Annotated in this window: 43 protein-coding genes (2 of these 43 only partly in view); 14 read left to right on the top strand and 29 right to left on the bottom strand. The window is 48.1% G+C overall.

The genetic code is table 11. The features are described from left to right. The 9 genes from QZT80_RS23170 to QZT80_RS23130 form a co-directional block, all read right to left on the bottom strand. A protein-coding gene (locus QZT80_RS23170) for a glucosaminidase domain-containing protein (RefSeq protein ID WP_295127967.1) crosses the window boundary here: on the bottom strand, positions 1-397 show its 5' portion. 125 nt of this gene lie to the left of the window's left edge; only the first 397 of its 522 coding nucleotides appear in the window; it begins with the start codon at positions 395-397; its stop codon lies off the left edge, out of view. A gap of 762 nt (positions 398-1,159) precedes the next feature. Continuing rightward, a complete protein-coding gene (aspS, locus tag QZT80_RS23165; RefSeq protein ID WP_295127965.1) occupies positions 1,160-2,908 on the bottom strand; it encodes an aspartate--tRNA ligase in 1,749 nt (582 codons plus the stop codon). Positions 2,909-3,005: 97 nt separating this feature from the next. After that, positions 3,006-4,052 (bottom strand): FAD-binding oxidoreductase, encoded by a 1,047-nt coding sequence (locus QZT80_RS23160; RefSeq protein WP_295127963.1) that lies wholly within the window; start codon positions 4,050-4,052, stop codon positions 3,006-3,008. Positions 4,053-4,193: 141 nt separating this feature from the next. Then, positions 4,194-10,208, bottom strand: coding sequence for an alpha-2-macroglobulin family protein (locus QZT80_RS23155; protein ID WP_295127962.1), 6,015 nt, complete (start codon positions 10,206-10,208; stop codon positions 4,194-4,196). Between the two features lie 445 nt (positions 10,209-10,653). After that, a complete protein-coding gene (gene sucD, locus QZT80_RS23150) occupies positions 10,654-11,535 on the bottom strand; it encodes a succinate--CoA ligase subunit alpha (RefSeq protein WP_295127959.1) in 882 nt (293 codons plus the stop codon). 88 nt (positions 11,536-11,623) lie between these two features. Then, positions 11,624-12,463, bottom strand: coding sequence for an ABC transporter ATP-binding protein (locus QZT80_RS23145; RefSeq protein ID WP_295127956.1), 840 nt, complete (start codon positions 12,461-12,463; stop codon positions 11,624-11,626). Between the two features lie 15 nt (positions 12,464-12,478). Further along, complete coding sequence (locus tag QZT80_RS23140; protein WP_295127952.1) at positions 12,479-13,222, bottom strand: ABC transporter permease; 744 nt, start codon at positions 13,220-13,222, stop codon at positions 12,479-12,481. 109 nt (positions 13,223-13,331) lie between these two features. After that, positions 13,332-14,363: a hypothetical protein gene (locus QZT80_RS23135; RefSeq protein ID WP_295127949.1), complete on the bottom strand. Its 1,032-nt coding sequence runs from the start codon at positions 14,361-14,363 to the stop codon at positions 13,332-13,334. Between the two features lie 232 nt (positions 14,364-14,595). Further along, positions 14,596-16,911: an NADP-dependent malic enzyme gene (locus tag QZT80_RS23130; RefSeq protein WP_295127946.1), complete on the bottom strand. Its 2,316-nt coding sequence runs from the start codon at positions 16,909-16,911 to the stop codon at positions 14,596-14,598. 110 nt (positions 16,912-17,021) lie between these two features. Between QZT80_RS23130 and QZT80_RS23125 the strand changes: the two genes are divergently transcribed. Continuing rightward, on the top strand, positions 17,022-17,468 hold the full coding sequence (locus QZT80_RS23125; protein WP_295127943.1) for a DUF4293 domain-containing protein: 447 nt from the start codon (positions 17,022-17,024) through the stop codon (positions 17,466-17,468). A 57-nt stretch (positions 17,469-17,525) separates the two neighbouring features. On the opposite strand, the gene QZT80_RS23120 is transcribed toward QZT80_RS23125, so the two are convergent. Further along, entirely contained in the window at positions 17,526-18,050 is a 525-nt protein-coding gene (locus QZT80_RS23120) for a hypothetical protein (protein ID WP_295127940.1), read from the bottom strand. Positions 18,051-18,275: 225 nt separating this feature from the next. After that, positions 18,276-21,092: an excinuclease ABC subunit UvrA gene (uvrA, locus tag QZT80_RS23115; RefSeq protein ID WP_295127937.1), complete on the bottom strand. Its 2,817-nt coding sequence runs from the start codon at positions 21,090-21,092 to the stop codon at positions 18,276-18,278. Positions 21,093-21,963: 871 nt separating this feature from the next. Between uvrA and QZT80_RS23110 the strand changes: the two genes are divergently transcribed. Then, a complete protein-coding gene (locus QZT80_RS23110; protein WP_295128114.1) occupies positions 21,964-22,545 on the top strand; it encodes a sigma-70 family RNA polymerase sigma factor in 582 nt (193 codons plus the stop codon). Between the two features lie 60 nt (positions 22,546-22,605). On the opposite strand, the gene QZT80_RS23105 is transcribed toward QZT80_RS23110, so the two are convergent. Beyond that, positions 22,606-23,811 carry an acetyl-CoA C-acyltransferase gene (locus QZT80_RS23105; protein ID WP_295127934.1) on the bottom strand — a complete coding sequence of 402 codons (1,206 nt, stop codon included), beginning with the start codon at positions 23,809-23,811 and terminating at the stop codon, positions 22,606-22,608. Positions 23,812-23,966: 155 nt separating this feature from the next. Between QZT80_RS23105 and rlmN the strand changes: the two genes are divergently transcribed. The 3 genes from rlmN to QZT80_RS23090 all read left to right on the top strand — a co-directional run bounded on the left by rlmN (position 23,967) and on the right by QZT80_RS23090 (position 27,687). After that, positions 23,967-25,037, top strand: a complete 1,071-nt coding sequence (rlmN, locus tag QZT80_RS23100) for a 23S rRNA (adenine(2503)-C(2))-methyltransferase RlmN (protein WP_295127931.1) — start codon at positions 23,967-23,969, stop codon at positions 25,035-25,037. Between the two features lie 40 nt (positions 25,038-25,077). Continuing rightward, positions 25,078-26,901, top strand: coding sequence for a pseudouridine synthase (locus tag QZT80_RS23095; protein WP_295127928.1), 1,824 nt, complete (start codon positions 25,078-25,080; stop codon positions 26,899-26,901). A 63-nt stretch (positions 26,902-26,964) separates the two neighbouring features. Further along, entirely contained in the window at positions 26,965-27,687 is a 723-nt protein-coding gene (locus QZT80_RS23090) for an RluA family pseudouridine synthase (RefSeq protein WP_295127926.1), read from the top strand. A 115-nt stretch (positions 27,688-27,802) separates the two neighbouring features. On the opposite strand, the gene QZT80_RS23085 is transcribed toward QZT80_RS23090, so the two are convergent. The 3 genes from QZT80_RS23085 to QZT80_RS23075 form a co-directional block, all read right to left on the bottom strand. Further along, complete coding sequence (locus QZT80_RS23085; RefSeq protein WP_295127923.1) at positions 27,803-28,438, bottom strand: peroxiredoxin; 636 nt, start codon at positions 28,436-28,438, stop codon at positions 27,803-27,805. A 55-nt stretch (positions 28,439-28,493) separates the two neighbouring features. After that, on the bottom strand, positions 28,494-28,694 hold the full coding sequence (locus tag QZT80_RS23080; protein ID WP_295127920.1) for a hypothetical protein: 201 nt from the start codon (positions 28,692-28,694) through the stop codon (positions 28,494-28,496). A gap of 730 nt (positions 28,695-29,424) precedes the next feature. Beyond that, the gene (locus QZT80_RS23075; RefSeq protein ID WP_295127917.1) at positions 29,425-30,012 is read right to left on the bottom strand and encodes a hypothetical protein; all 588 of its coding nucleotides are present in this window, start codon (positions 30,010-30,012) and stop codon (positions 29,425-29,427) included. Between the two features lie 141 nt (positions 30,013-30,153). Here QZT80_RS23075 and QZT80_RS23070 point away from each other — a divergent pair, with 141 nt between their 5' ends. Next, positions 30,154-31,158 carry a WYL domain-containing protein gene (locus tag QZT80_RS23070; protein WP_295127915.1) on the top strand — a complete coding sequence of 335 codons (1,005 nt, stop codon included), beginning with the start codon at positions 30,154-30,156 and terminating at the stop codon, positions 31,156-31,158. Between the two features lie 50 nt (positions 31,159-31,208). Here the strand turns inward: QZT80_RS23070 and QZT80_RS23065 are convergent, their stop codons facing one another. Then, the gene (locus tag QZT80_RS23065; RefSeq protein ID WP_295127912.1) at positions 31,209-31,931 is read right to left on the bottom strand and encodes a hypothetical protein; all 723 of its coding nucleotides are present in this window, start codon (positions 31,929-31,931) and stop codon (positions 31,209-31,211) included. 76 nt (positions 31,932-32,007) lie between these two features. On the opposite strand from QZT80_RS23065, the gene ade reads away from it, so the two are divergent. Then, entirely contained in the window at positions 32,008-33,645 is a 1,638-nt protein-coding gene (gene ade, locus QZT80_RS23060; RefSeq protein ID WP_295127909.1) for an adenine deaminase, read from the top strand. Here ade and QZT80_RS23055 read toward each other — a convergent pair. Further along, complete coding sequence (locus QZT80_RS23055; RefSeq protein ID WP_295127906.1) at positions 33,642-34,745, bottom strand: anhydro-N-acetylmuramic acid kinase; 1,104 nt, start codon at positions 34,743-34,745, stop codon at positions 33,642-33,644. The two genes, ade and QZT80_RS23055, sit on opposite strands and share 4 nt — an antisense overlap. Positions 34,746-34,866: 121 nt before the next feature. Between QZT80_RS23055 and QZT80_RS23050 the strand changes: the two genes are divergently transcribed. From QZT80_RS23050 to QZT80_RS23040, 3 genes are all read left to right on the top strand, one after another. After that, complete coding sequence (locus tag QZT80_RS23050; protein ID WP_295127903.1) at positions 34,867-36,708, top strand: von Willebrand factor type A domain-containing protein; 1,842 nt, start codon at positions 34,867-34,869, stop codon at positions 36,706-36,708. Between the two features lie 138 nt (positions 36,709-36,846). Then, entirely contained in the window at positions 36,847-37,500 is a 654-nt protein-coding gene (gene upp, locus QZT80_RS23045) for a uracil phosphoribosyltransferase (RefSeq protein ID WP_295127900.1), read from the top strand. 114 nt (positions 37,501-37,614) lie between these two features. Further along, positions 37,615-38,631 (top strand): PorP/SprF family type IX secretion system membrane protein, encoded by a 1,017-nt coding sequence (locus QZT80_RS23040; protein ID WP_295127897.1) that lies wholly within the window; start codon positions 37,615-37,617, stop codon positions 38,629-38,631. Here the strand turns inward: QZT80_RS23040 and QZT80_RS23035 are convergent. Further along, complete coding sequence (locus tag QZT80_RS23035; RefSeq protein ID WP_295127894.1) at positions 38,628-39,248, bottom strand: DNA-3-methyladenine glycosylase; 621 nt, start codon at positions 39,246-39,248, stop codon at positions 38,628-38,630. The genes QZT80_RS23040 and QZT80_RS23035 overlap by 4 nt on opposite strands. Before the next feature lie 79 nt (positions 39,249-39,327). Between QZT80_RS23035 and QZT80_RS23030 the strand changes: the two genes are divergently transcribed. Further along, positions 39,328-40,092 carry an EI24 domain-containing protein gene (locus QZT80_RS23030; RefSeq protein WP_295127891.1) on the top strand — a complete coding sequence of 255 codons (765 nt, stop codon included), beginning with the start codon at positions 39,328-39,330 and terminating at the stop codon, positions 40,090-40,092. Beyond that, positions 40,089-40,799, top strand: coding sequence for an SAM-dependent methyltransferase (locus QZT80_RS23025; protein ID WP_295127888.1), 711 nt, complete (start codon positions 40,089-40,091; stop codon positions 40,797-40,799). The genes QZT80_RS23030 and QZT80_RS23025 overlap by 4 nt, the downstream gene beginning before the upstream one ends. 1 nt (position 40,800) lies before the next feature. Here the strand turns inward: QZT80_RS23025 and QZT80_RS23020 are convergent, their stop codons facing one another. Next, on the bottom strand, positions 40,801-41,190 hold the full coding sequence (locus QZT80_RS23020; RefSeq protein ID WP_295127886.1) for a hypothetical protein: 390 nt from the start codon (positions 41,188-41,190) through the stop codon (positions 40,801-40,803). Positions 41,191-41,206: 16 nt separating this feature from the next. Then, positions 41,207-42,580 (bottom strand): M20/M25/M40 family metallo-hydrolase, encoded by a 1,374-nt coding sequence (locus tag QZT80_RS23015; RefSeq protein ID WP_295127883.1) that lies wholly within the window; start codon positions 42,578-42,580, stop codon positions 41,207-41,209. A 213-nt stretch (positions 42,581-42,793) separates the two neighbouring features. Between QZT80_RS23015 and bshA the strand changes: the two genes are divergently transcribed. Continuing rightward, on the top strand, positions 42,794-43,915 hold the full coding sequence (bshA, locus tag QZT80_RS23010; RefSeq protein WP_295127880.1) for an N-acetyl-alpha-D-glucosaminyl L-malate synthase BshA: 1,122 nt from the start codon (positions 42,794-42,796) through the stop codon (positions 43,913-43,915). 65 nt (positions 43,916-43,980) lie between these two features. Here bshA and QZT80_RS23005 read toward each other — a convergent pair whose 3' ends face one another. The 7 genes from QZT80_RS23005 to porU form a co-directional block, all read right to left on the bottom strand. Beyond that, positions 43,981-45,396: a peptidoglycan DD-metalloendopeptidase family protein gene (locus tag QZT80_RS23005; protein WP_295127877.1), complete on the bottom strand. Its 1,416-nt coding sequence runs from the start codon at positions 45,394-45,396 to the stop codon at positions 43,981-43,983. A 103-nt stretch (positions 45,397-45,499) separates the two neighbouring features. Continuing rightward, positions 45,500-46,342, bottom strand: coding sequence for a DUF4292 domain-containing protein (locus QZT80_RS23000; RefSeq protein WP_295127874.1), 843 nt, complete (start codon positions 46,340-46,342; stop codon positions 45,500-45,502). Between the two features lie 33 nt (positions 46,343-46,375). After that, positions 46,376-48,133, bottom strand: a complete 1,758-nt coding sequence (locus tag QZT80_RS22995; RefSeq protein ID WP_295127871.1) for a tetratricopeptide repeat protein — start codon at positions 48,131-48,133, stop codon at positions 46,376-46,378. Positions 48,134-48,135: 2 nt separating this feature from the next. Next, positions 48,136-48,579, bottom strand: a complete 444-nt coding sequence (dut, locus tag QZT80_RS22990; protein ID WP_295127868.1) for a dUTP diphosphatase — start codon at positions 48,577-48,579, stop codon at positions 48,136-48,138. 59 nt (positions 48,580-48,638) lie between these two features. Beyond that, complete coding sequence (gene ispF, locus QZT80_RS22985; protein WP_295127866.1) at positions 48,639-49,133, bottom strand: 2-C-methyl-D-erythritol 2,4-cyclodiphosphate synthase; 495 nt, start codon at positions 49,131-49,133, stop codon at positions 48,639-48,641. A gap of 155 nt (positions 49,134-49,288) precedes the next feature. Next, positions 49,289-50,443, bottom strand: a complete 1,155-nt coding sequence (gene porV, locus QZT80_RS22980; protein ID WP_295127863.1) for a type IX secretion system outer membrane channel protein PorV — start codon at positions 50,441-50,443, stop codon at positions 49,289-49,291. 126 nt (positions 50,444-50,569) lie between these two features. Beyond that, positions 50,570-53,959, bottom strand: coding sequence for a type IX secretion system sortase PorU (porU, locus tag QZT80_RS22975; protein WP_295127861.1), 3,390 nt, complete (start codon positions 53,957-53,959; stop codon positions 50,570-50,572). Positions 53,960-54,188: 229 nt separating this feature from the next. Between porU and QZT80_RS22970 the strand changes: the two genes are divergently transcribed. Beyond that, entirely contained in the window at positions 54,189-55,745 is a 1,557-nt protein-coding gene (locus QZT80_RS22970; RefSeq protein ID WP_295127858.1) for an SUMF1/EgtB/PvdO family nonheme iron enzyme, read from the top strand. Between the two features lie 707 nt (positions 55,746-56,452). Here the strand turns inward: QZT80_RS22970 and bcp are convergent. Then, positions 56,453-56,914 (bottom strand): thioredoxin-dependent thiol peroxidase, encoded by a 462-nt coding sequence (bcp, locus tag QZT80_RS22965; RefSeq protein ID WP_295127855.1) that lies wholly within the window; start codon positions 56,912-56,914, stop codon positions 56,453-56,455. 9 nt (positions 56,915-56,923) lie between these two features. Next, on the bottom strand, positions 56,924-57,671 hold the 3' portion of the coding sequence (locus tag QZT80_RS22960; protein WP_295127852.1) for a M23 family metallopeptidase. Its footprint extends 953 nt past the window's final position; the window shows 748 of its 1,701 coding nt (coding positions 954-1,701); its start codon lies off the right edge, out of view; its stop codon occupies positions 56,924-56,926.

The following is a 57,671-nucleotide window of genomic DNA, read 5'->3' as shown; positions in this document are numbered from 1 at the left end:
GCCAAACACTCACATCAGTAGTGCCTTTTAACTTACTAAACCACTTCTTTTTGGCAATAACTTTAACAAAATGTTTATACGATTCCTCGGGCGTTTTATACTCTTTGTACTTTGACCTGTAGGTTTCACCGCGTTTGGCCAGGTTGTTTTTACCAACAATACCAAAGTGGTTCTTCAGCAGTTTGGCGTTACGGCTGGTACCCATGCCCGATTCAAGCATAGCCACCCCCATTATTACACTGGCCGGTATCCCGGTTTCCTGCATCAGGGAAACCGCTACCGGGGAATACTCTTTCAGGTAGGTTTTTGCAGTGCGTGTTTGCGCGTGCGCAAACATGCTGGAGATGCAAATCCCACCGATGAGTATGTTCCTTCTGATATGTTTACGAAGACGCATCAAGTTGACAAATTAGGTTTTACCAGGGGCAATATTAAGACAAATTGCAGAAAGAATGCATATATATACGATAAAAGTACAATAAATTAACAATTTCACCTGTTCGCTCCAGCCATAAATAAATGGGTTACAGCCGGTTATACCCCGATGTTAAAAACCTTCAAATTTTCCACATTACTAGTTTAAGGAACCCAGCTCTAGGATTTCTATCGGGCCGCCGTTGCGTCGCACTCTTCAACAGCGGGTTCAGTATTGAGCCCTCTTTTTACCTCCTATGGCGGTGTATACACTATGCCCTGCTCAGCATCATTGGGCCATCAGTGGGAACCTGATACCCTTGAAACTATCCTGCACAACCTATAGATCTTTGTCACATACTTGTCAGTTAACCCGTATTTGATCCGTATATAACCCGTATATAACCCGTAGATAATCCGTATCTATATAGATACGGATTATCTACGGGTTAACTATGGTTTAGATACAGGTAGAGGTATAAAGATCCTTGAAAGAAGCAGCCTGGAAGTATGGTGAGTGTATGGTGAAGCGGAGGATAAGCGGAGGGTGAGCGGACGGTAAGACACGTTTCAGGCACACGGGTGTGATTGCGACAGTAAGTGAACGACTAATAAACTCCTGCCCGGCCAGCGGTTTGCCGTTGAAAAGTGCGACGCAACGGAGGCTTAATAGAGATCCCACTGTTTGGGACAAAAAAAAGCGGGCCCTTTCGGAACCCGCGTTTTATGTACTTACTACCATTTTCTACTTTTTGAGCACCAGCTTCAGCTCATCGAGCTGTACCTGGTCTATTTCGCTCGGAGCGTCCAGCATTACATCGCGGCCGGAGTTGTTTTTCGGGAAGGCGATGAAGTCGCGGATGCTTTCGCTGCCACCCAGCAGGGAGCAAAGGCGGTCGAAACCGAAGGCGATACCACCATGCGGAGGCGCGCCATACTCGAATGCACCCAGCAGGAAGCCAAATTTGTGATTGGCTTCTTCAGGGCTCATACCCAGTGCGGCAAACATCTTTTCCTGCAAATCGCGCTGGAAAATACGGATAGAACCGCCGCCGATCTCGGTACCATTCAGTACGATGTCGTAGGCATTGGCCTTAATGTCCGCATATTTGCTCAGATCGTTCATCCATTCAATATGCTCCGGTTTGGGCGAAGTAAACGGATGGTGACGTGCTACCCAACGGTTCTCTTCCTCCGCGTACTCAAACAGCGGGAAGTCGATCACCCACAGTGGGGCAAACACCGTTTTATCACGCAGGCCCAGACGCTCGCCCATTTCGAGGCGCAATTCGCTCATGGCTTTACGGGTACGTTCTTCTCTACCAGCCAGTACCAGGATCAGATCGCCCGGTTCTGCCTTCGCCAGTTCTACAAAACCTTTCAGTTTAGTTTCATCGAAAAACTTATCTACAGAGCTTTTCAGCGACCCATCGGCACCGTAACGGATGTAAATGAGGCCGCTCATACCGATCTGGGGGCGTTTTACCCAGTCAGTCAATTCGTCGAGTTGTTTACGGGTGTACTCGGCGCAGCCTTTGGCGGTGATCGCTACTACCAGTTCGGCATCGTCAAACACTTTAAAACCGTTGCCCTGGGCAGCAGTTGTAAAGTCGACCAGTTTCATTTCGAAACGGATATCAGGTTTGTCGTTACCGTAGTATTTCATGGCATCTTCCCAGGTCATACGTGGGAAGGCCTCGTTTATTTCAATGCCTTTGATCTCTTTAAAGATATATTTGGTCATACCCTCAAAGGTGTTGAGGATGTCTTCCTGCTCCACGAAGCTCATTTCACAGTCGATCTGCGTAAACTCCGGCTGGCGGTCGGCGCGTAAGTCCTCATCGCGGAAGCACTTCACTACCTGGTAGTAACGGTCGTAACCGCTCACCATCAGGAGCTGCTTAAAGGTTTGGGGCGATTGTGGCAGGGCGTAGAACTGGTTATCGTTCATACGGCTGGGCACCACGAAGTCGCGGGCACCTTCCGGGGTCGATTTAATGAGGAAAGGCGTTTCAATATCCATAAAACCTCTGCTGTCGAGGAAGTTGCGGGCAGCGCGGTTAACGCGGTAGCGCAGTTCCAGGTTTTGCTTCACCGCATTACGGCGAAGGTCGAGGTAACGGTACTTCATGCGCAGCTCATCGCCACCGTCGGTATCGTCCTGTATAGTGAAGGGAGGCGTTTTAGCGCCGTTCAGGATGGTATATTCCGTAGCGGTAATTTCTATTTCGCCGGTAGGGATATTCTTGTTTTTAGCGGTACGTTCGGTAACAGTACCTTTCACCTGTATCACAAACTCACGGCCAAGCGGCTGGTTATCCAACTGCTGGCTCAGATTTTCGTCCAGCAACAATTGCGTGATGCCGTACCGGTCGCGCAGATCGACAAACGTAATACTGCCAAATTTCCTTAAAGTCTGTACCCAGCCGGCCAGCGTAACCTGCTGACCAACATGCTCCATGCGCAATTCTCCGCAAGTGTGCGATCTATACATATCTTATGATTGTTCCGTTTTAGTATTTGCTGACAGCGCAGCTTTTGCACTTTGCCGTCAGGGCGTCAAATATACGGTTTGCCGTTCTTAATTTCTATCAGGGCGCGTTAAAATACCGTTTAATATCCGTTTCGGGCAGCATGGGGACCTCTTTCACCAGGTTTTGAGCAAACAGGTGGCCCAGGTACGGTGCCAGGGAGCATCCTTTGGTGCCCAGCCCGTTAAACACCCCCAGTTGCGGCACCGTGGGGTGCAGCCCAACGGCAGGGCGCCGGTTTTTAGTACTCGGACGGATAGCCGCCAGGTGCCCTTCTACCGTGTACGGCACTTTTAACAGCTCGTCGAGGGAGGCCTCGAGCGATTTACGCTGCGCTTCGCCCGGCAGTTCATCCTCGTAATCCCACTGGAAATTGGAGCCAGCCCAGTACAAGTCGTTACCCTGCGGCACCAGCGAAATGCTTTTCTTTACGATATGCTCGTTGCCCAGGCCCGGTACTTTCACCAGCAGGGCTTCGCCTTTATTGAGCAGGAACTGTATTTCGTTCAGGTAATAGTTATGGGCGATAGCGGCACCTTCGCAGAAGATCACGTAACTGGCCGTAATGTCTTTATACTTCAGGCAGTCGCCATCCATGGCCAGTTGCATTACATCTACCTCTTCTTCGTGCAGGCAGCCCAGTTGTTTCAGGTGATTGCGCCAGGCGGGCAATAACGTACGCAGGTCGAGGGTGGCCCCCTTTACCATAGCAGTGCCGAGAGGCTGGTGAAACAGGTTATCCGTAGTAAGCGGTGCCGGTTTAAAATATTCTTTCTGCGGCGCAGTATTACGGCGTTTCTCGAAGGCATCGCGCATTTGCTCCGATGGCCATATATGCAGGATATCCCGCTCCGTAAAGCAGCTTATACCCAGTTTTTGCTCCATCTGGCGATAAGTATCGGCAGCGAAGGGATAAAAAGTATCGTACATCCAGGCCAGTTCGAACTTACGGCCCGACACCGGGTTCATAATACCAGCCGCCACGCGCGACGAACTGTTCGGCTTTTCCACATCAAACACCTGCACACTTTTCCCCTCCTGCAACAGGAACCAGCTCAGCATGGTACCCGCAATGCCTTGTCCTACAATGATAAAATCGGTTTGCATCCGGCAAAGGTGAGAAATTCTGTTTTAAAAAAGAATGGGGGGGATTATTTGTCTGGAATGGTCTTTTTTAGTAAGCCTGGGGGCAGACATAAGAAAGGGGGCACGTGTAGTACATGCCCCCTTTCTTTTATGTGGATGTGATTACTCCGTTACCTTCACCTTAATGCCCGCACTGTGTGCGCTGAACTCCGGCGCATACATGCTCTGCACAGAACTGATGCCATTGGAATAAGTACCGGTGTGCGTTACGAACACCGGGTATTCGAATACATAAGTACCCGGGCGTACTTCAGCAAAGAAGAAGTTAGTAGATGCATCTTTCGTGCTTTCGTAGTAACCCGCACCATCGCGCCAGCGGTAACCGCTTAATACGTTCACCGGCTCGAAGCAGGCAGCCCTCATATCTTTCAGGTGCAGGTATTCCATTTCCTTCTGCACTTTCATGATAATACGAACGGTTACTTTATCGCCCACCTTTAATGGGTTACCCTCCGTGATTTTAGTCAGTTCCGTGCCTTTGCTGCCGGTGCGCTGTATGTACAATTCCTTTTCCAGCGTAAGCGGTGTTGCCGAAGGCGTAATCTTATCCATATCCTGGAAGTACTGCCAGTACAGGCCTCCCCAGGCAGGCTGACCAGTGCTGTTCTGCAACTGTATCGTTACCTTGCCCATATCGGCCGTTACCTCTTTTCCTTCGTAACGTTTCTTGAAATACCCCGTACCAGCTTCGCGTTTTTGTTCGCGGGAATCAATTACCTGTTTACCGAGTTTGATCTGCACCTGCTGTTCTTCGCTCAGCCAGTCGTTACCTAACAGCAGTGCGAAGCAGGCTTCTGCGGTAGCTTTGGTCGTGTTCCAGCTATTAGTCTGTTTGTTTTTCAGCAACCAGGTTTTAAGCGCTGTTACAAATTTGCTGTCTTTGGTAACCGTGCTGAATGCCTCAATCATTAACGCCTGTGTTTCCACGGGGGCCTGGTACCAGTAGTAACCCCAATCTTCTTTCCAGTAAGCGCCTTGGCCGGGTGTTTCTACAGCATGTTCTTTTACAGATGCGAGTATTGCCTGTGCAGTTTTCTCATCACCTTCGCGGTATAAGGCCAGGGCAGCCAGACCTTTACTGTAAGTGCTGTACTTACGCCAGTTCTCTTTTACCTGTTTAAAGTAATGGTCGTATGCAGGCTTACTCACAGCAGGTATCACCCAGTCTTTGTAGAAGCTGCGCATGTATAAATGGTACACCATACTGTAATAAGAACTGGTCTTATTTTTCAGATCTTCTTTATAGCGGTTAAGTATTTGCAGATCGAGGTAATTAATTGCATCGTGCATCATCACTTTCACCTCTTCATCTTTCTCCACCAATGTAATGCCCAGTTGCCTGAGATGCCCGAAGCCGCTGGCAATGTATTGCGTGATGTAATAATTGCCCGGCATATCTTTAAACCAGGAGAAAGAGCCGTCGCTGTTCTGCACCGATCTCAATTTCAGTTTCAACGCATCCATAGAGCGTTCCATCAGCGAGAGATCGAATAACAAGGCAAGGCGGCGGTGTTGTTCAGCTTCGTTCTTCGCTTCCAGCACCCAGGGCGTTTCCTGTAACAAGGCCGACTTCAGTTCCTCATTTAATTCCAGTTTGCTGACCATAGCAGACGTATCGGCCTGCCATTGATCAAATATGGCTTTTACACGCGGCGCGCTGTTTACTAAATGAGAGCCGATAGCGTTTGCATAGAAGCGGTTAAAATTCTGCTCTGCGCATTCATAGGGGTACTCCATCAGGTAAGGCAGCGATTTAATGGCATTCCAAACCGGGTTGCCTGTGAACTCCACCGTAAGTGCATGTTGCTGTAAACCTTCAGTGGTGTCGCTTTGCAGCAGTTTCTCCATATTGAAGGTCACAGGCTCGCTGCCTTGCACAGGTAACGGCATTGTTTCTGTTACCAGCATACGATTGCTGAGTACAGGCAGTGCATTTTCTTCTCCATCGCTGAAATCGCCTGCTTCGGCCACAACCCGGTATACCAGCGCTTCGTTATAACCGAAAGGTATTTGCAGCGGGAAGCTCACCGCCGTGCTTTGACGCGCTTTAACTGTGAAGTGCTGTGTAGGAAAAACATTCTGGAACCAGCCGTCTACGGGTTGCATAGTAGCAGCGTTCAGTAATTCGAGGCGTGCCTGCCCGATGAGTTCTTTGTCGGCAAGACTGCTGATCTTCACTGTTAGATCTATCTTATCGCCTTCGCGGAAGAAGCGTGGGGCATTGGGTTGCACCATTAATGTTTTTTGCGTCACTACACTGGTTTCCAGGTAACCCGACTGCATATTTCTTGTATGCGCCATGGCCATAAAGCGCCATTTGGTAAGTGCTTCGGGGGAAGTGAAGCTGAATGTGATACCGCCTTTTGCATCGGTACGTAACTGCGGTAGGAAGAACGCGGTTTCCTGGAGGTTTTTACGAACGGTGGGAGCGGCTTTAGAAGCTGGTGCGGGCGGAGGGGCGGGCGCTACTGCCACACCGGCAACACGGCCTTCCAAAGCAATATCCAACGCATCTGCAGCCCTCGACCCATATATCGCTACCGAACTCACAGCGCCGGTAACACTCGCTCTTTTCTGCACACCGTATCCAACCACGACCACTTCATTGAGGCCCTGGCTATCAGCCACCGGAGCACTGGCCATGCCACGAATCATGATATGCCCATCCGCAATGCCACGATAGCTCCATCCGAACCAGTTCAGTTGCACGTTCTCAAATGACTTCGTCAATGTTTGCCTGCGCTGCACCTTATACCAGTTCGTGCTATATCCTGACGAAAAGGCTTCGTTTGTCCAATTGCTGTAGTACGAGTAATGATTGCTGTAAAAAGCCGGGGTGTTCCATTGATGGGAGTAAAGCTGGTCAAGCGACGCGTCGTACATGGCGGCCAGCATTTCTGCCTGCACCTTTTGTTTCTTTTCGTCTTTTATACTTATCTGCCAGGTTTGTTGATCCCCCGGCTCCAGTTTATTTCTGAAAGTGGCAAACTGCAGTTTTAACTGCGTATTTTCCGGCAGTACCGGAATATGTTGCCGGCTGGTGTATAAACGATTGTCTTTTACAAATACGTACTCTACATCCAGCCCTTTATCATCCTCTTTCCGCAGCTCCACGCCATAACGCTTTCTTTCCGCGGAAAGGCTTTTCCAGCTGAACGTATGTTTGTAATTACGGGTGATGATCTGCAGGATATTTACATCTTTCGCAGCGGACCCAATTGATGTGTAAACCGTTTCGCCCGGTTTGCCCGTAACATACGCATCGGGCTGCCATAAGTAAGCTGGAATTGTGAGCGAAGGTTTGCTTTCATCTTCCACCAGCTTTGCTGTTTTACTGTACACAGAGTCGCCGCGCGCATCTATGCCTGCCAGTTCAAACAGGTACAATCCGTCTTTCCAGTGTTTAGCGTTTAGCTTCATGTACGGGGCTATACTATCGTATTTTTTATTCCATACTTCCTCTGCACGTGGCCAGTTTTCAGAGCTTCCCTCAGCTTTATAATGATCATTGGGAAAGTATCTCTCAAATTCCTCCTGCTGCATAACGAACTGGTCGGGCACCTGCCAGATACGGCTGCGTTTAGCCACTGCAGGCGGTTGCAGACGGGTAATACGTAATGTTACCGGCGTGGCGATACGATAACCGGCATAGTTCTCCGTAGTTGACCAAATTCCCACACTATCTCTCTTTTTATCTACGCCTACGCTCAGGCTCGTTACTATCGACTTACGCGCTACATTTACAGACAGATCTTCTTCTCTCGTTTCCCCGTTACGATCAGTAACCGCCACACTTGACAGATAATTCTGTAACTCACGTCCGTTCGTCAAAGTGATCGTATCGGTTATAAAACTGAAGTAGAAATTACCCGCACTATCGGTTGAAGTTTCACCTTTTGTCACCAGGTTTTCCTCCCTAACGCCCGGTATTATACCACGCCTGTTATAAGGTGTATAATACGACGTGGAAAGAGCAACTTTATATTCCACGTGCGCGCCATCTATTACACTGCCGCTTAACGCTGTGGCCGTACCTTTTACCCGTATCGTATCGCCGGCGCGATAATTCGCCCTGACGGTATCGAAAGCGATGGAAAATTTCGGACGTTTATATTCTTCCACCTTAATGGAATGCACTTCCCCCTCTTCCTCGTCCTCAATTTCGAATGTACCATTTAACAAACCGGTTGGTATTTTAAAGCTGCCTGCGTAGGAGCCGTACTCATTCGTTTTTACCTCGATGGTGTCTACTTCGTCCCCATTGCTATCTAAAAGAGCGAGGCGACTGGTATAACCCACCTTTAACTTGTCGGGCCCGGCCTTTTCGCTATCATGATCGGTTACAATTCCTTTGAAATACACTGTTTGGCCCGGACGGTAAATACTGCGGTCGGTGAAAAACAGAATCTTTACAGACTTCTCTTTTAATGCGCCCTGTGGCGAGTTGCCGTACAATCCGTCTGCGTACAATGTATCATCCCCCTTGCTGATTTCCAGCGATTGTTCCCAACGGTTTATTACGGGCAACTGCACCATGCCTACTGCATCTGTATACCGTGTTTGTTTTGAAGTGGCAAAAAACACCCTTGCTTTTCCGATGGGTTTACCGTTTTCACGATCCACTACAAACAGCTTGTTCTGATTGTGAAAGTAGGATAAGGAAGAAATTCCCAGCTCCTGTAATGCCACGCTGTTACTGTCTACCTCAAATGTAGCAGCGTCCGATGCCAATAGCAGGTAGTGACCATTGGGCAGTGCATCTATTTTCACTTCGGCAGTATGATTATTGTAATCGCCCGGGTTAGGCACAGGCTGTATCCACGACTTAAGCGCCGGTTTTCCGCTCAGTAACTTCCAGATGCCTTTATTTCCATACACACCGAGCTTCCATAATTTATAGAATGCACTGTCGAGTTGAACAACGCGAAAGTGTACCGCGCTCACGTTTTTATAGTTTACCAGGGCCAGGAAAGGTTTGCCCGGTATATTCACCTTATTGATGATGAACGATATGGTGGGATTGGTAATTTCGATCAGCAACCGTTCGCTGTTAACCGCGCCTTGCGTACCAGGGTATTGCTCCATTGCTTTTCTGCAATAAGCAAGCACCTGCTCCAGCTTCTCTTTTCTATCGGCTGCACCGGCGGTGCTGTATATGTGCTGGGCCAGCCTGTAATAAACTTCACCCTGTTCCGGCAGGCCCTCGTACTCCTTAAGCATACGCTCCAGGGTTTGCTGGTAAGGGGTTTGATCAGACTCATACTGAATGGCATCGTTAGCCTTCACAAAATCGATACGGGCAAGGTCTGCATGCAACATAGCCTCCCGCGATCCCGAAGCCAGTTTAAACGCTAATACCTGCTGGTGTAGTTGCAGGGCTTCGTAGCGCAGGGTCGACAGTGTATCGGGGTTGGTAAATGTATGTTTGATGAAGCCGGCCACGGGGGCGTAGGCCATTTTATCACTGATATAAAAGCGGGAGGCGGCATTGTACCCCGAATTGCCGCCGGAACTGTAGTAACTGAGCGCGCGTGTGCTGAGCAGGTCGTACAGCGTTGGTTGCATAACCTGGGTATTGTTTTCCCGTAACAGGATATCATCATAATGTTTGATATCACGTTGTTGTAACATGCGCGGATCGGCCAGGGAGGCGTGATATGCTTTACTGATCTCTTCATGCAGCCTGTCGGGGCCCCAGCTCTTTATATCTCGGGCGGTGTCGATATCCAGTTTGGTGCGGCTTTGAATTTTGTATTGGTGCTGTTGCAGGAATACCCAAAGTATTTCCCCCTTCATGCTGTACAGGATGGCCTTTGCAGATGGTTTAGCCAGCGGAATGCTTTGGTTGATGAGGGCCAGGTAGCTGTCTACGTTTTCGCGGTCGATGTCTGAATGCATACGGGCCTGTAGCAGCAGGGCTTTGAGCCAGTTTACCTCGCTATCATCTTTAAGGGCGCGGGCGTATATAACCTCCAGTTCCTTTAAGGCCGATTTGGGCAGCGATTTTTCATAATACTCATTTACTTTGCCCCAGTGTGCATCGTAATCAAATTGCTGGGCGGCCAGTTGCTGGCTGAAGAACAAACAAGCAATAATAATAGCCAGGCGATTAAACATAGGGTGATTTTTAGAGTAATGTAATGATTTTGCGGATAAGGGTAACCGGCCCTTCCGGTTAATGATGTAGAAAACGGGTGGATTGCATAAGGGCGGGGGGATTATTTTTCTGTTGTGAGCGGGTTGGAGGATGCGGTGTATACACCGCCGCCATGGAAGAACCAAACGTTGGCCCAATGTCGTTACCGCCGCTGAAGGGAGTGACCTTTAGGTTTGTTGCGCGGTACAACAGGCTATTGCGTAGTGCGAGACGCTGCGGATGCTAAACTATATTGTGTGCCCGCTAACGCGGGCAGTGGTGCTTAGTTTCTGCCCAATAATGTTCAAACAGTTGAAGGGAGTGACACAACGGCGGCCCAATAGTACCACCACCGCTGATCTCAAAAAAAAGAGAGGCACCTTAACAGTACCTCTCTCACCATATTAAAAAGAATCTTTGTTCTTATCAGGCAGGAACACCTTTCAGCACTTCGGCCATTTTCTTGCCAATGTCCGCAGGGCTGGCCACAACGTGAACACCGCATTCGCTCATGATCTTCATTTTAGCGGCAGCAGTATCATCTGCACCACCAATGATGGCACCAGCGTGACCCATACGACGACCCGGAGGCGCTGTTTGGCCGGCGATGAAACCTACTACAGGTTTAGTTCCGTGTTCTTTGATGTAATGAGCGGCTTCTGCCTCCATGCTACCACCGATCTCACCGATCATGATAATAGCGTCGGTTTCAGGGTCGTTCATCAGCAGTTCAACCGCATCTTTGGTAGGGGTACCGATGATGGGGTCGCCGCCAATACCGATAGCGGTAGAGATACCCAGACCAGCTTTAACTACCTGATCTGCAGCTTCATATGTAAGAGTACCGGATTTAGAAACGATACCAATGCGTCCTTTTTTGAAGATGAAGCCTGGCATGATGCCTACTTTAGCTTCTTCTGCAGTAATTACACCGGGACAGTTAGGGCCAATGAGGCGGGTGCTTCTACCCTGGAGATAATTTTTAGCTTTCACCATGTCCTGCACGGGAATGCCTTCTGTAATACAAACCACCAGCGCAATACCAGCTTCCGTAGCTTCCATAATAGCATCGGCAGCAAAGGCAGGAGGTACAAAAATGATGGAAACGTTGGCGCCTGTTTCCTTTACGGCGTCGGCCACTGTATTAAATACAGGGCGTTCCAGGTGCTTGGAACCACCTTTACCGGGTGTAACACCGCCTACCACCTGCGTACCGTACTCGATCATCTGTGTAGCATGGAAAGTACCTTCAGTACCGGTAAATCCCTGCACAATTACTTTGCTATGCTTATTAACTAAAACACTCATCGCGCTTGATTTATTGATTAAATTATATTGAGCTATTGAAAACAGCCGGACAAAAATAAGGAAAAGGAGATAAGAAATAGGGGGAAATTTAGCGTTTCTCCTCCCTGTCGGCGTCCAACTGGTCGTTACTGGCTTTCAGCTTATCACGCCAGTTTTTATCCTTAAACACCTCCATTTGGCGCATTTCCTTGGCATCCTGGAGGAATTCGGAGGCGAAAATGAAGTCATTCAGGCGCTTATCCTTGCTAAAAATGATTTCTTCATTATTGCCTTCCCACTGCTTTTTGCCCTCGAACATGTAAACGATATGGTCGCCGCTTTCCATTACGGTGTTCATATCGTGGGTGTTCATCACCGTGGTGATATTATATTCTACGGTCAGTTCCTTAATGAGTTTATCTATTACCAGGGATGTTTGGGGGTCCAGGCCGGAGTTAGGTTCGTCGCAAAACAGGTATTTGGGGTTAAGTACGATAGCCCGGGCAATACCCACCCTCTTTTTCATACCACCGCTTATTTCGGCAGGAAACTTTTTCCCCGCTTCATTCAGGTTTACACGGTCGAGTACTTCCTGCACACGCTTCTTTTTATCACGCAGACGCTCGCTGCTGAACATATCGAGCGGGAACATCACGTTCTGCTCCACTGTCATACTATCAAACAGGGCCGAACCCTGGAACAGCATGCCTATTTCTTTACGGATCTCTTTGCGCTGGTGGTTATCCATAGCGGTAAAGTCTTGCCCGCTATACAATACTTTGCCGCTATCCACCTCTATCAGCCCCACTATACACTTCATCAGCACGGTTTTGCCGCTCCCGCTGGACCCGATGATCAGGTTTATCTTACCGGCTGCCATGGTGGCTGTAACATCCTTCAGGATCTCCTTATCACCAAAACCTTTCTTTATGTTGAGCAATTCTATCATTCTCGTCGGTATTTTTTATAGCAATATAGCGGTGAGGGCATAATCGGCGAACAGGATCAATACGCAGCTAACTACCACTGCGGTAGTGCCGGCCTTACCTATTTCCAGGGCGCCGCCCTGTACATTGTAGCCGTAATAAGCGGGTACGCTCGATATTATGAAGGCAAAAGTGACAGATTTACTGAGGGCGAAAAACACGTTGTAGGCCTTGAACTCCTGGCGCAAACCCTGTGTAAATTCTTCGCTGGAGATAATGCCAGCCAACTGACCGGCCATTTTACCACCCCATATTCCCAGGAAGCCGGCAATCATTACCAGGCAGGGAATGGTGAGCAGGGCAGCAAGGATTTTAGGCGCCAGCAGGTAACCTTTGGTATTGATACCCATGATTTCCTGTGCGTCTATTTGTTCGGATACCCGCATGTTGCCCAGCTCCGAAGCGATCTTGGAACCAACCACACCGGCGAGGATAACGCAGGTAAGCGTGGGTGCAAATTCAAGTATGATAGTATCCCTAACCACCTGTGCGATGGTAGCCTTGGGAATGATGGGACTTACCAACTGGTAAGCCGTTTGGAGCGTGGTTACGCCCCCCATAAAAAGGGAGATAATAAATACGATGCCTGTGGACCCAACACCTATGTCATTACATTGCTGCATGAACTCTTTCCAATACATCCGTATGTTCTCGGGCTTCGTAAACATGCCTTTCAGCATCAGCACATACTTACCAAAATGGTAGAAAAACTTAAACTCCATAACTGTTCAAAGATAGGGAAAACGGGTTTAGTAATATGTTACCGGCACAAGTATTACCGGGAAATCTCGCCCCATCGGCAAATACGCCCAAGTATCGGGCCATGTTATTTTAGCGTAAACTTTTTACCAACAGGCGTTTCAGGCTCCGCTCGATAATCTCGCCCATCGTACGGCATTTGGCAAAAACCGGATCTTCGTAGTGCAGCGCCAGTTCCTCGCCCAACTGCTGTATCTTCTCGGGCAGGGATACACGGTCGGTCATGATCACATCCCTCAAATCCTTAATGCGGTGCCGCTGTACCTTCAGGCGGCGGGCAATCAGCGACCTTTCTTCCTGCTGATACTGTTTCACGGTTTCGGCGTTCAGGTGTTGCATAGCCAGTTCCACGAATACCCGGTTCTCTTTAAAGAACTGCGGCATGTATAAGGTCTTTTTGCCCTCGTAAAACTGTTGGTCAAAGTCGATGGCGCGTATGCGGAACTGTACATCGTCGAAGTCAGGGGTAATATCAAACACGAAGTTATACGACCGCATATCGCCCAGCAGGCGGACGAAACAGCGTTCATTAAACTTCACGAACTCTTTGGCTATACGTTTAGGGTTGAACTCAGGCAAACCCAGGTACCCTGATATGAACTGGTCGCCGGGCACGCCAGCTATATGTTCTTCGATCAGGGTATTTCCGTCTACGAGAAAACTCATCCAGTAAGGCGACAGGATATGCTCCAGTTCGAGGCCGTAGATGCGGGAAGCATCGGCTACTTTAACGTAGAAGTAATCGTATACCTCGTTATAATTGTTCACCACCTTTACGCGAAAAGGATGCGAGTTACCGAAGGTGCAGTAATCGATACGTTCGATATGCAGGTGTTCTTCCGCATCCTGGTCGCCTCCCGCTTTAAAGATGGAATAGATACGTTTGAGGCCGGCATGCAGTTGCCCCACCATATTCTGCGGGTACACCACGGTTTCCCACAATGTATCTTTCCCCTGCTTATCATATAACGGGAACCCGTACTCGTAGTACTTCAGTTCCTCATACGATACAGGCAGTTTAATTTCCCTTTCATACAGCTTCAGGTATTTCCTGAAAGCGGGTGTAAGCGGGAAGAATATCTTTTTACGTGTGATTTCCTGCATACCGGGAAATTACGAAACGTTTGGGAAATGGGGAGAGAGGGTTTGGGAGGAATTGTGTGTACGCCAATGTTTTAATCATCGTGGGCGCTGTACACACCTCAAATCTTGAGCAGCAAAAGCACGTTTAAGAGCCGGCACAACTCCATGAAACTGAATAAACGTTTTTGGTGTATATACCGGAAACAAAAATCCCCCGGCCAATCAGCCAGGGGATTTCATCTATCAAACTTCTTTATTTTTTCTTCTTCTTTCCTTTCTCTTCCTCCACCACATTGCTGCAACACTTCGTCTGCGCATCTACTACCGCAATCAGCACCACGTTTACGATTTGCCGTACGGTACTGCCCAGTTGCAAAATGTGTACAGGCTTCTTCATACCCAGCAGAACAGGCCCGATAGAGTCGAAACCGGCCACTTCCTGTAACAGGTTGTAAGCTACGTTACCAGCAGTAAGGTTGGGGAAGATGAGGGTGTTGGTGTCACCTTCTATCAGTTCGGAGAACGGATAGTTATCTTTCAGTATCTCCTTGTTGAAGGCCATGGCCGCCTGTATCTCACCATCTACACACAGCGAAGGGTCCTTCTGCTTTACCAGCTCTCTCGCCTTGCTCACTAACTGCGCCTCCGGTGTTTGGCTGGACCCGAAGTTGGAGTAAGATACCATCGCAATCCTTGGTGTGATGTTGAACTGGCGGACCTCTTTGGCCACCATATGTGTAATCTCCGCCAGCTCTTCTGCCGTTGGATTAAAGTTCACCGTAGTATCAGCCAGGAACAACGGGCCACGTTTGGTATTGATGATATACATACCTGCCACACGTTTCACGCCTTCTTCCATACCAATCACCTGCAACGCCGGACGGATCGTATCGGGGTACTTCCTGGTAAGACCTGAAATCAGCGCGTCTGCATCGCCGGTTTCCACCATCATACAGCCAAAATAGTTACGCTCGCGCATGATCTTTTTGGCTTCATAGAGGTTAAAACCCTTACGCTGGCGTTTTTTGAAGAATAACTCGCCATAGTAGTGGCGTTTATCGTGCATTTCATCGCTCTTCGGATCAATGATCTCAATATCTTCGATATCGATACCATTTTCGGCGGCCAGCGCCCGGATTTTCTTTTCGTTACCCAGCAGTATCGGGAAGGCAATGCCTTCGTCGTTTACCACCTGCGCCGCTTTCAGGATCTTTAAGTTGTCGGCCTCGGCAAATACCACACGACGTGGGTCTTTACGGGCTTTGGTACCAATCACGCGGAACAGTTGGTTATCCAGACCCAGGCGTTTATTCAGTACTTCTTTATACGCTTCCCAATCGGTGATCGGGGCGGTAGCTACACCACTTTCCATTGCAGCTTTGGCCACAGCCGGAGCAACAGTGCTCAGCAGGCGCGGATCAAGCGGTTTGGGAATAATATAGTTGGAACCAAATACAATATTACGTTCGTTGTAAGCCAGGTTCACGATATCGGGCACTGGCGACTTGGTGAGTTCAGCCAATGCGCGGACTGCGGCCAGTTTCATCTCCTCGTTAATCTGTGTGGCGCGCACATCCAGCGCACCGCGGAAGATGTAAGGGAAACCCAGTACGTTGTTTACCTGGTTAGGATAGTCGGACCGGCCTGTAGCCATGATAATATCGGGACGGGCAGCGATAGCAGTTTCGTACGGAATTTCGGGATCAGGATTGGCCATCGCGAACACGATCGGGTGTTTACCCATTACCTTCACCATCTCTGCCGTTACCACATTGCCTACGGAGAGCCCTACAAATACGTCAGCGCCTTTCAGTGCCTCGGTAAGATTGGTGGCTTTGGAGGAAGTGGCAAATACCAGCTTCATGGCATCGAGGTCGGTACGGGCTTTATTAAGCACCCCATCCTTATCGAACATAATGAAGTTCTCCGGTTTGGCGCCAAGGGCCACATACAGCTTTACACAAGCCATAGCCGCGGCTCCGGCACCATTGATCACGAACTTTGCTTTCTCTATTTTCTTTTTAACGAGTTCCAGTGCATTCAGCAGGGCAGCCGAGGAAATAATGGCCGTACCGTGCTGGTCGTCGTGCATAATGGGGATTTTCAGCTCCTTACGCAGGCGCTCTTCGATCGCAAAGCACTCCGGACTTTTAATATCTTCCAGGTTAATTCCACCGAAAGTGGGCTCCAGCGCTTTTACCACCTGCACAAACTCGTCTACGTTTCGGGAGTTCAGCTCGATGTCAAACACGTCAATATCAGCGAAGATCTTGAACAGCACGCCCTTACCCTCCATTACGGGTTTACTCGCTTCGGGGCCAATATCACCCAGGCCAAGTACTGCTGTTCCGTTACTGATCACCGCAACCAGGTTACCTTTGGCAGTGTATTTGTACACATTCTCCACATCTGCATGAATCTCTTTACAGGGTTCTGCTACGCCGGGAGAGTAAGCGAGCGAAAGGTCCCATTGTGTTTTGGTGTTTTTAGTAGGAATGACTTCGATCTTTCCTGGCTTCCCCATAGCGTGGTAATCCAGCGCATCCTGCTTGTTTAGTTTTCTTGCCATAAATTCCTAATTGGGCGTGCAATATACGAAGTCTGGCACAACCGGCTTCTAGAACGTTCGTGCAGGTTCGTAATATTTACTACTTTTACATAATTAACTAATTGGAGATAATGATACAACGTATACAAAGCCTTTATCTTTTGCTGGCTGCCGGAGCAGGCGCTGCAACCTGGTTTTACAACCTTTGGAAAGCAACTATCAATGCGGCGGGCAGCCCCACGGTGGTTTATTTTAATGCACAGTCCAGCTACCTTGTATTCATAGTTTATATGGTAATAGTCGCGCTGGCCCTACTCTGCATATTTCTGTACAAGAACCGCAAACTGCAGTTCAGGCTCACTGTGTTAAACATCTTCCTGTCCGCGGGTGCTATTGTTCTTCAGTATTTCAAGGTACAGGAAACCGCCAATAAAATCGAAACGACCACACCGATCATTACTTCTTCCTATTTACCGTCAGCTTTCCTGCCGGTGCTCATGCTGATATTCCTGGTATTGGCAGCACGAGGTATTTACAAAGATGAGAAATTGATTAAGTCCCTGGATAGGTTGAGGTAAGAAATGTTAACGATTGGGTAAAATATGTTAAAATCCCGGCCAGCAGGCCGGGATTTTTTATGCGGAGAAGGATACATCGAGTGTTTTGGGGACGAAAGGGCGCTGAACTTTTCGTATTTCTTCGTTTAACTCCAGGTCACGAAGTTGTTGTTTATGCACCAGCCGGCACCAGTAATCCGCTGGTATAGTTTTATTGGAATGTATCTCCAGCCTGACCATCACATACTTCGGCGGATGTTGTTTTTGGTTGATGAGTCGACTTAGTAAGGTACTGCTGATACCAATATGACCAGCAAAGTCGGCATCCGCGATATTGAGAATCGAAATGTATTCCTTTAGAAAATAGCTGAATGAATAAAATTTATCACGATGATTATTTTCAATATAATCTGCTATCCTGAATCTGAACTGCAATAACCTTGATATAAGCCTGTCCCTGTCTGTCATGTTAGCTTGAGATATGCGCCGTACCTCCCTTAACTGTTCCGCTGCTTCCTTTTGCTGCTCGTCTGTTAAACGTACCGCAATAAAATTATCAATGTCTTGTTTCGTTCGCCGTCTATGATTCTTCAACTTTGCCATGAATGTAATTTTAATATTAAATCACTTCATAAATTAGTTGACATTTCCCGTAAAAGCGAGGTCTGGACACGATTTCCACTCCTCATTATGCTCATCATCCCACACTGAAAAATCAGGAATTACAACTAATGTATAGGGCCAAATTTAAAACCTCATTTGCAACTAAATCCCTCAATAAAAAAGCGCCGGTGTATACACCGACGCTCTCAAATATTTACAATCATCTTACAAAAACTTGCCCGTATAACTCCCCTTTACTTTCTTCAACCCATCAGGCACACCTTCATACAAAAGTGTACCACCACCTTCACCACCTTCAGGCCCTAAGTCTATCACCCAGTCTGCCGATTTAATCACGTCCAGGTTGTGTTCGATCACCAGCACGGAATGCCCCTGATCGATCAACGCATTAAATGAGGCCAGCAATTTTTTGATGTCATGGAAGTGAAGTCCTGTAGTTGGCTCATCGAAGATGAACAGGATGTGCCCCTGCGCCTTGCCCTTACCCAGGAACGATGCGAGCTTCACACGTTGTGCCTCGCCACCACTAAGGGTATCGGACGACTGCCCCAATTTCACGTAACCTAATCCCACATCGCTTAACGGGCGTATTCTGCCTACTACGTCTTTCTCATCTTTAAAGAAATCAATGGCATCGTCCACGCCCATTTCGAGTATATCGAAAATATTCTTCCCTTTGTAAGTTACTTCCAGCACTTCTTCCTTAAAACGTTTGCCACCACAGCTTTCGCATTGCAGGTGTACGTCGGCCAGGAACTGCATTTCTACAATTACTTCACCTTCACCTTTACAGGCATCACAACGGCCGCCATCTACGTTAAAAGAGAAATGTTTGGGCTGAAAACCGCGCATCTTACTCAGCGGCTGTTTGGAAAACAGGTCGCGGATCTCATCGTATGCTTTGATGTAGGTTACCGGGTTGGAGCGGGATGATTTACCGATCGGGTTCTGATCAATCATCTCCACCTGGGTAATATCATCGAGGTTACCGGTAATGTTGCGGTGCTGACCAACCCTGTCGGTAAACTCGCCCTTCATTTTCATGAGTGCGGGATACAGTATTTGCTTTACCAGCGTGGTTTTACCAGAACCGCTCACACCACTCACCACACACATTACACCTAATGGGAACTTCACATCTATGTTCTTCAGGTTGTGCTGCCGCGCACCTTCTACCGATATCGATTTTTTCCATTTACGTACCTGTGCGGGCGGTTCAATACGAAGCGCGCCGCTCATATAACGGCCGGTAAGACTTTTAGGATCTTTCAGTATTTCGTCATGCGTACCGGCAAATATCACTTCACCGCCCAAATGGCTGGCCAGCGGGCCCATATCGATAATATAATCGGCTTCGGCCATCAGTTGTTCATCGTGTTCTACCACCACTACGGTGTTGCCAAGGTCGCGCAGTTCTTTTAATACGCGGATCAGGCGATGAGTATCGCGGGCATGCAAACCAATACTGGGCTCGTCGAGTATATACAGCGAATTGGTAAGGTTACTGCCAAGCGTACGCGTTAATTGTATACGCTGACTTTCGCCACCACTCAGGGTGTTTGCTACACGGTTCAGGGTCAGATACCCCAAACCTACGTCCAGCAAAGTTTTTATGCGATGGTTCACTTCAAACAGGATACGTTTTGATACCTGTTGCTCGTATTCATTCAGTTCAATGCCATCAAACCACTCTTTCAGATTACCCACCGGCATATCTACCAGTTTCGCAATATCGCTGCCGCCTACTTTTACATAGAGGGCTTCTTTACGTAAACGGGCACCGTTGCAGGTCGGACAAATTGTACGGCCCCGGTAACGGGCTTGCAGTACACGGTATTGCACCTTGTACAGGTTTTGCTCCACCATTTTAAAGAACTCGTGAAGCCCGTAGAAATGTTCATTACCGGTCCACAACAACTGGTATTGTTCATCGGTGAGGTCGGCAATGGGCTTATGAACGGGGAAGTTAAATTTACGCGCCACTTTGATCAGCGCTTCTTTATACTCGCCCATCTTCTCTCCACGCCATGGCGCTATTGCATTTTCAAACACACTCAGGCGTTTGTCTGGCATAACCAGGTCGGCATCGATACCCAACACCTGTCCAAAACCCTCGCAGGTAGGGCAGGCACCATATGGATTATTAAAAGAGAATAAGTTTGGAACAGGTTCTTCGAACTGCAGGCCGTCCAGCTCATAACGGTTGGAGAAATGCGGCTGCATTTTACCGTCTACTTCCAGATGGCATTCCCCTTCACTTTCGTAAAAGGCCGTTTGCACACTGTCCGCAATACGGTGTTTCTCATCTTCGTCGAACTCACGCACTACGATACGGTCGATGAGTACATGCGCATCTTTGGGTACTGCCGGTTTCTTTTCTTCCATCAGTTCTTCGATACGCTGTAAGGTGCCGCCGCTTTTGCCGGGCAGGTACAGGCGCGAAAAACCTTTCTGCATCAGGATATTCAACTCCTCCGCCACCTCCCTTTTTGCATGATGCGGAAACGGAACAGTAATGAGCACCTTACTGCCTTCCTTCAGTTTGCTGATGAAGTCCACCACGTCGGCCACCTCGTGCTTTTTCACCAGGTTACCGGAAACGGGACTGTATGTTTTACCTGCTCTTGCAAACAGCAGGCGGAGGTAATCGTAAATTTCGGTCATGGAACCTACGGTGGAGCGTGGTGTACGCGTTATCACCTTTTGTTCGATAGCGATGGCCGGGCAGATCCCTTTAATATAATCTACGTCCGGTTTGTTCATTCGCATGAGGAACTGTCGCGCGTAGGCACTAAGGCTTTCTGCATAACGGCGCTGGCCTTCCGCATAAAGGGTATCCATGGTCAGGGAGGACTTGCCGGAGCCCGACACGCCTGTTACTACCACCAGCTTATTGCGGGGTATGGAAACGGTCACATTTTTAAGGTTATGCACCCTCGCACCCTTGATAAAAATATGGTCCTGCGGACTAACTACCTCATCTTCAATTAATTGCTCCTGGGTCTTAACTTTTGTACGCATAGAACTACAAATGTAAGGATTGTTACGCTGCGGAAATACGTCCCTCTTGTCACTTTTTTTATCCCGATAAGTCGCAGCTTACGGCCGAACCTGCTTAATATTTCGACCGGCGGCGACTTTACGGTATAAGGTAATTTTACAGTTGAACTTAACGGGGGAACATCATTCAGCCGCCGTTGTGTCACACCCTTCAACTGCCGTAATGCTGATGAACAATGGTAATTTAATATAGATTTGTACCAGATTAGCACGATATAGACACGATATTGGTGTAGGATTGCTGTAGAATAAGTGTAGGATAAGTGTAGGATTACTGTAGGATAAGCTTAGGATGACATACGGCAAGTATAAGGTATGTATAAGACTAGCAGAAGGCTTGTTACATTCTAAAATAGGTTTACACCCAAGCGAGATAATCCGGACTAAGGTTTACACCACTGTTTGTTAATCCGGATTAAGGTTTACAGACTACTAACAGACAACTGCAAAAGCAAACCGGCTAACCTGCTTAAACCCGGTATTAATTTATCGCCGGGAGCAGTTCCTGTGGTTGAAGGGAGTGACACAACGGCGGCTGAAAAAGAGCTGAAGCTGGCTCCTCAATTATTATCCCCAGCCCTCTGTAGTGGGCGCTTATGATATGTTTGTGTCATTTTTAGGGTGGGGTGTCCAATTTTGATAGTGGTCACTTGTTTTATTCAACAATTCCTTTATATTTGCATTGACCGTAATCTATTCTTTTGTCCTGTAACGGTCTTTTTTAAACCTAAAACTGTACGATTATAGCATAAACTCTACTCTCGATTTTTAAACACCTACAGACTGTTACTGGTCCTGTACTATTTAATTAACCGCTATTGGTAGAATGTTTATGCAAGTAATGTACAAACTCAACGACGAACAACTCATCACTCTGTTCAAAAAAGGGCACTCCTCCGCCCTTGAGGAACTGGTTTACAGGCACAAAGACAAGCTTTATACCTCTATCGTACTGCTCGTTAAGGATTCATTTCTGGCAGAAGACATCTTCCAGGATACTTTCATTAAAGTAATCGACACGATCCGTGCCGGCCGCTATACCGAGAAAGGAAAATTTCTTCCCTGGGCCATGCGTATTGCACACAACCTTTGTGTAGACCATTTCAGGAAAATCAAACGTACGCCGCTTATCAAAACCAGTGATGACAAGGATATTTTCAATGTGCTGAGCTTTTCTGAGTCCAGTGCCGAAGAAAAAATGATCACCCGCCAGAGCCACGACAGTGTGCGCAAAATGCTGGACATGTTGCCTGAGGAGCAACGTGAAGTGATTATCCTGCGCCACTATGCGGAGTTGAGTTTCAAAGAGATCGCTGACCTCACGCAAGTGAGCATAAATACTGCGTTAGGCCGTATGAGATATGGCCTGATAAACCTCCGGAAGATGATGACGGAGAAACACATTTGTTTGTAAAACCCATTTTTGCTTGCCATCAACGGGCGGCCTGATGTAAGTCGGACCGCTCGTTATTTTTTATACCTTCTCAAACACCATGGCAGCCCCCTGGCCCACACCCACACACATCGTAGCCAGTCCGAGTTTCGCCCCCTGATGTCTTTTCATTTCATGCAATAACGTAGTTACGATCCTGGCCCCGCTGCATCCCAACGGATGACCGATAGCGATAGAACCGCCATTCAGGTTGATTTTAGTCCTGTCGAGCTGCAGATCATGGATGCAGGCAAGCGCCTGTGCGGCAAAAGCCTCATTCAACTCGATGATATCCAGATCGTTAACACCAATACCGGCACGCTTTAACGCCTTTTGCGTGGCAGGCACCGGGCCAATACCCATAATGGCAGGGTCTACACCCGCTACCGCCATCGATTTGATGCGGGCAAGGGGGGTGAGGTTGAATTGTTTAAGCGCCTCTTCCGATACGATGAGCACAGCGGAAGACCCATCGTTAATCCCTGCGGAGTTACCTGCAGTTACAGAACCATCTTTTATAAAAGCCGGTTTAAGGCCCGCGAGTTTTTCCAGGGATGTATCCCGTGGTGGCTCGTCCTGGCTGAATATCACCTGGTCTTGTTTATTGGGAGTGATGGTAACCGGGATAATTTCATCGGCCCACTTACCGGCCTGCAGCGCAGCTTTATACTTCTGCTGGCTGCCGAACGCCAACTCATCCTGTGCTTCGCGGGAAATATTCCATTGGCGGGCAACATTCTCGGCGGTTTCGCCCATGGAGTAAGGGTGGTACATGGCAGCGAGTTTCTTATTGGTAAACCGCCAACCAATGGTAGAGTCGTGCACTTCCGTTTGGCGACTGAATGCGCCTTCAGATTTAGCCATCACAAATGGTGCGCGGGTCATACTTTCTACGCCGCCTGCCATGTATACGTCGCCTTCGCCACACATAACGGCACGGGAGGCATCCATGATTGCCTGGAGGCCTGAGGCGCAGAGGCGGTTTACCGTATTACCGGCCACGGTTACGGGAAAACCCGCCAGTAATGCGGCCATACGGGCCACATCACGGTTATCTTCACCTGCCTGGTTGGTGGCGCCAGCGATGACGTCTTCAATAGCCGCGGGGTCGAGGCCGGGGTTCCTGAGGGTGAGCGATTTAAGCATCAGGGCCAGGAGATCATCTGGCCTGATAGTGCTGAGCGCACCGCCGTAACGGCCTATCGGCGAACGTACGGCATCAACGATGTATGCAGCTTTTCGTAACATGGCATTAAAGGTAGTATTTCCGGTCAAATCCTGATCAAACTGACTAACTTTCTATAAATCAGCCGTTTACTTAAAGCAGTATTAATTCAACATTACATTTGTATTAACAGGCTCTTGACCGCTTTTTCCTTTTTTAGAAGTACCTTTGCAGCGAAATGAGGAAGCAAAACATACGCGAGCTGAGCCTGCAGCAGTTACAGGAATACTTCGTAAAGATTAACGAGAAACCATTCAGGGCCAAACAGGTGTATGAGTGGTTATGGCTCAGGCATGTCACGGATTTTGAGTCTATGACTAACATTTCCAAGCAGTTACGTACTTCTCTGGAAGAGCATTTCGACTTACCTGCGGTAACGATCGACATGACCCAGAAGAGTAAAGACGGAACGATTAAAACCCGTTTCAAACTGCATGATAATCACCTGGTGGAAGGTGTGCTTATCCCTACCGAAAGCCGCCAAACCGCCTGCGTATCGTCCCAGGTTGGTTGCAGCCTTAGCTGTAAGTTCTGCGCCACGGGTTTCATGAAATTGAAAAGAAACCTCGACTTCGACGAAATCTACGACGAGGTAGCGCTTCTTAACAAACAATCCATCGAATCATCCGGCAAGAAACTCACCAATATCGTGTATATGGGTATGGGCGAGCCTTTGCTGAACTATAAAAACGTACTCAAATCGATCGAGCGCATTACGTCTACCGAAGGTTTGGCCATGTCGCCACGCCGTATTACGGTATCTACGGCGGGTGTAGCTAAGATGATCAAGCAACTGGGCGACGACCAGGTGCGTTTTAACCTGGCATTATCGCTGCATGCGCCTAATGACAAGAAGCGTAGCGAGATCATGCCGATCAACGAAACCAATAATCTCAAAAACCTGATGGAAGCATTGAATTACTTCTACAAGGCAACCGAGAACGACATCAGTTTCGAATACATCCTGTTCAAAAACTTCAACGATTCGCTGAAAGATGCGGACGAGCTGATCAAATTATACCGGCAGGTGCCAGTGAGCCTCGTAAACATTATCGAATACAACCCGATTGATGACGCGAAGTTCCAGAAGCCATCCCCGGAGGCCACCGAGCAGTTTATGCAATACCTTGGTAAAAACCGTGTGAATGCGCGCCTGCGCAGAAGCCGCGGTAAAGATATTGACGCTGCCTGCGGCCAGCTGGCCAACAAGGATACGCACGCGCACCTTGAGGAAAGCGAAAACGCATAAAATTAAATACTGCAGGAATGCAGCATGCTAAACATACAACATGAAGAAAAACAAACCAGGCAATTCCAGAAGCACCGGAAAGGGCTTTTCACCGTTTAAAGAAGGCAAGTCGGACAGCCGCAAACCAGATGCCGCCAGGCCGTTTGCACGTTTCGAAAAGAAACCAAAAGAGCAATCCGACGACGCAGGTGAAGCCCCGTTCAAACGTAAATCGTTTGGTGACGGTGAAAAATCTGATAAAAAGCCTTTTGGCGAACGCAAACCTTTCGATAGAAAAGGATCCGGCGAACGCAGGTCCTTCGGCGACAAGGACAAATCTGACCGTAAACCTTACGGAAAGAAAAGCTTCGGAGATAAAGATGACCGCAAACCTTACGGCGACCGCGACAAAAAGCCTTTCGAAAAGAAAAGCTTTGGCGACAGGGACGATCGTAAACCTTATGGTGACCGCGAAAAAAAGCCTTTCGAAAAGAAAAGTTTCGGCGATCGTGAAGACCGTAAACCTTACGGAGACCGCGAAAAAAAGCCTTTCGAAAAGAAAAGCTTCGGCGATCGTGAAGACCGTAAACCTTACGGCGACCGTGAAAAGAAACCTTTCGAAAAGAAAAGCTTTGGCGATCGTGAAGAGCGCAAACCTTACGGAGACCGTGAAAAGAAGCCTTTCGAAAAGAAAAGCTTTGGCGATCGTGAAGAGCGCAAACCTTACGGAGACCGCGAAAAGAAGCCTTTCGAAAAGAAAAGCTTTGGCGATCGTGAAGACCGTAAACCTTACGGAGACCGCGAAAAGAAGCCTTTCGAAAAGAAAAGCTTCGGCGATAAAGATAATTCCGACCGCAAAGGCCGTAAGAAAGACGAGGAGAAACCTAAGTCTTTCTTTGGCGACATATGGGCAAGCGACAAACCTAAACGTGAAGACCTTCGCGAACAGATGCCCGACTTCTCTAAACACATCGATGACGACTGGACGGACGAAGCGCCTTACGAAAAGGAAGGTGCTGAAACCGAAAAAGGCCGCAGGCCCGAAGGCAAAGAAACCCGTGGTAATTTAACCCGTAAGAAAAGGACCGAAAAGTTCCTGGCTGATAAGGACAAAAAGCCCGGTCGTAAACGTATAGAGGTTAGAGATAAAAATGCCACTAAAGAAGCCACCGACGAAATGCCGTTGAACAAGTACCTGGCCCATAGCGGCCTGTGTTCGCGCAGGAAAGCGGTAGATTATATCAAGGATGGTAAAGTAACCGTAAACGGCGTACAGGTGCTGGAACCCGCCACCAAAGTAACACCGAAGGACCTGGTGAAACTGAACGATAAAAAGCTCACGATCTCCAAAAACCTGGTGTACGTACTGTTAAACAAACCTAAAGGTTACATCACTACCACCGACGATCCTGAAGGCCGCCAGACTGTAATGGAACTGGTTGCCGATGCTACAGACGAACGCGTGTTCCCTGTTGGCCGCCTGGACCGCAACACATCAGGACTGCTGCTGCTTACCAACGATGGTGACCTGGCGCAGAAACTGGCGCATCCTAAACACAATATCAAAAAGATATACCACGTAGGTCTCGACAAACCGCTGACCAAAGCAGATTTCGAGAAAATACTGGCAGGTGTGGAACTGGAAGATGGCGTTACGCTGGTAGACGCTTTGGGCTATGTTGACAGTAAAGACAAATCAGAAATCGGCATCGAAATCCACAGCGGTAAAAACCGTATCGTTCGCCGTATTTTCGAACACCTCGAGTACAAAGTCGAAAAGCTGGACCGTGTGATGTACGCCGGTCTTACCAAAAAGAACGTGAACCGTGGCAGATGGCGCTTCCTCACAGAAAAGGAAGTTATATTGCTGAAACACTTTAAATAATACCAAAATAGTCCCGGCAAAACCGGGACTGTTTTTTCTCCGCTATTTACCCAACATTACATTATGCGCATAGAAGATATCATCTTATTCGAAAACGATGATTTTGTTGCTTTGAATAAACCTTCCGGCCTTCTTACTATTCCGGACAGGCACGATAATGAACTGGCCTCCCTCCAGGGCCTGCTGAAAAAGAAATACGAGCAAATATTTACCGTACACCGCCTCGACCGTGAAACCAGCGGGCTTATCCTGTTTGCCAAACACGAAGCATCCCATAAATTCCTGTCCCAGTTGTTTGAATCGCGTGGCGTACAGAAATTCTATCTCGGGATTATAAACGGAGAATTACCTACAACGCAGGGCAGTGTAGACCAACCCATCATGGACCACCCGGTACAGAAGGGTAAAATGGTTACCAATGCGAAAGGCCGCCCGGCGTTAAGCGACTATGAAGTACTGGAAAATTTCAGCCTGTTTAGCCTGGTGAAAGTACAGATTCACACAGGTCGTACCCACCAGATCAGGGTACACATGAAATACCTGGGGCATCCTATTGCTGTGGACGAGTTATATGGCACCGCAACACCCATTAAATTATCGGCGATCAAAAAGAAGTTTAAACTGGGGAAATATACAGAAGAGGAAAAACCGCTGCTAAGCCGCCTGGCACTGCACGCTTTCCAGCTTCGCTTTACTGATATGCACGGTATGGAGCAGGTAATGGAAGCTCCGTTGCCAAAGGATATGCAGGCTGTATTACAGCAATTACGTAAGCACAAGGCATAAAAAAAACGGGGAAAAATCCCCGTTTCGTAAAATCAAAAACCAACCATTAAAAAAACAATTCAGGGGTTTTGAGGCCCCAATATCTTTAGAAAATATTATCGGTTTAAAGCAATCCTTATTTATTAGGCTGAGGAGTTGTTCTCAGATAAGGTTTGATAATTTTGTGCCCTTTAGGGAAGCGATTAGGAATTTCTTCCGTAGGTACTGCCGGTACAACTATTACATCTTCACCATCTTTCCAGTCTGCAGGCGTAGCAACGCTATATTTAGCAGTAAGCTGCAGCGAATCGATCACCCTTAATACTTCCACGAAGTTTCTGCCGGTAGAAGCAGGATAAGTGAGGGTAAGTTTTACCTTTTTATCTGGTCCGATCACGAAAAGGGAGCGTACAGTGAATGTTTCAGATGCGTTAGGATGGATCATTCCGTAGAGGTTAGCTACAGTGCGATCTTCGTCAGCTATGATAGGAAAATTAACGTCGCAGTTCTGGGTTTCGTTAATATCAAGAATCCATTTGCCATGTTTGTCCAGCGGATCTACGCTAAGGGCAAGCACTTTAACGTTACGTTTAGTGAATTCGCCGTTCAGCAGGGCGGTTTTACCCAACTCTGTAGTACAAACAGGTGTAAAATCTGCAGGATGAGAGAAAAGTATACCCCAGCTATCGCCCAGGTATTCGTAGAAGTCAATCTCGCCAATGGTGGTTTGTGCCTTGAAATTTGGAGCTATATCACCTAACCTTAAACTCATATCATATCAGTTTTACGGTTTCAAAAATACTGATTTCCTATAAATATTATAGACTTCACGTACTTTTTTTCTGTTTTTTTTGATGAATGGCCCCCCTGTATTGAACTTCAATAACCCGCCCCTTGCCAGTCGTACGTTTCAAGGCGACATCACCTCCAAAAAAGGAGGGTTTAAGCCAAAGTTTTTTTTCCATCAGTTCACCCGAAAAGCCTGTATTGCCAGTAAAGTGCGGAATCGGTGTAAACTTATCTGCCAAAACAGCTGAATTACCGGGGCTTGCGGGGCAGGCAAACCGGTGTTCTTGGACAAATGTTACTATTCCTACAGACCTGTTCCCTTTAGATAACTTACGAGGACACGTTGCTACTTTCCTTTACGGCAGTATTATGACAATGAAAGCGCCCGATGGCTTCGGTCCCTCTCGCACGTTTCTGAAATGCCTGGCATTTGCCGGGTGATATGTGAGCGGTCTGATGAAACAAGGAACTTCTTTCCCTTACCAACCTTTAGTGTGCTGACTAGCGTTTAGCCAGGTAATTCTATTCGCACAATTTCCATAGTCGAAATCCCGCCCTCACAACTTACCTCCCTACCCCCCCTTTAGGGAGGGTAAAAAAAGCGGCCCCGGACTGTAGCAGTAAAAAGAAGAATTTTGGGGTACGTCATAGTGGCGTCCGGGGCCGGATAAGTTGATGGTTGCGGGCGTGTGGGATTAGAGGGCTTCATTTGGAGTAACAAACACGGACATTGGGGCAAACAAACAAGGCCACACGCACCGCAACCATTTCACTATTTTAAATTTCTTTCAGGTATACGATAGAGGCATATTAAGTGTGTTTTAGGCGCAATTAAAGGTTTCTATAGTGCAGTTGATACATTAACCGACCAAACGTAAAGAACAACATAGCCTTTGGTAGCGTGCCGGAATCGAATATCCGTTTGAGTTACACGCTTTGCCTTGCACTCGGGAACACCGCTTATCGATCTCAGTGCCCTTCCTGCTTCCAGGCATAGTAGGCCAGTGTGTATTTTACATCATCCACCAGTTCTGCATCTTTACGGGCAGTAAGTTCATCGAATTCCAGCTCAAGATAACCGAGGTACAGGGTGTAACATGCTGCCAACTGACTCATACAGTTGCCAATTTCCTCTGTATAGGGCGATGCAGGCGCGGGTAACACCTCAGCGCTATCTATATAAAAACAATTTTCGTTTACGTAATCCACCCACTCATCCTGCCTTGTATACTGAGGTTTAGAGAGGCTGAATTTGATGTTATCAAACACTACGGCAGCGCCGAATTGAGCTTCCAGGTCGATCATTTCAGGACCATCCTGCATTTGCTCCAGCTTCTGAACGATAGCCATCTGAACAGCTTCGCTCTTCTCTTCCATGGCGCGGAACATGTTGTTCAGCACTTCGTAATTGGTTACAAAATCGCAGCGCTTCCAACCATCCGCAGTTTGCAGGTAACCCCAGATAGTGAGGTAGTGGGAATTGTCAAGTATGATCTGACCTACAGAGATGGCCGCTGCTTCCTGAATCCTTGCTGTTTGTGTTGTTACCTTTTTCATATTCATCTGGATTAATAACACTACAAAAGTATAGGGCCATTACGCAGAGGATATGCGTGGTGAATTATCATCAAAAAAAACTTAAAAAAAACTGCCTGCCGCGCAAATTGCCTTACTTTTAAGCCTCAAACATTAGCCTGTATGCCCAAAAACAAGGATGCCCTGTCCCGTTACAGATGGATAGACGAGCGCCTGCGCAACAAGCGCCTTCCCAGGCCTACCCTGGACGACCTTATTAAATACGTGTCCGACAAAATGGATACGGACATATCGCTGCGCACCATGCAAAAAGACATCCAGGACATGCGAAGCGATAAGGAACTGAATTACCTGGCTCCCATCGAATACGATCGTAAAACCAAGGCCTATCACTATTCGGAAGAAAACTTTTCTATCAGCAGTATACCTATTGATGAAGCCGACCTGCAGGGTTTGGAAATCGCGATCGGCATACTGGAACAGTTCCGCAGCTTACCTGTAATACAACAGTTCGAGGACGCTATCTTAAAGATCGCGGCGGGATTGAAAATGAACAGGGAAACATTGGAGAACCAGGGCATGATCAAATTCAGTCGTGCCAATCAATATAAAGGAGCGGAACACATTTCGTCCATCGTAGATGCGATTAAAAACCTGGAGGTAATACGTATTGCCTACCAGAGCTTTGGCCGCAACGAACCGAAGGAACATTGGGTAGAGCCTTATCACGTGCGAGAATACCAACACCGCTTTTACCTGATCGGCAAAAGCCAGAAAGCCAAAGAAGGTGCCGTGCTTACGTTTGCACTCGACCGTATGGTGGATATATGGCCTACCAATAAACACTTCGACAAAAAGAATTTTGATGATGCCAGTTACTTCCAGCACGCTATCGGGATTACCGTGCCGGGCGGCGAGCCTGAAAACATTGAACTGTCGTTTACACCACTGCAGGGTAAATACGTTAAGTCACAACCCATCCATCCCACCCAGCAAACTACGCTTGATAACGAAACAGAATGCAGGGTTACAATAAATGTGGTGGTAAACCACGAGTTACTGATGTTGCTGCTGAGTTATGGGGCGAATGTAAAGGTGCTGCAACCGGCATCGCTGGCCCAGCGTGTGGCCGAAGAGGCCGATGCGATGAAAAAATTATATAAATAACGAAGGGCGCCTCTTTTGAGACGCCCCTCTGAAAATGTAATTTCGTCACCTTAAGCCGGCTTCTTAAAGATAGCTTCGTCAATAGGTTTGTTAACTTCTATTTTGGTGAAAGTAGCACCAGAAGATTGCCCTCCTACGCTTTGCTCCGTTGTATGCGGGAAAATATAACCTTCGGGTGTTTTCTTGTAATCGCTGAAACTACTTTTTATGACAACAGATTGCCCCTGCACATTCATCGTCATTTCGCTGCCCACAAGGTAATAAGTGCCTGCATCCACGAGCAGTATAGTGGAAGTACCTTCAGCATCTGTTACTTTCAGTTTGTAAGTTTCCTGACCATCGGTGGTTTCTTTACCCAGTAGCTCCACTTTTTTATTCTTTGCTTTGTAATCAAGCAATTCCCCATCGAGAGAAAGCTGGCGCTGCGCAAGTTTAAGCTGCTCGGCAGGCAGATCGGTAGGCGAGGTAATATTTTGTACAGGCATCAATACCCAACCCTGTTCCTTTGTTATCACCTGGATATTTTCCGAGCCGCCAGCTTCAAATTCAAGTCTTAACGCTTTGTTGTTTACCTGATAAAGTTTTAGTGGCAGTTCTGCACCGGGTACGGTAAGGTTGCCTTCGAAGTAGACGGTGTTCAGCGATTTTAATTTGGCGGCACCGCCCATAGCTTCTACGTGTTTGTTTACAATATCGTCCACAGTTTGCGCCATAGCGCCCAGTGTAGTTGTTAGCGCAATAAGCGACAGGGCTAACATTTTAAATGGCCTCATAAAAAAAGTTTAAGAATGGTTTAATGTTCCTTTTAACTGATCTATTAAAGATACATAAATCCATTAGATTTACGGCATGAACAGCTTTACACTTACCGCTAACCTGGTAGATATACCTGGCAAAAAAATCTATCCTGCTAACGTAGTTGTGGAAAATGGGCGCATCAGCAGTATCACTGGTGTGGAAAGCGCCACCGGTTATATGCTCCCTGGTTTTGTGGACGCACATGTACATGTGGAAAGCTCCATGCTAATTCCATCCGAATTTGCACGGCTGGCCGTTGTACACGGCACCGTGGCCACCGTGTCGGACCCACATGAAATTGCGAATGTGTTAGGTGTAAAAGGGGTGGAATATATGCTGGACAATGGTAAACAGGTACCTTTCAAATTCTGGTTCGGCGCGCCTTCCTGTGTACCGGCAACGGTATTTGAAACGGCAGGGGCAGCGGTAACAGCAGAAGATGTAGACCTTTTATTACAGCGACCGGATGTTGTATACCTGTCGGAAATGATGAACTTCCCGGGTGTATTATTTGAAGATAAAGAGGTGATGCAAAAAATTGCATCCGCAAAAAAATATAACAAGCCGGTAGACGGTCATGCACCTGGCTTACGGGGCGAAGATGCGCGCAGGTATATTGCAGCCGGCATCAGCACCGATCATGAATGTTTTACTGCCGAAGAGGCTTTAGACAAATTAAGGTTTGGGATGAAGATCCTGATCCGCGAAGGCAGCGCCGCCAGGAATTTCGAAGCACTCATCCCCCTGCTCGACGAACACTATGCCAACATCATGTTTTGCAGCGACGACAAGCACCCCGACAACCTCGTGGAAGGTCATATAGACGAGTTGGTAAAACGTGCGCTGGCCAAGGGGAACGACCTGTTTAAAGTACTACAGGCAGCCTGCATCAACCCTGTTAAACATTATAAACTGGACGTAGGGCTTTTGCAGCCAGGCGATCCTGCAGATTTCATCATTATAGATCATCCGCAGATTTTTAATGTGCAGGCGACTTATATAAACGGGCTGATGGTGGCGAAAGAGGGAAAAACGCTTATCCCCAGTGTAAGTTCAACTCCTGTAAACTACTTCCACAGTGCTTTACGCAAGCCTGAAGAGTTCCGCATTACAGCGCCGGGAAATACAGGTGATCGCATAAAAGTGAAAGTAATAGAAGCCCTGGAAGGCCAACTGATCACAAATTGCCTGGAGCTGGAAGTGCCTGTTAAAAACGGGGCGATTGAATCGGACCTGGAGCAGGATGTACTTAAAGTGGCCGTGGTGAATCGTTATAAGCCAGCACCAGTGGCAGTAGGCTTTATCCGCAACTTCAACCTTAAAGCAGGTGCCATTGCATCATCGGTGGCGCATGATAGCCATAATATTATTGCAGTGGGTGTATCGGACGAGGAAATATGTAAAGCGGTGAATGAGATCATCAGCCACCAGGGCGGCGTTACTGCCATTGGTGCCGCATCCACCCAAACCCTGCCTTTACCGGTAGCAGGGCTCATGAGCGCGCTGGATGGTTATGAAGTAGCCCGCCAGTACAGCGAGGCAGATGCTGCGGCAAAGGCGCTGGGCAGTACGCTGGCAGCACCATTTATGACTTTATCATTCATGGCGCTGCTGGTTATTCCACATCTTAAACTTAGCGATCTCGGGCTGTTCGATGGCGATAGTTTTTCATTTACGCCGGTCTATTAACTTTCCCCCATCCATAATGCACCGCCTATGCTGTTGCGGGAGGCGCCGGTTACAGAAGATAACACATTATCTTCCTGCCTCCAGCGCAACGCGCCTATCAGCGCCATGATGATCGCTTCTTTATAAGCGACCGTCTGCGCATCGGGCACCACCACATCTATCCCCAGTTGCTCGAGTTTATCGTGAATACGCTGGATGAGGAAAGTATTGAAAGCCCCACCGCCCGTAACCAGCAGTTTTTTGGCAGGGGTCGACGGTGTAATACCGGGATGGATCTTTAACACGGCTTCATATACCTGTTGTGCAATATGCTCGGCATAAGTACGCAGTTTACCCTGTACCGAAATACTAAACTCACGCACTAAGGGCAGCACGGTTGCTGTACCAAACTCGTTGGCCAGTGATTTAGGATAAGGGGCGGCGTAATACTCAAGAGCATTGAGTCTTGCCAGCAGGGCTTCATCTACAATTCCGCCGGCAGCCAGCGCACCATTTTCATCATACTCACGACCCAACTGCGAAGCCAGTGCATTCAACACCCGGTTAGCCGGACAAACATCGAAGGCCACAAAATCGCCCGTGGCCGTTTCAGAAGAAATATTAGCGATACCGCCCAGATTAAGCCAGTAGGCAAATCCGGGCAGCAACAGCTTTTCACCCACTGGTACGATAGGCGCTCCTTGTCCGCCCAACGCCACGTCCATAGCACGGAGGTCGCTTATTACAGGCAGGCCCGTTTTGGCAGATATCGCCGCTCCGTCACCCAGCTGCGCAGTCATTTGTTGAGCAGGCATGTGGAACGTGGTATGCCCATGAGAGGCTATGAAATGGACCTGGTGGTCCAGCTGATGTTGATGAATAAAGGTATTTACCTGTTCGCCCAGGTAATGCCCGTAGGCGCTGTGCAGCAGCAGGTAGTCCTGTGCAGACAGGCTGGTAGCGGTGCTTAGTTTATTCAGCCATTCGGGGGAATAAGGCAGGCAATCTGCCGCCAGGATGTTATAAGTCCACTGCCCCCGCACTTCCGTTAATTCCGCAAACACTATATCCAACCCATCGAGCGAACTGCCGGACATTAAACCGATCACCTTATAGACCATGCTTCTTTTTTTTGGGGCAAAGGTAAATTCATTGGGGGAAAGAAATTTTGAAAAAATCTGTCTTGGTTTATGGAAACCGTCTTAATCCCCGCATCATCCTCCCGAACAAAAGCGAAGTCCCATGAAAAAGATATGTTGTTTACTACTCATCACACTTAGTGTACTGGCCGTTCAGGCGCAAACCAGGAAGATTACCGGGATTGTTACGGAGGCTGGTAGCGGACAGCCACTGCCAGGAGTTACGATCAAGCTGGCCGGCACCACGCTCAATACCCATACAGGTGAGGACGGGCGCTATATTTTCGTTCCCCCCACAAAAACCAGGGGTGGCCTGGACGTATCGTTTATCGGATATGTTCCGCAAACCATCCACTTCCCTGCTGGCAAAGACACCGTCATCAATATACAATTAGCACCCCAGAACCATGCGCTGCAGGAAGTAGTAGTAGCGGGATACGCCCCGTTAGCAAAAAGGAGCATGGTGGCCTCCCAGGGACACATCTCCAGAAACGCCTATTACAAAGCGGCAGACAGAGCCAACACCGAAGACTACAGCCCGGTTAACGAAAACATCTTTCACCAGGTAAAGAACCGCCCCCTCAGCACTTTTGCCGCAGATGTGGATCGTGCGTCCTACTCCAACATACGCCGTTTCCTGAACCAGGGCCAGTTGCCGCCGAAAGACGCAGTAAGGGTAGAAGAGATGATCAACTATTTCGATTATCAATATACACAACCCAATGATGCCGCACCGGTGGCTATCCATTCCGATATCGCGATTTGTCCCTGGAATACTACCAACCGGCTGGTACGTATTGGCATACAGGGTAAAGTGGTGGCGCAGGACAAACTCCCGGCATCCAACCTGGTATTCCTGCTGGATGTTTCCGGATCGATGATGGATGAGAACAAACTGCCACTGGTGAAGCAGGCATTTAAAGCCCTGGTGGCACAATTGAGGCCTGTAGATAAAGTAGCGATCGTAGTATATGCAGGTGCAGCCGGGCTCGTACTTCCATCTACTCCGGGAGATAATAAAACCGCCATCCTGGATGCTTTGGACAAACTCGAAGCCGGTGGTTCCACCGCAGGCGGGGCAGGCATAAAACTGGCCTACAGCACGGCGCTTCAGCACTTCATCAAAGAAGGCAATAACCGCGTAATACTGGCCACCGATGGTGACTTTAACGTTGGGGCCTCCAGCGATGGGGACATGCAGCGGCTGATAGAAGCACAGAAAGAGAAAGGTATATTTCTTTCGGTACTTGGCTTTGGAATGGGTAATTATAAAGACAATAAATTAGAGATCCTGGCAGACAAAGGAAACGGGAACTATGCTTATATCGACAACTTCGAAGAAGCCCGCCGCACGTTTGTAACCGAGTTTGGCGGAACCTTGTTCACCATTGCAAAAGATGTGAAACTACAGGTAGAATTTAACCCTGCTTATGTACAGTCGTACAGGCTGGTTGGCTACGAAAACCGGCTGTTAAACGATGAGGACTTTAACGATGATAAAAAAGATGCGGGCGATATGGGCGCGGGCCATACCGTTACGGCCCTGTACGAAATCGTTCCTGCGGGCAGAAACGACCAGGGCGCTATCGATCCGCTGAAGTACCAGGAGTATATTCCCGGCAAAAGTAACGGCAACGAGGTACTGACCGTAAAAGTGCGCTACAAGAAACCGGATGGCAACAAAAGCCAATTGTTAACGCAGGTATTGAAATCCTCTGTAAAAAGTATTGAGTCGAGCCCCGCCGATTTTCGCATGGCCGCAGCAGTTGCCGAATTCGGTATGCTTCTCCGCGACTCAGAGTTTAAAGCCAACGCCAGTTATCAGCATGTATTAGAACTGGCGGGCAGGTCGAAAGGTGATGATAAAGAAGGGTACCGCTCCGAGTTCATCCAACTGGTAAAGAAGGCACAACTGTTAAAACCCGATGTAGCGCGAGCCGATTAAGTTATCTTTTTTAAGTAGTTTTTGGTGTAATACCGCCAGAGGCGGCCCGCGGGCCGCCTCTTCTTTTTCAAAACCCTACGGATTTTGCAGCGCATTTAAAATAAAGTGGTATTTTGAAACGGTAAAAATGGCTGTAGTATGATTATTAATCTCAGTGAACTGAACTCCGTTGTAGGCGACTGGCTGGCAGAAATCCGTGATGTAGATGTGCAGAACGACAGAATGCGGTTCCGCCGTAACATGGAAAGGCTGGGCGAAGTGGCTGCCTATGAGATCAGTAAATTGCTCACTTTTGTTGACAGAGAGGTGCAAACCCCATTGGGAACAGCTAATTGCATGGTCATTAAACATCAGCCCGTACTTGGAACAATATTAAGGGCGGGGTTGGCGTTACATCAGGGTTTAGTTAATTATTTCGACAAAGCCGATCACGCTTATATTTCCGCTTACCGGAAACATAAACACGACGGAACGTTCGAAATCAGCCTGGAATATGTTTCGTGCCCGGCGCTCGACGATAAAGTGCTTATTCTTTCGGATCCTATGCTTGCCACCGGCGCCTCGCTGGTGAAAACGATTGAACACCTTACCGTTTTCGGAAAACCGTCTCATATTCATATAGTTACCGCTATCGCCTGCACCATCGGCATCGAGTACGTTCAACGGAACGCCGACGTGCCAGTTACCATCTGGGCCGGCGATGTGGACGATGAATTGACCGCCAAGGGGTACATAGTACCCGGACTAGGCGATGCCGGCGACCTCGCATTTGGGGCAAAAATGCAGCAGTAAAGGTCATTTTCGTCTATAAAACGCATAGTTTTATATAATTTTAATTTGAGATATGACATTATTCGTGTAATTTCACATTGTATAGTGTCAGTCTACCCTATACGAAGAACCTGTATGAAAAGACTATTACTATCTTTAGCCATAATCTTGTTTTCGCTGCGTCCTGCCGCCGCGCAAGATCCGCATTTCACGCAATTCTTTGCCTCTCCGCTGACGTTTAACCCCGCGTTTACCGGGTATTTCTCCGGCGACTTCAGGGTGGCAGGTAATTACCGATCTCAGTGGCGCAGTATTGCCTCTCCTTTTATAACGGGTACGGTATCGGCCGACTTCAGTATTCTTAAAAACACGATTTCCTATAATGATATCTGGGGCGTGGGTGTAATTGCGCTCTACGACAAAACGGGTGCAGGCGCCCTTACTTCCAACTATGTTGGTTTAAGCACAGCCTATCACAAAGGCCTGGACCCAGAAGGTAACCATACATTAGGTTTGGGTGTTCAGGTAGCGTGGGTAACTAAACGTATAGACGCTACTAAACTGATCTTCGAAAACCAGATCGATAATACAGGGTACAACCCGTCTTTGCCAAATAACGAGAACATTCCTAACCCAAGCATTGCCTACCCCGACTTTAACGTGGGCCTGCTGTATAATGGACTGGTAGGCGAAAATTCCAACCTTTACCTTGGTGCATCTTATTATCATATTACACAGCCTACAGAAACGTTCATGAACCAGGACAATAACCGTTTAAGCTACCGCTATACTTTCCAGGCGGGCGGTTCGTTTCCTGTAAACGGCAATAACCGTATACACATGAGCGCACACTATATGAAGCAGAACGAGGCCACCGAAACAGCTTTCGGCGGTGCTTACGGCTTCCTGCTTAACGGCATGCCCGAGTCTCCAACTACCTTTTACATTGGTAGCTGGTACCGTCTCAAAGATGCCGTTAACCCTTATGTTGCTTTGGAAATTAATGGTCTCCAGGTGGGCCTGAGTTATGACCTTAACGTGTCTACACTTAAACCAGCATCTCAGTACAGGGGTGGCGTGGAACTTTCCTTTATCTACGTTCGCCGTCACAACGAAAACAGCAAGTACAAAACACTTTGTCCCAGGTTCTAAACCGGTATTTGGTCCAATCCTTTTCCTTTGCTTACCCAGGGATTATTACGGATAGAAAAGCGATAGGGCAATAATGCATCTTCCTTTGCATAAGCTACGCCTACACGGGTGCCGGCTATTATTTGGGCAGATGGAATTTTAGGCGCATCCTCTATCCATATTACGTCTCCATCTAAAACCACGCCTGTGTGGCGGGTATTTATACCCAGTGCCCTGGTCAAACTGCCTGGGCCGGCAGTAAGGGTATGATCAAAGCGAATTTTACCGGTACGTTCCATCATCACATCAATTCCTTCTACCGGCTCCACCGCCCTTACCAGCACTGCATGCGGCACATCTTTTTTATTCGTCACCACATTAAACAGGTGATGAATGCCGTAGCAGAGATACACATAAGCAACCCCACCGTCCGCATACATAATCTCCGTGCGGGCCGTTCTACGGCCATTACTGGCGTGCGATGCCTTATCGGTTACACCGGCGTAAGCCTCTGTTTCCACGATAATGCCTGCTGTACGCAAACTGTTAAATTGTGTTACCAATACTTTTCCCAATAATGATTTTGCTATCTTACACACATCCTGTTGCTCGTAAAATGCGCGGGCAAGTTTAACCATCCTGAAAAATGTTTTAATTTAGAATCTTTGATCTAAGTTACTGGTAATGCTCATTATGTCACATATAAAAAATTAAGTTTTGTTTTCGTTCAGGGAGTTTCTAGGCGCATTGCAATCTTACGGAAAAGCGCATCAATTTATTAATAAACACCGGTTATGGAAGTGGATCATTATTCCCGGTGTGATTTACTGTTTGCTGTTCCTGCTGGGCGTAAAATTCGTGTGGGTGTATTCGGGCGATTTTGCCGAATACCTGTTTAACCTGCTGCCACTTAAAATGTGGATAGCGGAACTGGAAAACAGCTGGATAAATTTCTTCTTCCTTTTACTGGGCTTCGCTATACGGATTATCTTCCTGTTACTCTATTTCTCCTACTTCAAATATCTTTTCCTGATCGTAGGCTCACCAATATTTGCATACCTCTCTGAAAAAACGGAGGCCATCATTCAGCATAAAGATTTTCCCTTTAACTGGAAACAGTTGCTGGAAGATATTGTGCGTGGTGTAAAATTGTCGTTCCGTAACCTCGTATATCAAACCATGTACATGCTGCTCATTTTACTGCTGGCTTTTATCCCGGTAATAGGATGGATTACACCGCTGATCGCCCTGATCGTAGAATGTTACTACTTCGGTTTTTCGATGATGGACTACAGCTTCGAGCGTCGCCGCTGGACGATGAAACAGAGCATCAATTACATTCCGCAACATAAGGGCATGGCTATTGGTAACGGGCTCGTATTTTATATTATGATGTTTGTACCGATCATTGGCTGGATAGTAGCTCCGTGTTACGCCGTAATTGCCGCTACCATTCACTTACAACAACAACGTTTGCCATGAGCCAGTTAGGAAAAGTGTATTTGCTGCCCACCGTATTAAGTCCGGACACCCTGTTTACTATACCTGCTTACATTACGGAAAGGGCCAGGCTTATAAAGGTATTTTTTGTTGAAAATGAACGTACCGCCCGTCGTTTTCTGAAAGCGCTTGACCGCAACATCAATATCGATGAGCTGGAGTTACACCTGATGCACGAGAACCATGCACCCGACCTTAGTATGGCTAAAAAGGCATTACAGGCAGGCAAAGATGTGGGTATACTGAGCGAGGCGGGATGTCCTGCCATTGCCGACCCCGGCAACCTGGTGGTACAGGCAGCGCACAGTATAGGCGCCACCGTGGTGCCCATGGTAGGCCCCAGCTCTATCCTGCTGGCACTGATGGCCTCTGGTATGAACGGACAAAACTTCCAGTTTACAGGCTACCTGCCAATAAAACCACCGGAAAGGACTAACGCTATTAAAGAACTGGAACTGCAATCGCAGAAAAAGGGGCAAACACAGATATTTATAGAAACGCCTTACCGTAACGGCCATCTGTTTAAAGACATTATCACCCATTGTAAGGACGCCACCCTACTCTGTATTGCGGCCGACCTTACCGCACCCGAAGAATACATCCGCACTCTTCCTGTAGCAGAATGGAAAAAAATACCGGAGCCTGCATTACACAAGCGTCCGGCAATATTTCTTTTATTAGCTGTTTAAGTTAAGGAAGTGTGGTAGTGCTGGGTGAGTTACTCACGCTTATCACACTATCAACGATATACTTGCTCATACCACGCCAGGGCAAGGCGCCCTTGTATTCGCGGTAGTGTACGTTTACCCATTTACCACTGCTACTCATCAGCTGCTGGGCCACCTTTTCATCCTCCACAGAAAATTGGAATTCGTTGGACTGGAATGAGCCGGAAGCGCCTTTGAAGCCAACCTGGATGATCTTTGCCTCATATGTTTTCCAAACATACCCCTTCTTCATGATGTAGTTAAGCTCTCCCGCACGTGGGCCTTCGCCAAACACAAAATAAAACTGGAACCAGCCCCAAATGGCCAGTAGCAACACAATAACACCTACTATTATAAAAATGAATCGACGCATATGATAGGGAAATGATTTACAAACCGTATTGATCTACCAGGTAAAGAAGTGCCGCCATACCCACTGCTCCAAGCTCCAGTTCACGTTTATTCACCGCTTCAAACACGTCCGACGCTGCGTGATGCACATCAAAATAACGTTGGGAGTCGGGAGAAAGTTCACCCATGGGCGTACCGAGTGCCCGGTGCAGGAAGCCTACGTCTACACCACCGCCAACTTCATCGAAGTCGTAAAGGCCGTAAGGCAGCAACAGGGGCTTCCAGGACAGTATTTTTGCACGCTTTTCGGCCTCCATTTCCAGCATGAACCCACGGGGTGTAAAGCCACCGGCATCGCTTTCGAGCGCAAACACATGTTTTTCGTTCTTTGCCTTGGCTTCATCGGCATACTTAGCGGCACCACGGGCACCGTTTTCCTCGTTTGCAAACAGCACCACGCGTAAAGTACGTTTAGGCTGCATACCCAGTGCCTTGTAAGCGCGAAGTACTTCTATCGACTGTACCAAACCGGCACCATCATCGTGTGCGCCCTCGGCGAGGTCCCAGCTGTCGAGGTGACCACCTACCGTAATGTACTGGTCGGGAAACTCGCTGCCGCGGATAATACCTATAACGTTGTGGCCAATAGTATCGGGCAGCTTAACGCAGTTGGTGCGCAGGTACAATTTCATGGAAGGATCGCTGGCCACCCGTTTGCTGAGGCGGTCCGCATCTTTAAGCCCCAAGGCTGCAGCCGGAATTTTCGGCGCATCTTCGGCATAGTTTACCGAACCGGTATGCGGGTGGTTATCCGTACTGTGCGACATTGACCTTATTACCACCGCCACAGCACCATATTTGGCGGCACGGCTGGCACCCTGGCCCCTGTACTTAACGGCATCACCATAGGAGTTAAAGGTTTTTACATGGGTATCGATAAAGGGGTAGTTGTAGAAAACGATCTTCCCCTTCACCTCCTCCTTCCGTTTATCCAACTCCTCAAAAGATTTAACTTCTATCACCTGGGCAGTAACACCCTTGGCACCTGTTCCTACAGAATTACCCAGGGCGGCAATGTTTAACGGGGGTACGAAGTCGCGGCGGTTAGAGAGGATCTTACCCTCCTCCTTAGTACCGCGTACCCAATGCGGCACCATACATTCCTGCATGTAAACAGAGTCGGCGCCGGCAGCCTTAAGTGCTGCCACGCCCCATTTTTCGGCTTTCACCATGCCCTGGGAGCCTGCCAGGCGGGCACCTACCTTTTTGGTTAATACCCGCAGGTCTTCGTAAGCATAGCTGTTGGAGAGAATTTCATTGGCAATCCTGCGGATGGCAACAGAGTCGTTTTGTTGGGCAAAGGTGAACTGAGCCGTTGTGCAGGCCAGTAAAAATAATAAGTGCTTTTTCATTAAGCCAGGTTCGATTTTAAATTAAAGCTAATTAATTACCGCTGCTCCTGCAAATGGGGCGGTAATTGAATTTTGTAGTTTACCTTCGCAGGCGAAACAGAAGATTAGTTGCGGCCCTTTAAAAGGCCGGCAGAAAGGAACCAGCCAAGGATGTTTCCACGTGACGCCGCCTGTTGCAGGCCGCAATTGTGTAATTACTTTAAAAACAACTTCATGCGTATAGGTATAGTGTGTTATCCAACCTATGGAGGAAGCGGGGTACTGGCTACTGAGCTGGGCAAAGCGCTGGCGGATAAAGGGCATATGGTGCACTTTATCACTTACCAGCAGCCGGTACGCCTCAATGCTTTCCATGCCAATATTTACTATCACGAGGTACAGGTGCCTACCTACCCTCTTTTTGACTTTCCGCCGTACGAATCGGCCCTCAGCAGCACCATGGTGGATGTAATACTCAACCAGCAACTGGACCTGCTGCATGTACACTACGCCATCCCTCACGCCTCTACTGCCTACATGGCGCAGCAAATCGTGGCCAAACAGGGTAAACACATCCCGTTCATCACAACTTTGCATGGCACCGATATTACCCTGGTAGGTAAGGACAAAACTTACGCCCCGGTAGTAACCTTCTCCATTAATGAGTCTAATGCCATTACCGCCGTATCCAACAACCTGCGGGAAGAAACATTTAAATCCTTTCCTATCGATAAAGAGATAGAAGTGATTTACAACTTCGTGGACACTGCCCGTTTTAAACGCCGCGACATGCCGCACTTCCGCGACGCTATTGCGCCTAAAGGAGAAAAAATACTGCTGCACGTATCCAACTTCCGTAAGGTGAAAAGGGTGCCCGATGTAGTGAAGATATTTAAGCAGGTGCGCGAAAAAATGCCGGCCAAATTATTACTGGTGGGCGATGGACCAGACAGGCCGATGATCGAATGTATGTGCCGCGATATGGGCCTTTGCGACGACATCCGTTTTGTGGGTAAACAGGAGCAGCTGGAAGATGTAATGTCTATTGCGGACTTATTCCTGCTGCCTTCCGATTACGAGAGCTTCGGCCTTGCCGCACTGGAAGCGATGGCATCGCAGGTGCCGGTTATTTCTTCGAATGCAGGCGGTTTACCGGAGATCAATATTAATGGTCAAACGGGCTTTACCAGTGCTGTTGGCGATGTAGACAGGATGGCGGCTCACGCCATCGAGGTGCTGCAGGACGAAGTATTACTCGAAAAGCTCAGGAAAGGTGCCCTGGAACAGGCGTTGCGTTTTCATATCGACAATATAATACCGCAGTACGAAAGGCTGTATGAAAAGGTGATCGGTTAGTTCATCTTTATAAAAAGAAAAATCCCGCAACGTATGGTTGCGGGATTTTTTATGCTGAATAGTTTCTATCGTTTGGGGCTAAGCCAGGTGCGAGGGTTCATACTTGCACCATCTTTATATACCTGCACGTCCAATACGCCCAGGTTCTCCTCCACATTCGTCATTACCGTACCAATGTTCTGGCCTGTTTTAACTTTATCACCTTTCTTCACGGCGTAGTTGCCGATGTGGACATAGTTAGTAAAGTAACGGCCATGCTGTATGATCACACACCAGCCATAACCCGGGCCCGCGTTAAATACGCTGATCACTTCACCATCAAATATTGCTTTTACGCTGGCGCCTTTGGTAGTGGCGATGAGGATACCGTCGTACTGCGTTTTTATCTTGATCTCACTATCCTGGTTTACACCATATTCACCGATCACCGTACCAGATGAAACAGGCCATGGGAGTTTACCTTTGTTATCTTCAAACCTGTCAGACAATGCTACCAGTTCCCCTGTATTTTCCAGTACACTCAGCGAGCGTTCCGGCCTTGCCGCAGATTTAACCGGGGGCGGAGCAGGTGTTGGATCTGGCTTTACCGGAGGCGGTGTTGGTGTATTATTGGTGGCCGTATTATTTGCATTGTTGGCCGCGGCTGCCGCAAGGGCGGCTTTACGGGCAGCCTCCTCACGTTTCTTACGCTCTGCTTCGGCATTCTTTCTTGCCAGTTCCTCAGCGGCTGCTTTCTTACGCGCTTCCTCCATTTCCCTGGCGATAATTGCGCGAATACTGGCCTGTATACGTTGCTGATCTTTTTTCCGTTTGTTGATGTCGGCAGTCAGTTCTTTTTCTTTACCCTTTAGCGCAGCCACCATGTCATTCTTCTCCTTCCTGTCTTTCTCGAGTACTTCTCTTTCCTGCTGTTCTGTTTTAAGCACCAGCGAACGTTTACCCCGCTGATCTTCCAGGTTAGCGATCTTTATCTTAAGCTGCTCCTGTGTTTGAACAATGTTATCGGCCTGGCGCTGGCGATACTCGCGGTACTGCTTCATGTACTCGTAACGGCGGATGGCGTCGTTAAAACTGTTAGCCGAAAATACGAAGTTGAGCATGGCGTACGCACCGCGGTTTTTATATGCATACACTACCAGTTGTGCATACTGCGCCTTCAGCGTATCAAGGTCCTTCTCCAACGTTTTTACATCGCGGATAGCGGAGTTAATATCACCATTAATAAAGTTGATTTCCCCGTTAATGTTGCGGATCATGCCTTCGCGTAAGGCAACCTTTTTACGAAGGGCGTTCAGTTGGAAAAGGCTTTGCTTAGAGGTTTTCTTTGTTTCGTTCAAAGCTGCCTGGGCCTCATTCAGTTCCTGTTGCAGTTCCCGTTTCTGGCGTTCGAGGTCCTCCCGCGTCTGTTGCGTGGTTTGCGCATGCAGTATAGCAGGAGTGATGAGGACGAGCAGAAAGATAAATGGGATAATTCTTTTCAATTGCAACATGATAAATTTAAAATGAGCTCAGGAAACTGGTTATATAAACGATAAATATACAACGTTAATTGTTAAAAATGATTGTGTCCCGCAAGGGCGGTTGCTATTCTTTTGTGTAACTGGCGGGCACTTTAAATGGAACAGATACGGGTGTATCAAATTCAATCTTGTCTTTGAAGTCCATCGCTACTTTGAGAATGTTCTTCTCTTCTATGTAAATGCGGCGCTGAGTGGGAAACTTACGGCCCTGTATGGTTTTGTACTCTCCATAAGTTAGCTCGCAGCTGCGGGCAGCCGTACCCGTACTATCGCGGTCGGTAACCTTGCTCTGCTGCAATCCGAAATCATCTGCAAATACGTTAAACAAACTCACCACTTCGGGATGCTGACAGCTAAAAGAAACTACCGAAGGTGTTTTAATGATATTGGTGATAGAGTCGTTGAAGTAAATGGCGTTCCCGATAATCAGGTCCTGCAGGGTAGCAAAATCAAATGGGATGTTAAGTGTTTCTTTAGCATTGGCAATATCGCGCAACAATACTGTTTTGTCTTTCCTGTTCACGAGTTTCAGACTGTCTTTGGTAATCACCGCCCTTACCACATCGTCCAGTATTAACACCGAGCAGGATATCCATATCACGCTGTCTTTGATCATGCGGATGTTTACACGGATGTTATTGAATGATGTGCCTTTGTCGTTGGCGTAATCTACCTTCAGCTTGGCCTCAAAGGTTTTGAAGTCGATGTGATTAGCCTTTACTTTCGAGGCAATGTCGAGGGCCAGCGCTCTGTCTGCCCCGGCAGTTAACGCTGAAGAATCTCTTTTAACCATCCCTGTAGTATCAGAGGGAAAATTAGCGCGGGTTATCTTTTTAGCAGATCCGCAGGATAATAGCGCCAGTGTAATGGCGGCTATGGTGAATTGTAATAGTGCTGTTCTTCTCATGATTAATTAGTTCGCTTGCCACCGGGTATAAGCTTATTGCTGCGAAGCGGCGCCCGGCTGAATATATCTTTTCTCTGCAATCTTCCTGGCCAGGCTAACAGACGATGCGCCTTTTTCCTTAGCCTGCTGCCAGTATTGCACTGCTTTGTCTTCTTCTTTTAAATTATAGAGGATATCGCCATAATGCTCCAGTACATCCGGGTCCTGCTGGGCCTGCGGGTACTGTAACGCTTTTTCTATCCATTGGCGTGCCAGTTCGTACCTGCCCATCCTGAATAATATCCAGGCGTAGGTGTCGAGGTACACCGGGTTATCCGGCCGCAATTCCAGTGAGTAGCGCGACATCTGCTCGGCTTTGTCCAGGCGCTCGCCGCGCATAGACAAATAATAACTATAGTTGTTCAGTACAATATCATCTTTGGGCCGCAGGGCTAACGAATTATCGTAACTGCTATCCGAAAGGCGGTGTTGACCAGTTGCGTGATATACATCTCCGAGTAACGCATATACGTCTGCTTTATAACGAGGCTCGCTGGCACCTACCTGTAACGACTTGCTCAATGATCGTACCGCAACATCGTAGTGCTGCATAAAGTAGTTAGCCATTCCATTAAAGTAATAACCCATAAACTCCTGCGGAAAACGTTTGGTAACGGCTTCGCTAACACGTAACAATGAATCTACCTGGTCGTTTCGCGAGTAAAGCCACATTAGCTGGTACCACACAGTAAAACGGGTGGAGTCGAGGCTTACCGCTTTCCGGTAATTATGTAGGGCACTGTCTGTAAAGTCGGCCTGCGAAAACATATCGCCACGTAACGCGTAAGCCTTTGCCTCTTCGGGGTGCGCCCCGATTACCAGCGCGCTTAGTGCAAGACCTTCTTCCAGTTTAGTACTGTCTAACCGCTGCATTTGCAGGTAAGGATATACGAAAGCTACCTTCTCATCAATACTGTAATCAGGGTTGGCAAAAGCGCGGGTCAGGTACTTCCAGTAGTCAGCCATGTTGCCTCCTTTTTTGGCGTAGTTCGCAATGGCGATCAGCGCTCTTGGATGGTCAGGATCTTTCTGCAGAATAGTATCGTACATGGCTTTAGCCTGTGGTATCATATCGTTGGCGTCGTACAGTTCTGCCAACAGCAGGTAGTAGCGGGGCTCAGACGGGTCCTGATCTACCAGTTTATGTATTTCAGTGGCAGCTTCGTCTACCCGGTTCAGCTTAATCAGTTGTTTCTGCACCTGGTACACCACTTCCTCCATCGGCCCTATTTTCTGTTCCAGCTTTTGGAATACTTTCAGTGCTTCAGAGGGTTTGTTTGCACGGCCAAGGAACATGCCCTGGTTAAAACTGTAATCATCGTTTTCGGGGTAACGCCTGGCCAGCCTGCCGTATACATGCGCCGCGCTATCGAACATTTCGTTTACCGCATACGCCTCTGCTAACCCCATCTGGTACCATTTATTGGCACTGTCAAGTGCAACCGAACGGCGGGCAAATCCGAGTGCATAAGGAGCATTACGTACTTCCATAAACAGGCGGCCCAGTTCATAATAAACAGCGGCATTGTTCCAGTCGAGGCGCAGGTAGTCGGAGTATTGAGTAATAGCAGTACGGTAATCGCCCAGCATTTTAGATCGTTGAGCGGCATAGAAAAAACTGTCTGCCCGTTGCTTTAGCACGGCAGGGTCTTTTATAGCAGCTCTGGCACTGCTTTGTACAGGCTTGCCTGTTTTACAGGCAGCTGTCCAGAGCGCACCACAGATCAATATAACGCCAAGGATTACACGCATTATTACGATTTTCCGGTATGTCCAAATCCGCCCACGCCGCGTTCCGTATCGGTCAATACGGCTACTTCAGCCAGTTTAACCTGTACAAAAGGCGCTATTACCATTTGGGCAATACGGTCGCCATGTTGTATAGTTTGCGGCTCATTAGACAAATTAATTATAATTATTTTGATCTCTCCCCTGTAATCAGCATCTATCGTGCCGGGAGTGTTCAGCAGGGTGAGGCCCTGTTTAATGGCCAGGCCACTGCGCGGGCGTACCTGCGCTTCGAAGCCTGAAGGCAGTTCCATGTATAAACCGGTGGGCACCAGGGTGCGTTCCAGCGGCTGCAGGGTAATAGCCGTTTCCAGGTTTGCGCGAAGGTCCATACCTGCCGCGTCTACAGTAGCATAAGCGGGCAATGGGTTTGCCGACTTATTAATCATTTTAACTAAAATATCTGCCATTTAACAAAGGTATATAGAAACAATATCAATTGTGATGAACTCATTTTCATTGCATACTGCTATCGAAGACTGGTTTGTTTTTCCAGCAGCACGGTGGCATAAGCTACCACACCTTCTTCTCTGCCAACAAACCCCAGTTTTTCGGTGGTGGTGGCTTTAATCGAAACTTCCTCTACGGTGAGGCCCAGCAGCTTTGCGATCACTTCCTGCATCTGCGGCACGTAGGGTTTAATCTTTGGCGCCTGCAGGCAAAGGCTGGCATCGAGGTTCACTACGCTAAAGCCTTTCTGCGCAATCAGCTCCATACTGCGCGCCAGTAATATTTTGCTATCTATGTTTTTATAAGTCTGGTCGGTATCCGGAAAGTGTACGCCGATATCACCCAGGGCAGCGGCGCCCAGCATAGCATCGCAAATAGCATGAAGCAATACATCTGCATCACTATGACCTAATGCTCCCTTGGAATGAGGCACCAGTACGCCTCCTAACCAAAAATCCCTTTCTTCTACCAATTGGTGGAAATCTATACCAAAGCCTATTCTTAAATTACTCATCCTTAAAATATCTTATTGTAGTTTATTCACACAGGTTGCTAAGTTAGGGTTTATCGGCCTGAGTTCCAGACCTTAAACGTTAAAACCCCGTTTAAAATGAAATGTCCCCCGCAGCCTCGCCACAGGGGACATATCCTGATATCTTCAGTTAAAAACTATTCGCTGCGGTCAAGATCGAAAGTAAGGGTAAAGCGCAGGGTGTTCGACAATGGGTTTTTCTGAATACCAGAGCCGGAAGGCACGAGGTAAGAGAAGTTAAGACCGAAGATGTCGTATTTGATACCCAGGCCCGCCGTAAAGTATTTACGGTTACCTTTTGTTTTATGTTCGCTGTAGTAACCTGCCCTTACCGCGAACTGGTCGTTGTACCAGTACTCAGCACCTGCCGAATACATCAACTCATGTAATTCTTCTTTAAAAGGAGCATCGCCGAATGAGCTGAAAATGCCAGCCAGGGCACCTTTATCGGGATAAGTACCTGTAGCGGTATCCGGAGTGGGCACCAGCAGTTTGTTGATGTCCAGCGCAAGTGATATTTTATTGTACTCATCGATACCAAAGGTATAAGCACCACCTAAACCGAGGTTAGTGGGCAAAAAGTCTTTCTTATCCGCAGCGCGGGTGTAAGAAATCCTGTTGCCAATATTGGTGATCGCGAAACCAAGGCTAAGGGTGTTGTTGGCAGAACCGTCATCCTTTTCGTATTCTTTAGTATAATAACCGGAAAGGTCGGCAGCTACAGCGCGGCCGGGCTTAATAGCCTGACCATCAAGGTTACCTGAGGCCAGGTTAGAGTTGATAAAACGTAAAGCCACGCCCATGCCGAAATTATCGCTCAACTTACGGGCATAACCAGCGTCGATGGCAAACTCCCTCGGACGGTAAGTTCCATTGTCGGCACCGGCAATATCGGTAAACTGGATCGTACCTAAGGAGAAATAACGAAGCGATCCGCTTACGGCAGAAAACTCGTCAATTTTAGTATAACCACTCAGTGTAGCCAGAAACACATCGTTCACCAGCTCTTTCAGCCAGGGAGTGTAGGTTACTGATACAGCTGCATTTTTTGAGGCGAAAGGCACTTTTGAAAGGTTCCAGAACATCGAGTTGGCGTCTGGTGATATGGCAATACCCACGTCACCCATCGCACCACTTCTAGCATCGGGGGAAATGCGCAAAAAGGGAACAGCGGTATTAATTGCATTCATCCTTCCATCCAGCTGTGCAACAGAATCAACCTGGGCAAAAGCTTTTTGGGTAAGGGACAGTGAAAGAATACATGCTACAGCCGTTATTATCCTTCGATACATTGCAATATTTGATTTAATGTGAGTTTATCAGATGTAAAATTAATGTCTTTTTTTTACTATACAAACGGTGGAATGCTCGGTCGACTACATTATTATATCAGTTTCACCTGGTTTACAGTATGTAATTTATAATAATATGAGCTTTCCACCAAACTTTTTTGATTTGCCCTGTCTGTTATCTATAGTTAGCTCGTACAAATATATTCCATGGGGTACCTTCACTCCCGAGTCGGCTCTACCGTTCCAAATGACGCCATCATAACGGCTTCCTGAACCATTTATTGTATGTCGCAGGGTTCGTACCAGCTGGCCCTGAAGACTAAAAATCCGCACAACTACATCAAGGTCAGCATTTTGCTGGTTATGAGAAAAAAAGAACTTTGTTTCATCTTTAAAGGGATTCGGATAGTTGCCCACCTTTTCAACTGCCAGTTCCCCTTTTCCTTTTACCCTGAACCGGATGGTAATAGTGGTCGAATTATTATGGGTATCCCAGGCCCTGATGGTTAAGGTGTGCGCTCCTTCGGCCAACCCCTCTACCGGGAAACTGATATTCCCCTCCCTGTAATCACCCGAAAGGGCCTCAAAAAAGTCGTTGAGTACATAATACCGGGTACTATCGTCCAGTACCGCTATAATATCATGTCCAATTCCCCGTCCGGTAGTATTAATACCGTTTTCGTCGGACAGATTAACAAGCAGTACCGCATTTTCACCGGTAATCCCACCTTCTTTAAAGCTATAATCATTGATCCAGGCTTTTAGTGCCGGCCCCTGCTGATCGTTGGCTACCTGGGCGGTACCTCCTACAGAAAAAGAGTTGTAGTGCCCTGCCCCGTCTGTTTGCTCGTTATAAGTATAGTAGCTAATTCTGCCATTTCCAGGCTTAAAATCTATATCCTTAGGCACCACAAAGGTAAAACTAAACCTGCCATTTAAGACATGTGCCCGCCCTTTAAATAAAATATTATGTTCCAGCGCAAATCCGGCTACCCTGCTACCCGGATCATTGGCCCTTGTAATTAATGACTCTGGCTTATCATACACCGTTACTTCCAGCTCACCACTATAGTTCGGCATCAACTGCCCCTGCGTATTGACAACACTGCCGCTAAAGGTATATTTACCAAGAGCTTTCACCGTATCTGTATTACTTACGGGCTGCCCGTTCAGTGAATCGGTACGCACCTGCAGCGCCGGAAAGGCAAGCGTAAGAGCGGGATCGCCGAGCAACTGGAATTTCCGGTTATTGACCACATCGCTGAAACTGCTGTAGGTGAAGTTTTTAGATAACATAGCGGCCTGGCCCAGACTGGGCATTTTACCATCGCTACCGGGTGTAAAGGCCAGCCGGAAGTAGTTGGCGTTCATTACCAGGTTGGAGTAAGCGAAAACGGCCCTGGTAGTGGTCATCAACGCAATGGCCCCACCCCGTTCGCGCAATATCATTTTTTCGCCCAGCGAGGTAAACGCAGGATTATCAAAAGGAGCAAAGTCACAGGTGGCGGTAATCATCAGTGGCAGGCGCGATGCATTGTTCCAGTTGCTGGCGGAGTTCTCGTCCAGGAAAACTTCCTCACCCAGCCGGGAAAAGCTGCCATGACCGGTGTAATTCCATACCAGGGTACCTTTGTACATGCCAGAATTAATAGCGGTATTTACTTCCGGGTAACGGCTGCCACCAGCGGAAGAAACCTGCGGGTAAGCGTCGGCGTATATTTTAGATACCGAGAAGCGGGGCTCTTCCTGGGTAATAATCCCACTTACTTTCTCGGCGTCTTCCAGGTGCAGGTTATCATCTTCATCGTCGGCCACAAAGGTCATGCGGTTACGCCAGGCCCCAAAGGAGGCAGAACTGTGATAACCGATGATCTTGTCGACCATAATCGTGGCTTCCGACAGTGTTCTGGCGGGCAGGCGGCCTATCGCCACATCTAAAAGACTAATGGGCGACATGCTGTTCACATCGTCCTGATCGTCGAGCAAACCGAAAAAATCGTCGGAGGTGTAAGAGGTTATCTGGTCGGCGGAGGCGTCGCTTTCCCAGGCGGGCACCAGGTTGGTGTTATTGGGCACCCGGTCTTTATAGTCATAGGAAGCATCGCCGAACAGTAATAAATACTTAGGCGCAGGCCCCTTATCGTACAGCATTTTCATAAAATCGCGCAGGGCGGATGGGTCTTGCTGACCGGAAGAGAACTCATTATAAATAACCGCTGGGGTTACTACCAGGGAACTTAGCCCATCGTGCTGCCGGTGATAGGCGGCCAGGCGTTGAGCCTGTGCAGCCAGCAACGGAGCAGTAATAATAACCATGTCGGTCGCGGCAACCCCGTGTAAATCCTGGTTGGCCACCGTACCGGCAAACTTCGGCGCCGGTACATTGGCGGGATTAAAGGCTACGTATTCTTTTAAGTTACCGGCATCCCTGCTGAAACGGACCGTATCGGCAGTAAAAGTTGTTCTTACCTCTATAGGAGCAAGTTCCCCGGATACATCCCAAACCTGCACCTGGGCATTGCCGCCCGCAATTTTGTACTCCACCACATTACCAGCACCTACAGCCTGCCGGTCGCGGAACAACAAAACGCCCTGCGCCGGATATGCCAGGCGCGCACGGGCATGCAGTTCTACAAAATCTATCCAGCCCGAAGCTCCGCCTGCAGGTATAAATTGCAGGGTTACGGAAGCCGCCTGCTGCGTACCACTAACCGGTAATAAGGCATTTACAGAAGTTACCTGCCTGTCAAACACGTTACCACTAACCGGGTCGGGGTAAAGCGCCTGCACCAGCGCCTGGTTAAACATCACATCGAACCGGCTGCTGCCCACACTTTTGGCGGCTACGGCCACCCGCAGGTTCGTATTGGTAACGCCGCCCGGAGGCAGGTCGAAGTTCAGCGTGTGGCTGAGACTCTTACCCGGCTGACTGCTCATTTCCTCATCGAGCCAGCGTTTGCCACTGGCTAACACATTCACTTTATCGTTTTCTATAAAGGCCCGGTAATCGAAGCTGGTAACTGTACGATTGGCGGCGGGCGAACTGTTATCCGCCACTACCCGTTTGCCATTGCCACCGATATTTAAAAAATAGTACGCACTGTCGGCATACAAATGTTGCTGATGCTGAAAATGTTGCGTGGCAGGCAGCCATTGATGGGGGCCGGGCGTATAAAATAAAATGTAATCATTTCCGTTAAGTATACCGTCACCCCCGTCATTAATATAGACAGCGTTTTCGGGAATATCGTCGTAGCGGGGACTGGCATTATCTTCCGGTAGCATGGCACCGTTGTTGCCGTACAGCCGGATGGAGGTGGAAGAAAGATTTAACGTATTAATTCCCATACTATTAAGCAGGGAAATGTCTATCTTGTACACGCCCGGATCTTTAACGGCCAGCTTATACCAGTTGCCGGTGGCAAGTACGGAATGAGTGGCATACACCCTTTGTGCGAAGGTTTTAACGCCTGAGCAAAGAAGGAAAAGAAGGAAAAGGGAGATGCGGGATGTCATAGCGGCCAGCCGGTTTAACACAAACCTACTGCATGCAGGGGAGATTCCAAACCCCGCAATGTGGAAAATAAGTGCAAAACGTGGCAAAATTGAAAACTAAAATCCTGATATTTAATCCGTAGGCATGACCTAAAAGGCATGCATTTACAGATTAATTATTTTTGATATGAAATAAAAAATCTTACATTTGCGTTTACCTATAGAAATATCTTATAAAAAGCTGAATTACATGCGTAGATTAACCTCCTTATCACTACTAGTTGGCGCCGGGATTATCCTCGGCGGAGCCACTGCCTGTAACAAAGAAGGCGGCGGCGGCCTGTTTGGGAAAAAGAAACAATCTTCTTCTGCAACAGGTTGGGCTTACAACGATAAAAAGAGCGGCGGCTTTACAGTGGCCAAAAACGTCGACCAAAAGCAAGGTCCGGGTCTTGTGTTCGTTCAGGGCGGTACATTCGCCATGGGTGCTACCGAGCAGGACGTAATGATGGAGTGGAACAACATTCCGCGCAGGATCACAGTTTCGTCTTTCTATATCGACGAAACGGAAGTTTCCAACGTACACTACCGCGAGTACCTTTACTGGCTTACCCGCATGTACAACGAGTCGTTCCCCGACGTGGTGCGTAATGCCCTGCCGGATACACTGGTTTGGCGTAGCGAGTTGGCTTACAACGAGCCGCTGGTGGAATACTACTTCCGTCACCCCGCTTATAACGACTATCCGGTGGTAGGCGTAACCTGGAAACAGGCTACCGACTACGCTAAATGGCGTTCTAACCGTGTAAACGAAAAATTACTGATGGATGCCGGCCTGCTTTCCAAAGCCGACATTACCAACCAGGCAGACGATAATACTTTCGATACGAAGTCTTACATGGCCGGCCTGTACGAAGGTACACCGGGCAAAATGTCCAAGTCTACCAAAGGCCAGTTCCAGAACGCAGACGGTACGCCTCGTGGCGCTCAGTTCGAAGATGGTATCATGCTGCCGAACTACCGCCTGCCAACTGAGGCAGAATGGGAGTACGCTGCATTAGGTTATATTGGTCAGAACCCCAGCCCTTCTAAAAAAGAAGGTAACAGAGGTGAGGAGTTGATCATGAACAAACAGATCTACTCATGGGGCACCAACAACAGCGGTCTTCGTGACATCCGCCGTGGTAAATGGCAAGGTGAGTTCCTGGCCAACTTCAAACGCGGTTCAGGTGATAACATGGGTATGGCGGGCGGCCTTAATGACCGTGCATCCATCCCTGCTGCTGTAACTACTTTCTTCCCGAATACTTTTGGTATCTATAACATGTCGGGCAACGTTAGCGAATGGGTACAGGACGTTTACCGTCCGCTTACCGCTATCGACGGCGATGACTTCAACTATTTCCGTGGTAACAAATTCCAGACGGTGTTCATGAACTCCGATAAAGAACTGGAAAAAGACAGCCTCGGGCAGTTGAAAATGCGTGATGTAACTGACGAAGAAAGCGCCAGCCGCCTCAACTACCAGAAAGGTGACGTAATCAACTACCTCGATGGTGACTCACTCTCCCTGGTGGAATACGGCTACGGCATCACTTCCCTGGTTAACGACAAATCGCGTGTAATCAAAGGTGGTAGCTGGAACGACCGCGCTTACTGGCTGTCCCCAGGCACACGCCGCTTCATGCAGGAAGACATGGCTACCAATACTGTAGGTTTCCGTTGCGCAATGGACCGTGTAGGTAGCCCTGAAGGTAACAAATTCAAAACCGGTCAGATCTTCCGCAAACAGCGTCAGAAAAGATAATTCAGCTTAAACTACGCTATATTAAAAGGGCTGTATCCTCGGGATACGGCCCTTTTTCTTTTGTTAACCAGCGAAAGAATAACTATTAAGCCCCCGTTGTGTCACTCCCTTCAGCGGCAACAATTCTACTCATCACCTCTTTCGTTCGGTATATACAACACCCCACTACACCATCGACAGCTTTTTCGTCGGATATCTCTTGCCACATCCAACGCCGATAACAGGCACACCCTTTAGCGATCTTACAGAGATGTCCCGTATATGTCCCGTATATAAGCCGTATATGACCCGCATATGAGTCGTATCTTAAAAGAGACGGTTTATCTACGGGTTATGTACAGGTTTAATATGGGAAAGTGTATAAGGATCGATAAAGGACCTGACTAGTATCAGGGAAGTAGGGAGGGAGCAAGGTGGAAGTACGGTGAAGCGGAGGGTGAGCGGACAGTGAGCGGAGGGTGAGCGGACGGTGAGCGGAGGGTGAGCGGACGGTTAAACACTTTTAAGGCACGCGGGTGTGATTGCGACAGATATAATTCCAGCGCTATAGATTTGCAACTGGGCGATGTATACACCGTTTGGATTTAATAGAAAGGTTGCCCGGTGTAGTTACTGCCGCTGAAGGGAGTGACACAACGGCGGCTCAATAGCGTTCCCACCGCTGGCTCAATAAATAAAAAGGCGCCCATACCAGGCGCCTCCTGCGGTTATTTCCAGATCTCTAAAATCTCGTCCGTATGTCGCTTCGATTGCGGCTTGCGAATGATCTTATCGATGATCCCATTTTCGTTAATGAGGAAAGTAGTGCGGTGGATGCCGTCGTATACGCGGCCCATGAACTTCTTTTCGCCCCATACACCGTACTGCTCCAGGATGCTGCGGTCTTCGTCGGCCAGCAGGGTATAAGGTAACTGGTTTTTGTTAATGAACTTCTGGTGGCTCTTTTCACCATCAGCACTCACGCCCACTACCTCGTACCCCTTTCCGGTTAAATCGCTGTAGTTGTCGCGGAGGTTGCAGGCCTGAACGGTGCAGGTAGCAGTGCTGTCCTTCGGATAAAAAAACAGGATCACCTTTTTGCCCTTATAATCTTTTAATGACACCAATTTTCCGTTCTGATCGCGGCCCTGGAATACAGGCGCCTTATCTCCCTCTTTCAAATGAAACATCTTCCCTTCTTATCGTTTAAAGTTAATGGTATAGCTGGCCTCGTTGCCCGCAATATCTATCACCGTAAGCACCAGTGTATGGTTGCCCGGCAGGCAGTGTTCGTCGAAAGTATAAGTAATCACATTACTCTTCCTCGACATCATCAGCCACTTACCGTCCAGGTCGGCACGGTAAGATTTAATACCGCTGGCATCGCTCATGGAAAAGGCTATTTTGCCTAATTTGCCCATGTTCATACCGTTTTTCAACGCACCCAGCGGTGTGATTTTCGGTTTTATGGTATCTACCGCGAGGTAGAAGTCGCCGAAATCGCGGAAAGCGCCTTTATACCAGCCGTCTTCGAAGGTGGCAGCCGCTACGCTGTTGCCTAAACCATTACGAACGATCACCATTTTGGTTTGCAGATGCGCGGGTACCTGTTTAGTTGGCTTAATGCGCACGTTAAAACTGCTGTGAATTGGTATCAGCGCATTGTGCAGCCTGTAGGTATTTGAGTAGGCACTGGCGCTTGTGGCACCCAGCTCTGAATACCGGAAACATATTTTATCGTAAATGCTACCCTCATCCAGGAAAAACTCTACCTGGTTGTTCTCGAATATATTGCGCGAATCGGGGAACATGGTATTAGCGCAGGCGGCAGTTGCCGGCGACGCATTCTCCTGCTGCAAGGAGAACGTAACCTGGGAGGTGTTCCCATAGGCATCCTTCACCTCCAGCTTCAGCGGGTGCACCTTGCCATCAGAAAGATCTACAAGG

This window comes from uncultured Chitinophaga sp. (assembly GCF_902168175.1).
Classification (GTDB): Bacteria; Bacteroidota; Bacteroidia; order Chitinophagales; family Chitinophagaceae; genus Chitinophaga.
Note: the sequence above shows the minus strand (reverse complement) of the source record. Positions and strands in the feature narration are given on the sequence as shown.

Excerpts from the sequence above, each read along its gene's own strand:
- aspS (WP_295127965.1), bottom strand. The coding sequence starts at position 2,908 with ATGTATAGATCGCACACTTGCGGAGAATTGCGCATGGAGCATGTTGGT.
- QZT80_RS23160 (WP_295127963.1), bottom strand. The coding sequence starts at position 4,052 with ATGCAAACCGATTTTATCATTGTAGGACAAGGCATTGCGGGTACCATG.
- QZT80_RS23155 (WP_295127962.1), bottom strand. The coding sequence starts at position 10,208 with ATGTTTAATCGCCTGGCTATTATTATTGCTTGTTTGTTCTTCAGCCAG.
- sucD (WP_295127959.1), bottom strand. The coding sequence starts at position 11,535 with ATGAGTGTTTTAGTTAATAAGCATAGCAAAGTAATTGTGCAGGGATTT.
- QZT80_RS23145 (WP_295127956.1), bottom strand. The coding sequence starts at position 12,463 with ATGATAGAATTGCTCAACATAAAGAAAGGTTTTGGTGATAAGGAGATC.
- QZT80_RS23140 (WP_295127952.1), bottom strand. The coding sequence starts at position 13,222 with ATGGAGTTTAAGTTTTTCTACCATTTTGGTAAGTATGTGCTGATGCTG.
- QZT80_RS23135 (WP_295127949.1), bottom strand. The coding sequence starts at position 14,363 with ATGCAGGAAATCACACGTAAAAAGATATTCTTCCCGCTTACACCCGCT.
- QZT80_RS23130 (WP_295127946.1), bottom strand. The coding sequence starts at position 16,911 with ATGGCAAGAAAACTAAACAAGCAGGATGCGCTGGATTACCACGCTATG.
- QZT80_RS23125 (WP_295127943.1), top strand. The coding sequence starts at position 17,022 with ATGATACAACGTATACAAAGCCTTTATCTTTTGCTGGCTGCCGGAGCA.
- QZT80_RS23120 (WP_295127940.1), bottom strand. The coding sequence starts at position 18,050 with ATGGCAAAGTTGAAGAATCATAGACGGCGAACGAAACAAGACATTGAT.
- uvrA (WP_295127937.1), bottom strand. The coding sequence starts at position 21,092 with ATGCGTACAAAAGTTAAGACCCAGGAGCAATTAATTGAAGATGAGGTA.
- QZT80_RS23110 (WP_295128114.1), top strand. The coding sequence starts at position 21,964 with ATGCAAGTAATGTACAAACTCAACGACGAACAACTCATCACTCTGTTC.
- QZT80_RS23105 (WP_295127934.1), bottom strand. The coding sequence starts at position 23,811 with ATGTTACGAAAAGCTGCATACATCGTTGATGCCGTACGTTCGCCGATA.
- rlmN (WP_295127931.1), top strand. The coding sequence starts at position 23,967 with ATGAGGAAGCAAAACATACGCGAGCTGAGCCTGCAGCAGTTACAGGAA.
- QZT80_RS23095 (WP_295127928.1), top strand. The coding sequence starts at position 25,078 with ATGAAGAAAAACAAACCAGGCAATTCCAGAAGCACCGGAAAGGGCTTT.
- QZT80_RS23090 (WP_295127926.1), top strand. The coding sequence starts at position 26,965 with ATGCGCATAGAAGATATCATCTTATTCGAAAACGATGATTTTGTTGCT.
- QZT80_RS23085 (WP_295127923.1), bottom strand. The coding sequence starts at position 28,438 with ATGAGTTTAAGGTTAGGTGATATAGCTCCAAATTTCAAGGCACAAACC.
- QZT80_RS23075 (WP_295127917.1), bottom strand. The coding sequence starts at position 30,012 with ATGAAAAAGGTAACAACACAAACAGCAAGGATTCAGGAAGCAGCGGCC.
- QZT80_RS23070 (WP_295127915.1), top strand. The coding sequence starts at position 30,154 with ATGCCCAAAAACAAGGATGCCCTGTCCCGTTACAGATGGATAGACGAG.
- QZT80_RS23065 (WP_295127912.1), bottom strand. The coding sequence starts at position 31,931 with ATGAGGCCATTTAAAATGTTAGCCCTGTCGCTTATTGCGCTAACAACT.
- ade (WP_295127909.1), top strand. The coding sequence starts at position 32,008 with ATGAACAGCTTTACACTTACCGCTAACCTGGTAGATATACCTGGCAAA.
- QZT80_RS23055 (WP_295127906.1), bottom strand. The coding sequence starts at position 34,745 with ATGGTCTATAAGGTGATCGGTTTAATGTCCGGCAGTTCGCTCGATGGG.
- QZT80_RS23050 (WP_295127903.1), top strand. The coding sequence starts at position 34,867 with ATGAAAAAGATATGTTGTTTACTACTCATCACACTTAGTGTACTGGCC.
- upp (WP_295127900.1), top strand. The coding sequence starts at position 36,847 with ATGATTATTAATCTCAGTGAACTGAACTCCGTTGTAGGCGACTGGCTG.
- QZT80_RS23040 (WP_295127897.1), top strand. The coding sequence starts at position 37,615 with ATGAAAAGACTATTACTATCTTTAGCCATAATCTTGTTTTCGCTGCGT.
- QZT80_RS23035 (WP_295127894.1), bottom strand. The coding sequence starts at position 39,248 with ATGGTTAAACTTGCCCGCGCATTTTACGAGCAACAGGATGTGTGTAAG.
- QZT80_RS23025 (WP_295127888.1), top strand. The coding sequence starts at position 40,089 with ATGAGCCAGTTAGGAAAAGTGTATTTGCTGCCCACCGTATTAAGTCCG.
- QZT80_RS23020 (WP_295127886.1), bottom strand. The coding sequence starts at position 41,190 with ATGCGTCGATTCATTTTTATAATAGTAGGTGTTATTGTGTTGCTACTG.
- QZT80_RS23015 (WP_295127883.1), bottom strand. The coding sequence starts at position 42,580 with ATGAAAAAGCACTTATTATTTTTACTGGCCTGCACAACGGCTCAGTTC.
- bshA (WP_295127880.1), top strand. The coding sequence starts at position 42,794 with ATGCGTATAGGTATAGTGTGTTATCCAACCTATGGAGGAAGCGGGGTA.
- QZT80_RS23000 (WP_295127874.1), bottom strand. The coding sequence starts at position 46,342 with ATGAGAAGAACAGCACTATTACAATTCACCATAGCCGCCATTACACTG.
- QZT80_RS22995 (WP_295127871.1), bottom strand. The coding sequence starts at position 48,133 with ATGCGTGTAATCCTTGGCGTTATATTGATCTGTGGTGCGCTCTGGACA.
- dut (WP_295127868.1), bottom strand. The coding sequence starts at position 48,579 with ATGGCAGATATTTTAGTTAAAATGATTAATAAGTCGGCAAACCCATTG.
- ispF (WP_295127866.1), bottom strand. The coding sequence starts at position 49,133 with ATGAGTAATTTAAGAATAGGCTTTGGTATAGATTTCCACCAATTGGTA.
- porV (WP_295127863.1), bottom strand. The coding sequence starts at position 50,443 with ATGTATCGAAGGATAATAACGGCTGTAGCATGTATTCTTTCACTGTCC.
- porU (WP_295127861.1), bottom strand. The coding sequence starts at position 53,959 with ATGACATCCCGCATCTCCCTTTTCCTTCTTTTCCTTCTTTGCTCAGGC.
- QZT80_RS22970 (WP_295127858.1), top strand. The coding sequence starts at position 54,189 with ATGCGTAGATTAACCTCCTTATCACTACTAGTTGGCGCCGGGATTATC.
- bcp (WP_295127855.1), bottom strand. The coding sequence starts at position 56,914 with ATGTTTCATTTGAAAGAGGGAGATAAGGCGCCTGTATTCCAGGGCCGC.